At 66.4% G+C, this 51039-nt stretch carries 52 protein-coding genes; 28 read left to right on the forward strand and 24 right to left on the reverse strand.

The window, feature by feature from the left end; all coding sequences use genetic code 11:
• Positions 1 to 91 precede the first annotated feature (91 nt).
• The 7 genes from Rhe02_RS36675 to Rhe02_RS36705 all read left to right on the forward strand — a co-directional run bounded on the left by Rhe02_RS36675 (position 92) and on the right by Rhe02_RS36705 (position 6860).
• The gene (locus Rhe02_RS36675; protein WP_203913065.1) at positions 92 to 1516 is read left to right on the forward strand and encodes an NDP-hexose 2,3-dehydratase family protein; all 1425 of its coding nucleotides are present in this window, start codon (positions 92 to 94) and stop codon (positions 1514 to 1516) included.
• 64 nt (positions 1517 to 1580) lie between these two features.
• Positions 1581 to 2888, forward strand: coding sequence for a lipopolysaccharide biosynthesis protein RfbH (rfbH, locus tag Rhe02_RS36680; protein ID WP_203913066.1), 1308 nt, complete (start codon positions 1581 to 1583; stop codon positions 2886 to 2888).
• The gene (locus Rhe02_RS36685; RefSeq protein WP_239124285.1) at positions 2875 to 4329 is read left to right on the forward strand and encodes an MFS transporter; all 1455 of its coding nucleotides are present in this window, start codon (positions 2875 to 2877) and stop codon (positions 4327 to 4329) included. Before rfbH ends, Rhe02_RS36685 begins: the two co-directional genes overlap by 14 nt.
• Positions 4330 to 4356: 27 nt before the next feature.
• Positions 4357 to 5562: a cytochrome P450 gene (locus tag Rhe02_RS36690; RefSeq protein ID WP_203913068.1), complete on the forward strand. Its 1206-nt coding sequence runs from the start codon at positions 4357 to 4359 to the stop codon at positions 5560 to 5562.
• Between the two features lie 5 nt (positions 5563 to 5567).
• Positions 5568 to 5789: a ferredoxin gene (locus Rhe02_RS36695; protein WP_203913069.1), complete on the forward strand. Its 222-nt coding sequence runs from the start codon at positions 5568 to 5570 to the stop codon at positions 5787 to 5789.
• A gap of 32 nt (positions 5790 to 5821) precedes the next feature.
• A complete protein-coding gene (locus tag Rhe02_RS36700; RefSeq protein WP_203913070.1) occupies positions 5822 to 6481 on the forward strand; it encodes a malonic semialdehyde reductase in 660 nt (219 codons plus the stop codon).
• 16 nt (positions 6482 to 6497) lie between these two features.
• Positions 6498 to 6860, forward strand: a complete 363-nt coding sequence (locus tag Rhe02_RS36705) for a hypothetical protein (protein WP_203913071.1) — start codon at positions 6498 to 6500, stop codon at positions 6858 to 6860.
• A gap of 57 nt (positions 6861 to 6917) precedes the next feature.
• On the opposite strand, the gene Rhe02_RS36710 is transcribed toward Rhe02_RS36705, so the two are convergent.
• Positions 6918 to 8078 (reverse strand): glycosyltransferase, encoded by a 1161-nt coding sequence (locus tag Rhe02_RS36710; RefSeq protein ID WP_203913072.1) that lies wholly within the window; start codon positions 8076 to 8078, stop codon positions 6918 to 6920.
• A gap of 91 nt (positions 8079 to 8169) precedes the next feature.
• On the opposite strand from Rhe02_RS36710, the gene Rhe02_RS36715 reads away from it, so the two are divergent.
• From Rhe02_RS36715 to Rhe02_RS36725, 3 genes are read left to right on the forward strand one after another with little or no spacing between them, the layout of a single operon-like run.
• The gene (locus Rhe02_RS36715; RefSeq protein WP_203913073.1) at positions 8170 to 9234 is read left to right on the forward strand and encodes a glucose-1-phosphate thymidylyltransferase; all 1065 of its coding nucleotides are present in this window, start codon (positions 8170 to 8172) and stop codon (positions 9232 to 9234) included.
• Positions 9231 to 10190: a dTDP-glucose 4,6-dehydratase gene (rfbB, locus tag Rhe02_RS36720; protein WP_203913074.1), complete on the forward strand. Its 960-nt coding sequence runs from the start codon at positions 9231 to 9233 to the stop codon at positions 10188 to 10190. The genes Rhe02_RS36715 and rfbB overlap by 4 nt, the downstream gene beginning before the upstream one ends.
• A 13-nt stretch (positions 10191 to 10203) precedes the next feature.
• On the forward strand, positions 10204 to 11370 hold the full coding sequence (locus Rhe02_RS36725) for an acyltransferase family protein (protein WP_203913075.1): 1167 nt from the start codon (positions 10204 to 10206) through the stop codon (positions 11368 to 11370).
• A 35-nt stretch (positions 11371 to 11405) separates the two neighbouring features.
• Here the strand turns inward: Rhe02_RS36725 and Rhe02_RS36730 are convergent, their stop codons facing one another.
• The 3 genes from Rhe02_RS36730 to Rhe02_RS36740 form a co-directional block, all read right to left on the reverse strand.
• Complete coding sequence (locus Rhe02_RS36730; protein ID WP_203913076.1) at positions 11406 to 11828, reverse strand: Imm70 family immunity protein; 423 nt, start codon at positions 11826 to 11828, stop codon at positions 11406 to 11408.
• A complete protein-coding gene (locus Rhe02_RS36735; RefSeq protein WP_203913077.1) occupies positions 11828 to 12085 on the reverse strand; it encodes a hypothetical protein in 258 nt (85 codons plus the stop codon). The genes Rhe02_RS36730 and Rhe02_RS36735 overlap by 1 nt, the downstream gene beginning before the upstream one ends.
• A gap of 68 nt (positions 12086 to 12153) precedes the next feature.
• Positions 12154 to 12489 carry a hypothetical protein gene (locus Rhe02_RS36740; RefSeq protein ID WP_203913078.1) on the reverse strand — a complete coding sequence of 112 codons (336 nt, stop codon included), beginning with the start codon at positions 12487 to 12489 and terminating at the stop codon, positions 12154 to 12156.
• 63 nt (positions 12490 to 12552) lie between these two features.
• On the opposite strand from Rhe02_RS36740, the gene Rhe02_RS36745 reads away from it, so the two are divergent.
• Positions 12553 to 13020 carry a MarR family winged helix-turn-helix transcriptional regulator gene (locus Rhe02_RS36745; RefSeq protein ID WP_239124287.1) on the forward strand — a complete coding sequence of 156 codons (468 nt, stop codon included), beginning with the start codon at positions 12553 to 12555 and terminating at the stop codon, positions 13018 to 13020.
• A gap of 10 nt (positions 13021 to 13030) precedes the next feature.
• Entirely contained in the window at positions 13031 to 13669 is a 639-nt protein-coding gene (locus tag Rhe02_RS36750; protein WP_239124288.1) for an HAD family hydrolase, read from the forward strand.
• Here the strand turns inward: Rhe02_RS36750 and Rhe02_RS36755 are convergent, their stop codons facing one another.
• From Rhe02_RS36755 to abmR, 4 genes are read right to left on the reverse strand one after another with little or no spacing between them, the layout of a single operon-like run.
• Positions 13670 to 14416, reverse strand: coding sequence for a tyrosine-protein phosphatase (locus Rhe02_RS36755; protein ID WP_203913079.1), 747 nt, complete (start codon positions 14414 to 14416; stop codon positions 13670 to 13672).
• Positions 14417 to 14426: 10 nt separating this feature from the next.
• On the reverse strand, positions 14427 to 15200 hold the full coding sequence (locus Rhe02_RS36760; RefSeq protein WP_203913080.1) for a dioxygenase family protein: 774 nt from the start codon (positions 15198 to 15200) through the stop codon (positions 14427 to 14429).
• A gap of 17 nt (positions 15201 to 15217) precedes the next feature.
• Positions 15218 to 15679 (reverse strand): group II truncated hemoglobin, encoded by a 462-nt coding sequence (locus Rhe02_RS36765; protein ID WP_203913081.1) that lies wholly within the window; start codon positions 15677 to 15679, stop codon positions 15218 to 15220.
• Entirely contained in the window at positions 15679 to 16188 is a 510-nt protein-coding gene (gene abmR / locus Rhe02_RS36770; RefSeq protein ID WP_203913082.1) for an ATP-binding transcription factor AbmR, read from the reverse strand. The genes Rhe02_RS36765 and abmR overlap by 1 nt, the downstream gene beginning before the upstream one ends.
• A gap of 55 nt (positions 16189 to 16243) precedes the next feature.
• On the opposite strand from abmR, the gene Rhe02_RS36775 reads away from it, so the two are divergent.
• From Rhe02_RS36775 to cimA, 5 genes are all read left to right on the forward strand, one after another.
• The gene (locus tag Rhe02_RS36775) at positions 16244 to 16573 is read left to right on the forward strand and encodes a WXG100 family type VII secretion target (RefSeq protein WP_203913083.1); all 330 of its coding nucleotides are present in this window, start codon (positions 16244 to 16246) and stop codon (positions 16571 to 16573) included.
• A gap of 14 nt (positions 16574 to 16587) precedes the next feature.
• Complete coding sequence (locus Rhe02_RS36780; protein ID WP_203913084.1) at positions 16588 to 18417, forward strand: M91 family zinc metallopeptidase; 1830 nt, start codon at positions 16588 to 16590, stop codon at positions 18415 to 18417.
• Positions 18418 to 18500: 83 nt separating this feature from the next.
• A complete protein-coding gene (locus Rhe02_RS36785) occupies positions 18501 to 19022 on the forward strand; it encodes a hypothetical protein (RefSeq protein ID WP_203913085.1) in 522 nt (173 codons plus the stop codon).
• On the forward strand, positions 19012 to 20055 hold the full coding sequence (locus Rhe02_RS36790) for a serine hydrolase domain-containing protein (RefSeq protein ID WP_203913086.1): 1044 nt from the start codon (positions 19012 to 19014) through the stop codon (positions 20053 to 20055). Before Rhe02_RS36785 ends, Rhe02_RS36790 begins: the two co-directional genes overlap by 11 nt.
• A 249-nt stretch (positions 20056 to 20304) precedes the next feature.
• The gene (gene cimA / locus Rhe02_RS36795; RefSeq protein WP_203913087.1) at positions 20305 to 21870 is read left to right on the forward strand and encodes a citramalate synthase; all 1566 of its coding nucleotides are present in this window, start codon (positions 20305 to 20307) and stop codon (positions 21868 to 21870) included.
• A 52-nt stretch (positions 21871 to 21922) separates the two neighbouring features.
• Here the strand turns inward: cimA and Rhe02_RS36800 are convergent, their stop codons facing one another.
• Positions 21923 to 22888: a penicillin-insensitive murein endopeptidase gene (locus Rhe02_RS36800; protein WP_203913088.1), complete on the reverse strand. Its 966-nt coding sequence runs from the start codon at positions 22886 to 22888 to the stop codon at positions 21923 to 21925.
• 152 nt (positions 22889 to 23040) lie between these two features.
• Between Rhe02_RS36800 and Rhe02_RS36805 the strand changes: the two genes are divergently transcribed.
• Positions 23041 to 23415 carry a hypothetical protein gene (locus Rhe02_RS36805; protein WP_203913089.1) on the forward strand — a complete coding sequence of 125 codons (375 nt, stop codon included), beginning with the start codon at positions 23041 to 23043 and terminating at the stop codon, positions 23413 to 23415.
• A gap of 17 nt (positions 23416 to 23432) precedes the next feature.
• Here the strand turns inward: Rhe02_RS36805 and Rhe02_RS36810 are convergent, their stop codons facing one another.
• A complete protein-coding gene (locus Rhe02_RS36810; protein ID WP_203913090.1) occupies positions 23433 to 24335 on the reverse strand; it encodes a S66 peptidase family protein in 903 nt (300 codons plus the stop codon).
• Between the two features lie 39 nt (positions 24336 to 24374).
• Here Rhe02_RS36810 and Rhe02_RS36815 point away from each other — a divergent pair, with 39 nt between their 5' ends.
• From Rhe02_RS36815 to Rhe02_RS36835, 5 genes are all read left to right on the forward strand, one after another.
• Entirely contained in the window at positions 24375 to 25316 is a 942-nt protein-coding gene (locus tag Rhe02_RS36815) for an endonuclease/exonuclease/phosphatase family protein (protein WP_203913091.1), read from the forward strand.
• Between the two features lie 515 nt (positions 25317 to 25831).
• Positions 25832 to 26572 (forward strand): type 1 glutamine amidotransferase, encoded by a 741-nt coding sequence (locus Rhe02_RS36820; RefSeq protein ID WP_203913092.1) that lies wholly within the window; start codon positions 25832 to 25834, stop codon positions 26570 to 26572.
• A gap of 4 nt (positions 26573 to 26576) precedes the next feature.
• Positions 26577 to 26840: a DUF1876 domain-containing protein gene (locus tag Rhe02_RS36825; RefSeq protein ID WP_203913093.1), complete on the forward strand. Its 264-nt coding sequence runs from the start codon at positions 26577 to 26579 to the stop codon at positions 26838 to 26840.
• Positions 26841 to 26845: 5 nt separating this feature from the next.
• A complete protein-coding gene (locus tag Rhe02_RS36830; protein ID WP_203913094.1) occupies positions 26846 to 29791 on the forward strand; it encodes a bifunctional [glutamine synthetase] adenylyltransferase/[glutamine synthetase]-adenylyl-L-tyrosine phosphorylase in 2946 nt (981 codons plus the stop codon).
• Positions 29792 to 29800: 9 nt separating this feature from the next.
• Entirely contained in the window at positions 29801 to 30589 is a 789-nt protein-coding gene (locus Rhe02_RS36835; RefSeq protein WP_203913095.1) for a metallophosphoesterase, read from the forward strand.
• On the opposite strand, the gene Rhe02_RS36840 is transcribed toward Rhe02_RS36835, so the two are convergent.
• The 5 genes from Rhe02_RS36840 to glnA form a co-directional block, all read right to left on the reverse strand.
• The gene (locus Rhe02_RS36840) at positions 30573 to 32960 is read right to left on the reverse strand and encodes a penicillin acylase family protein (protein ID WP_203913115.1); all 2388 of its coding nucleotides are present in this window, start codon (positions 32958 to 32960) and stop codon (positions 30573 to 30575) included. The two genes, Rhe02_RS36835 and Rhe02_RS36840, sit on opposite strands and share 17 nt — an antisense overlap.
• A gap of 122 nt (positions 32961 to 33082) precedes the next feature.
• Positions 33083 to 36004 carry a VWD domain-containing protein gene (locus Rhe02_RS36845; protein WP_203913096.1) on the reverse strand — a complete coding sequence of 974 codons (2922 nt, stop codon included), beginning with the start codon at positions 36002 to 36004 and terminating at the stop codon, positions 33083 to 33085.
• A gap of 69 nt (positions 36005 to 36073) precedes the next feature.
• Positions 36074 to 36466 carry a hypothetical protein gene (locus Rhe02_RS36850; RefSeq protein ID WP_203913097.1) on the reverse strand — a complete coding sequence of 131 codons (393 nt, stop codon included), beginning with the start codon at positions 36464 to 36466 and terminating at the stop codon, positions 36074 to 36076.
• A 151-nt stretch (positions 36467 to 36617) separates the two neighbouring features.
• Entirely contained in the window at positions 36618 to 37292 is a 675-nt protein-coding gene (locus Rhe02_RS36855) for a hypothetical protein (RefSeq protein WP_203913098.1), read from the reverse strand.
• An 83-nt stretch (positions 37293 to 37375) separates the two neighbouring features.
• Entirely contained in the window at positions 37376 to 38809 is a 1434-nt protein-coding gene (gene glnA / locus Rhe02_RS36860; RefSeq protein ID WP_203913099.1) for a type I glutamate--ammonia ligase, read from the reverse strand.
• Positions 38810 to 38972: 163 nt separating this feature from the next.
• On the opposite strand from glnA, the gene Rhe02_RS36865 reads away from it, so the two are divergent.
• Together Rhe02_RS36865 and Rhe02_RS36870 are read left to right on the forward strand one after the other, a co-directional pair.
• Positions 38973 to 39317: an RDD family protein gene (locus tag Rhe02_RS36865; protein WP_203913100.1), complete on the forward strand. Its 345-nt coding sequence runs from the start codon at positions 38973 to 38975 to the stop codon at positions 39315 to 39317.
• Positions 39314 to 40150 carry an SDR family oxidoreductase gene (locus tag Rhe02_RS36870; RefSeq protein WP_239124289.1) on the forward strand — a complete coding sequence of 279 codons (837 nt, stop codon included), beginning with the start codon at positions 39314 to 39316 and terminating at the stop codon, positions 40148 to 40150. The genes Rhe02_RS36865 and Rhe02_RS36870 overlap by 4 nt, the downstream gene beginning before the upstream one ends.
• A gap of 99 nt (positions 40151 to 40249) precedes the next feature.
• Here the strand turns inward: Rhe02_RS36870 and Rhe02_RS36875 are convergent, their stop codons facing one another.
• The 8 genes from Rhe02_RS36875 to lipA all read right to left on the reverse strand — a co-directional run bounded on the left by Rhe02_RS36875 (position 40250) and on the right by lipA (position 45998).
• A complete protein-coding gene (locus Rhe02_RS36875) occupies positions 40250 to 42094 on the reverse strand; it encodes a glycoside hydrolase family 76 protein (RefSeq protein ID WP_203913101.1) in 1845 nt (614 codons plus the stop codon).
• A 61-nt stretch (positions 42095 to 42155) separates the two neighbouring features.
• Complete coding sequence (locus Rhe02_RS36880; protein WP_203913102.1) at positions 42156 to 42464, reverse strand: hypothetical protein; 309 nt, start codon at positions 42462 to 42464, stop codon at positions 42156 to 42158.
• Positions 42464 to 42979, reverse strand: a complete 516-nt coding sequence (locus Rhe02_RS36885) for a hypothetical protein (RefSeq protein ID WP_203913103.1) — start codon at positions 42977 to 42979, stop codon at positions 42464 to 42466. Before Rhe02_RS36885 ends, Rhe02_RS36880 begins: the two co-directional genes overlap by 1 nt.
• Positions 42972 to 43466 (reverse strand): WXG100-like domain-containing protein, encoded by a 495-nt coding sequence (locus Rhe02_RS36890; RefSeq protein ID WP_203913104.1) that lies wholly within the window; start codon positions 43464 to 43466, stop codon positions 42972 to 42974. Before Rhe02_RS36890 ends, Rhe02_RS36885 begins: the two co-directional genes overlap by 8 nt.
• 14 nt (positions 43467 to 43480) lie before the next feature.
• Complete coding sequence (locus Rhe02_RS36895; RefSeq protein ID WP_203913105.1) at positions 43481 to 43825, reverse strand: WXG100 family type VII secretion target; 345 nt, start codon at positions 43823 to 43825, stop codon at positions 43481 to 43483.
• Entirely contained in the window at positions 43822 to 44265 is a 444-nt protein-coding gene (locus Rhe02_RS36900) for a YbaB/EbfC family nucleoid-associated protein (RefSeq protein ID WP_203913106.1), read from the reverse strand. Before Rhe02_RS36900 ends, Rhe02_RS36895 begins: the two co-directional genes overlap by 4 nt.
• Before the next feature lie 63 nt (positions 44266 to 44328).
• Positions 44329 to 45051 carry a DUF4191 domain-containing protein gene (locus Rhe02_RS36905; RefSeq protein ID WP_203913107.1) on the reverse strand — a complete coding sequence of 241 codons (723 nt, stop codon included), beginning with the start codon at positions 45049 to 45051 and terminating at the stop codon, positions 44329 to 44331.
• A gap of 11 nt (positions 45052 to 45062) precedes the next feature.
• The gene (gene lipA, locus Rhe02_RS36910; RefSeq protein ID WP_203913108.1) at positions 45063 to 45998 is read right to left on the reverse strand and encodes a lipoyl synthase; all 936 of its coding nucleotides are present in this window, start codon (positions 45996 to 45998) and stop codon (positions 45063 to 45065) included.
• Positions 45999 to 46225: 227 nt separating this feature from the next.
• Here lipA and aspS point away from each other — a divergent pair, with 227 nt between their 5' ends.
• Positions 46226 to 47458, forward strand: coding sequence for an aspartate--tRNA(Asn) ligase (gene aspS / locus Rhe02_RS36915; protein WP_203913109.1), 1233 nt, complete (start codon positions 46226 to 46228; stop codon positions 47456 to 47458).
• Here aspS and lipB read toward each other — a convergent pair.
• Positions 47455 to 48108: a lipoyl(octanoyl) transferase LipB gene (gene lipB / locus Rhe02_RS36920; protein ID WP_203913110.1), complete on the reverse strand. Its 654-nt coding sequence runs from the start codon at positions 48106 to 48108 to the stop codon at positions 47455 to 47457. The two genes, aspS and lipB, sit on opposite strands and share 4 nt — an antisense overlap.
• Before the next feature lie 275 nt (positions 48109 to 48383).
• Here lipB and Rhe02_RS36925 point away from each other — a divergent pair, with 275 nt between their 5' ends.
• Together Rhe02_RS36925 and Rhe02_RS36930 are read left to right on the forward strand one after the other, a co-directional pair.
• Positions 48384 to 50411, forward strand: coding sequence for an MMPL family transporter (locus tag Rhe02_RS36925; RefSeq protein ID WP_444544535.1), 2028 nt, complete (start codon positions 48384 to 48386; stop codon positions 50409 to 50411).
• 9 nt (positions 50412 to 50420) lie between these two features.
• The gene (locus Rhe02_RS36930) at positions 50421 to 50861 is read left to right on the forward strand and encodes a hypothetical protein (protein WP_203913112.1); all 441 of its coding nucleotides are present in this window, start codon (positions 50421 to 50423) and stop codon (positions 50859 to 50861) included.
• The last annotated feature ends 178 nt before the right edge of the window (positions 50862 to 51039 follow it).

The raw sequence follows: 51039 nt of genomic DNA on the forward strand, positions 1-51039 counted from the left end.
TTACAGCGGCGCTGCCGCGCGTTGCTTCGCACGCGCCAGCTTTACTGCCGATCTCTGGTGAGGCTCTAGCGCAGGTGGCGAGGGTAGACTCATGACGCTTACCGTGCTGCGCCGCAGGGAAGATGTAGATCTTCCTGCGCGCCTTGCCGATTCCGCCGAGGCTCGCGACGGCGTACAGCTGACCGTCGGCGAGTTCGATGCCTGGTTCGCGGGTCGTCAGCAGGCCAACAACTTCCAGGTGACCCGGATTCCATTCAGCGAACTCGATGGCTGGAGCTTCAGCCAGGACACGGGAAACCTGGGGCACCGCAGCGGCCGGTTCTTCTCGGTGGAGGGGCTGCGGGTGCTTTCCTGGGCCGGGCCGGTCCGTGAGTGGCATCAGCCCATCATCAATCAGCCCGAGGTGGGCATCCTCGGCATCCTGGTCAAGGAGTTCGACGGGGTGCTGCACTGCTTGATGCAGGCCAAGATGGAGCCGGGCAACCCCAACCTGTTGCAGCTTTCGCCGACCGTGCAAGCGACCCGCAGCAACTACACCCGCGTGCACAACGGGGCCGCGGTGCGCTACCTGGAGTACTTCGTCGGGCCCAGCCGCGGGGACATCATCGCCGATGTGCTGCAGTCGGAGCACGGCTCGTGGTTCTTCCGCAAGAAGAACCGCAACATGGTGGTCGAGGTGACCGATGAGGTGCCGCTGCACGACGACTTCTGCTGGCTGACCGTGGGCCAGATCAACGAGCTGATGAAGCGGGACAACGTCATCAACATGGACTCGCGCACGGTGCTGTCGTGCATGCCGCCGGCGAAGGCGCGGGTCCACGAGTACTCCAACCCGTTCCAGATCTCGCTGGCTGCGTCGCGCGACCGCCACGCCGGGGCTCTGCACACCACGGCCGAGGTGATGAGCTGGTTCACCACCCAGCGCAGCCTCTGCGAGCTGGACATCTCGCGGATGCCGCTCAAGGAGGTGCCGGGCTGGCACACCACCGAAAAGGAGATCGCCCGCACCGACGGCAAGTACTTCAGTGTGGTGGCGGTGGCGGTGAAGGCGGGCAACCGCGAGGTGACCAGCTGGACCCAGCCGCTGTTCGAGCCGCGCGGGCACGGCCTGGTGGCCTTCGTGCTGAAGAACTTCGGCGGCGTCCTGCACGTTCTGGTCAACGCCCGGATGGAGGGCGGCTTCCTGGATTCGGTGGAGCTGGGGCCGACCCTGCAGTGCATTCCGTGGAACTACGACGATTACGACGGCGCCGAGCGGCCGTTCCTGCTGGACTACCTGCAGAAGATCGATCCGGCCCGGATCCGCTACGAGGCCGTCCACTCCGAGGAGGGTGGCCGCTTCCTCAACGCCGAAAGCCGTTACCTGATAGTCGAAGCCGATGACAAGCTTCCCTACGACATCCCGGACGACTACACCTGGATCACCCTGGGTCAGCTCACCGACCTGTTGCGGCACGGGCATTACGTCAACGTGCAGGCTCGCACCTTGGTGGCGTGCATCAACGCGATCTCATGAGCACCCGCGTCCAGCGGCGTTCGAGCGGCTTGGACCAGAGTTGGCCTGCATTAGGGAGGTTGACATGACCGACTACGCCAAGGAGCGGCTGCTTGAAGAGGTGCGCAAGTACCATCAGCAGCAGTCCGTCCAGCGGGTCTTCGAACCGGGCGTCTCCGAGATCTGGCCGTCAGGTGCCGTGCTCGACGAGGACGACCGGGTAGCGCTGGTGGAGGCAGCGCTGGAGCTGCGCATCGCCGCGAACGTCAGCTCACGCAAGTTCGAGTCGGCCTTTGCCCGCTATTTGGGACGGCGCAAAGCTCACCTGACCAACTCCGGATCATCGGCCAATCTGCTCGCTGTCTCGGCCCTCACCTCGCCCGCGCTCGAAGAGCGCGCGCTCCAGCCTGGCGACGAGGTGATCACGGTCGCCGCGGGTTTTCCCACGACCGTGAACCCGATCCTGCAGAACGGTCTCGTCCCGGTCTTCATCGATGTCGAGCTGGGCACCTATCACCCGACCGTCGCTTCGATCGAGGCTGCTATCGGGCCCAAGACCAAGGCCATCATCATCGCGCACGCGCTCGGCAACCCCTATGAGGTGGCGGAGGTGGCGCAGCTGGCCAAGGAACGCGGGCTGTGGCTGATCGAGGACAACTGCGATGCGGTCGGCTCCACCTACGACGGCAAGCTCACCGGCACCTTTGGCGACATGATGACGGTCAGCTTCTACCCCGCGCACCACCTCACCATGGGTGAGGGCGGCTGTGTGCTGACCTCTAACCTGGCTCTGGCCCGCATCGTGGAGTCGATGCGCGACTGGGGACGGGACTGCTGGTGCGAGCCGGGCCAGGACAACAAGTGCCTCAAGCGTTTCCAGTATCAGCTGGGGACGCTGCCCTACGGCTACGACCACAAATACATCTTCTCCCACGTCGGCTACAACCTGAAGGCGACCGATCTGCAAGCGGCGCTTGGGCTTTCCCAGCTCGCGAAGATCGATGAGTTCTGCGCCGCGCGCCGGGCCAACTGGAAACGGCTGCGCGACGGGCTGGAGGGCGTGAAAGGTCTGCTGCTTCCCCGGCCCACGCCGCGCAGCGACCCCAGCTGGTTTGGCTTCGTCATCACGGTCGAGCCTGACGCCCCGTACACAAGAAAAGGTTTGATGGATTTTCTGGAAGACCGAAAGATCGGGACTCGTCGCTTCTTCGCGGGCAACTTGACCCGGCACCCGGCCTATTTCGACAAGCCACATCGCGTGGTAGGCGAGCTGCGCAACAGCGACATCATCACTGATCAGACCTTCTGGATCGGCGTCTATCCGGGTCTGACCAATGAGATGCTCGATTACGTCATCGCCTCGATCAAGGAGTATGTCGATGACCACAGTTGAGCAGTCAGCCCCCACCACCCCCACCTTCGCCTCGGCCTCGGGCGCCGTCTACCGCGTGCGCTGGATCGCTTTTGGGGTGGTCCTTTTCGCTGGAGTCCTGGACCTGCTGGACTCCCTCATCACCACCATCGCCGCCCCGGTCATCCGGGCCGGCCTCGGCGGCGGCAACAGCGTGATGCAGTGGCTGACGGCCGGTTACACGCTGGCCCTCTCCAGCGGGCTGATCGTCGGCGGGCGGCTCGGGGATATATACGGGCGCAAGAAGATTTTCCTCATCGGGATGGGCGGCTTCACGCTCATGTCGGTGTTGTGCGGTCTGGCGACCGACCCGGGCGAGCTGGTGGTGTTCCGTGTGCTGCAAGGCCTTTTCGGCGCGGTGATGCTTCCGCAGGGCCTCGGCTTCTTCAAGGAGCTCTTTCCGCCGCGCGAGCTGGGCACCGCCTTCGGCATGATCGGCCCGCTGATGGGTATCGCCACCGTGGGTGGCCCTATCCTTGGTGGCTGGCTGCTTTCGGCTAACCTGCTCGGCCTCGGCTGGCGTTCCATCTTCTTGATCAACCTTCCGCTGGGTGCGGTCGCGCTGTTCATGGCGGTGAAATATCTGCCCGAATCCCGTGTCCCCACAGCGAAACGCTTGGACTGGACGGGCGCGGGCATTGTCTCGCTAGCGGCGCTGTTGCTCGTCTTCCCGGTGGTGCAGGGGCATCAGTATGGCTGGCCGCTGTGGATATTCGGCTTGCTGGTGTTGGGAATCGTGCTCTTCGGCCTCTTCGGCTGGTACGAGCGCACCCACACCGCACGCGGCGGCGAACCGCTGGTCATTCCGACCCTGTTCAAGAAGCGCGCCTTCACCGGTGGGCTGGTCGGTGGGCTGTCCCTGTTCGGGGCTCTGGTCGGCTTCTCGCTCGTGCTCACCATCTACCTGCAGGTGGGGCTGGGCTACGGCCCGCTCAAGGCCGCGCTGACCGTGCTGCCGATGGCGTTCGCGCAAGCGGTGGGTCTGGTGGTGGCGCGGATGTGGCTGGCGGATCGTCTGGGCCGCAGGCTGATTCACCTCGGCGTGATCGTCACCGGGGCGGGCGTGCTGCTGCTCGCGCTGACCCTGATCCCGGAGATGACGCCGTGGCGCTTCGCGCCCTCGCTCCTGGTGACCGGGGTGGGCATCGGCTTCGCGCTGTCGGCTCTGTTCAACATCTTCCTCGCTGCGGTGGAACCACACGAGACCGGTTCGGCCTCGGGCACCTTCACCGCGGTGCAGCAGTTCGCCGGCGCGCTCGGGGTGGCGGTGCTCGGCACCGTCTACTTCGGACTGCTCGGCGAACACACCGCGGCCTTCCGGACCACCCTGTGGGCGGTGGGAGTGATGCTAGTGCTCGCTTTCGCCGCGGCCTTCCTGCTGCCCAAGGCCCGCTCGTCCTGGGAGTCGCCTTCCTCCCACTGATCACCGGAGTAGACAGGACTGAAAACCATGGTGAGCGAAGAACCAAGAAGCTATCCGTTCAGCGAGCCGGACCGGCTCAACCTCGACCCGGCCTACGCCGAGGTCCGCGAGGCGCAGGGGCTGGTCCGGGTGAAGCTGCCGTTCGGGCGGCCGGCCTGGCTGGCCACCCGGTATGAGGACGTGCGCCTGGTCCTCGGCGACCCGCGCTTCAGCCGGGCACAAGCGGTGGGCAAGGGCGACGAGCCGAGCCTGATCCCGTTCGGGCCGGGGCCGGACACCATCGTGGCGATGGACCCACCCGAGCACACCAGGCTGCGCCGGGTGGTGGCCAAGGCGTTCACCATGCGGCGCATCGACTCGCTGCGGCCGTGGGTGCAGAAGATCGTCGACGATCTGCTCGACGAGATGGAAAAGCACGGCTCCCCGATCGATCTCGTGGAGTCCTTCGCCCGCCCCCAGCCCGGAATGACCATCTTCGAACTGATGGGAATCCCTTATGAGGACAGGCCGAAGGTGCAGAAGTGGACCGATATCGCGCTGTCCACTCTGTCGGCGGGCTATACCCGCGACGAGGTGCTGGAAGCCGCTGCGAGCATCCGGGCCTACCTGGCCGACCAGCTGGAGATCCGCCGCAACGATCCCAAGGACGATCTGCTCGGCGTGCTGGTGAGTGCCCGCGACGAGCAGGACAGGCTCACCGAGCAGGAGATGGTGAACCTCGGGGTGGCCGTGGTGGTGACCGGCAACGAGACCACCGCCGACCAGATCACCAACTTCACCTATCTTCTGCTCACCCATCCGCAACATATGCAGGAGCTGCGCGACAATCCGGGCCTGGTGCCGCAGGCGGTCGAGGAGATGCTGCGCTACACCCCGCTGCTGGCGGGTACCTCGTTCCCCCGGGTGGCCACCGAGGATGTGGTGCTGGGCGAGGTGCTGGTGCGGGCCGGAGACGCGGTGCTGCCGTCGATGATGTCGGCCAATCGCGATGGGTCGGTCTTCGCCAACCCCGATGTCCTTGACTTTCATCGTGAGGACAATCCTCATCTGGGTACGGGGCACGGCGTGCACCGGTGCCTGGGCGCCCAGCTGGCCAAGATGGAGCTGGAGATCGCGCTTTCCTCGTTGCTCAAACGTTTTCCGCAGCTGCGTCTGGCCACCGCGCCGGAGGAGGTCACCTTCCGCAAGGGCACGCTGCAACGTGCCCCGCAAGAGCTCTTGATTGCGTGGTGACGGCGATGGTGTGGAAGATCGAAGCCGATCGTCAGTCCTGTCTCGGGACGGGCATGTGCGCCGGGTCCGCCCCGGACTACTTCGAGCTGGACAACACTGGAAAGGTGCGTGTGATCAAAGACGACATCGAGCCCGACGAGGCGGTTACCGACGCCGCCTCGCTGTGCCCGGTGGAGGCGATTCGGGTCCGGGAGGCGGCCAGCGGGAAGACCCTGGCGCCGCTCTAGTGGGACTCTAGCGAACCGCGACTAAGTCTCCAATGGAGGGCGCAAAGGTGGACACAACACGTTTGCCGGAAAGAAAGGGTCCTGCATTGTCTACCTCCCTAAGACCCCTGAGCGCGACCGGTATGGATCTGCTCTTCCGTAACGCGCGGACAGCGAGCACATTCACCAACACCAAGGTCACCGACGCGCAGATCAAGCAGATCTACGATCTGGTCAGGAACGGGCCTACCTCGTTCAACGGCCAGCACCTGCGCATCGTGCTGGTGCGCACCAAGGAGGCGCGCGAGCGCCTGGTGCATCACATGATTGAGCCCAACCAGGCCAAGACCTCGGCCGCTCCACTGGTCGCGATCCTCGCCGCCGACCTGAAGTTCACCGAACACCTGGCCGAGCTCTACCCGCCGTTCCCGATGGCGGGCGACCTGTTCTTCTCCGAGGCCCCGGTCCGCGAGGAGGAGGCCATCTTCAACGCATCCATCCAAATTGGATACTTCATCCTCGCCGTTCGTGCCGTCGGCCTGGCCGCAGGCCCGATGGGCGGCTTCGACGCCGAGGGGCTGGCCAAGGAGTTCTTCGGCGACGGCCGGTTCAAGCCACTGCTGGTGTGCAACATCGGCAAGCCCGGCAAGGACGCCTGGTTCCCCGACCGGCTACCCAGGCTCGACTACAAGCATGCCGTGTCAACCCTCTAGATAGGACGACCCTGCCATGACTCTCGCTGGGACCTGGGTGGCCAAGTCCACCATCAACGGGGAGACGTCACCTTACACCACGACGTTCATCTTCCACCCCGATCACACGCTGGAAGCGCTGGGGCCGGCAGGCCCGGACGGCAAGCCGTTCTTCACCGGCTCAGGGCACTGGATCGCGCGCCCCGATGGAACTTTCATCTATCACCTGTCGCATCCCTTGCCCGACCACACCGGTGGCCCCGACATCGGCACGATCTACAGCATCCAGCAGGTGACGGTCACCGGCGACTCGCACGAGTCGAGCGGCACCGCCATCATGCACAAAACCGACGGCTCGGTTCAGGAGCCGATCGCGGTAACCCTTAGTGCTTCGCGCTGACAACTGGGAAAAGTTCAGGCCCGTCCAGACGTGGACGGGCCTGAACTATGTCTGGGGTCAGGCCAGCTTCTCGATGAGCGGGACCAGCTGCGCCGGCGAGGGAAGGGAAAGCACCTCTTCCCGAAGCACCTGCGCCTGCTTGCGGTAGGAGTCGTCCTCCACCAGGATCCGCGCGGCGTCGAGGATGAGCGACGGGTCGACGTCCTCGGAGACGATCTGTTTCGCCGCACCGAATTCGTTGAGACGCCGGGCGGTGTCGGTCTGCTCGGCGTTGCGGGAGATGAGCAGCTGCGGCAGCCCGGCCAGCAGGCAGGCCATGGTGGTGCCCGCGCCCACATGATGCACGGCCAGATCGACCGCGGGCAGCACGGAGGTCAGCGGAAGCCAACCGGCGGCGATGACCGAGTCGGGCAGCGGGCCGAGCTGGGCCACCACCTCGTCCGAGGCGCCGATGACCAGCTCCATGCCCATCGTGGGCAGGGTGCGGATCAGCTCGTTGAAAAGCGGCATGCCGCCCCCGATCTGGCGCGAGTCGACGCCGACGAACTTGGGCTCGACCGTACCCAGCGTGAGCAGAAGCCTTGGCTTGCTTCGCTTTTCGAACACCCAGGGCGGGACCGTCCCGGGCTTGTCATAGGCCACATAGCGCATGTCGACGCCCGGCTTGGCATCGGCCCGGCGCACGGTGGGCGGGCAGTTGTCCAGGATCAGAGCCGGCGCGGGCAGGCCGTCGAAACCCAGCTCGGTCAGCTCGGGGCGGAACTCGTCCACCCCCCAGTCGTCGCACTGCTGCCGGTACCCCATGCCGATGCCGTGCTCGACCCACGGAATGCCGAAGGCGGCCGCCGCCGCGCCGCCCGCGTAAAGGTGGGGCTCGGCCATGACTACGTCGGGTTGCCACGACTCCACCACTTCCATGGTGCGCTTGAGAACCCGGGCGCTGAGCCGGCCGAAGCCGCGGCCGATCTGCTCCAGCGCCGCATCCTCCTCCGGCGCCGGGATGAGCGCGTTGCCCGCACGGTCGAAGAGCATGACCTCTTTCATATGCATGTAGCCCCACGTCGGGACGAACGGCAAACCCGAGCCGTTGACCATATCGGCCATCGGTTCCGGCCCCGCCACCAACACGTCGTGGCCGGATGACCGCAACGCCCACGCCATCGGGACAACAGGGTTCAGAAGCCCGTAGGCCGGGCCGGTGGTCACCAGAATCCTCATGCTGGTCAATGTAGGAATCCGCTCACGATCCTCACTTGACCTCGGCTCGACTAGACGCCTACAGACTTGCCTTTCCACAAAGGAGGGTGAAATGAAAGCCCTGGTCCTGGCCGGAGGAGCGGGTACCCGGCTACGCCCGTTCAGCTATTCGATGCCTAAACAGCTCATGCCGATCGCCAACAAACCCGTGCTCGTCCATATTGTGGAGACCCTGCGGTCGATATCGGTCAAACAGATCGGGATGATCGTCGGCAGCCACGCTGACGAGATCCGTTCGGTGCTCGGTGACGGCTCCGCCTTCAACGTGCAGATCTCTTACATCGTGCAGGACTCGCCGCGCGGGCTGGCCCACTGTGTGCAGATCGCGCGGGGCTTCCTCGGTGACGACGACTTTGTGATGTACCTCGGGGACAACATCCTGCCCGAGGGGATATCCGAGGTGGCCGACGAGTTTCGGATGGGCAGGCCGGCGGCGCAGGTGGTGCTGCACAAGGTTCCCGACCCGCAGGCGTTCGGCGTGGCCGAGGTGGATCCGGACGGCTGGGTCACCGCGCTGGTGGAAAAACCCAAGGAACCCAAGACCGACCTCGCCCTGATCGGCGTCTACTTCTTCACCCCCGCGATCCACCAGGCCGTCGCCGCGATCAAGCCGAGCCCGCGTGGCGAGCTGGAAATCACCGACGCCATCCAATGGCTGGTGTCCAGCGGCTGGAAGGTGCGCGGCCACGTGTATTCCGGGTTCTGGAAGGACACCGGAAACGTCGAGGACCTGCTGGAGTGCAACCGCGAGCTGCTCGACGGCCTGCGTACCTCGATCGCCGGCGACTTCGACGCGGCGACCCAGTTCACCGGGCCGGTGGTGCTCGAGGCCGGAGCGAGGGTGTCGCGCTCACGCCTGGTCGGGCCGGTGATCGTCGGGGCCGGATCCATTGTGGAAGACAGCTATCTAGGCCCGCACACCACCGTGGGGCGCGACTGCCAGCTGCGCCAGACGAGCATCGACAACTCGATCCTTCTCAATGGGGCGAAGGTGCATCAGGTACGCGACATCTACGGCTCCATCATCGGACGCTTCTCTATTCTCAGCGCTTCTCCCGGTACCGGCCGAAACCGCCTGGTAGTAGGCGACCACACCAGCTTGGAGGTGACCGGGTGAGGATTCTCGTCACCGGGGCCGCAGGGTTCATCGGTTCGCAGTATGTCCGCACGATGATCGAAGGGGGCTATCCGGGTTACGCCGAAGCCGACGTCACCGTGCTTGACGCCCTGACCTACGCGGGCAACCGCGGTAACCTGCCCAGCATTCATCCGCGGCTGCGCTTTGTCCGCGGCGATGTCACCGATCTGCCGATGCTGCTGGACCTGCTGCCCGGACACGACGCGGTCGTGCATCTGGCGGCCGAGTCGCACGTCGACCGGTCCATCGAATCCGGCGCGGACTTTGTCCACACGAATGTCGGTGGTACCCAAGCCATCCTGGAAGCGGCCGTGCGCACGGGCGTGCCCAAGGTGGTTTACGTCTCCACCGATGAGGTCTATGGCTCGATCGACGAGGGCTCATGGACCGAGGAATGGCCGCTGGCGCCCAACTCGCCATATGCGGCCTCGAAAGCGGGCGGTGACCTGATCGCCCGCGCTTACTACCGCACGCACGGTCTCGATGTCTCGATCACCCGTTGCTCCAACAACTACGGGCCGTATCAGCATCGGGAGAAGCTGATCCCACATTTCATCACCAAGCTGCTCAAGGGCGAGCCGGTGCCGCTTTACGGCGACGGCTCCAACGTGCGCGAGTGGCTGCATGTCTCCGACCACTGCCGGGCGATCCAGATGGTGCTTCAGTCTGGGCGCGCGGGCGAGGTCTACAACGTGGGCGGGGGCAATCACCGTACCAACAAACAGATCGCCGACGCGCTGGTCGAACTCTGCGGGGCCGATCCCAGCCTGATCAAGTACGTGCAGGACCGCAAGGGCCACGACCAGCGCTACTCGCTGGATGACTCCAAGATCCGCGAGGAGCTCGGCTACGAACAGCTGATCCCGTTTGAGCAAGGGCTGGCGTCCACCGTCGCCTGGTACCGGGAGAACTGGGGTTTCTCGTCCTTCTACTGAGAAAGGCAGCCACATGACCATCACCCAATCTGCGCCGGTCACCCAGGCCAACCAGGTTGCGCTGCAACCGAAGGTCGCCAGGTTAGACGCGCTGACCGGTTTACGTTTCATCGCCGCGTTCATGGTGTTCGTCTTCCACGCGGCGCTGTTGTTCGTCTTCGCCGACATCAACGCTTCGCTGTTCCTGATGGACATCGCGGGCACGGCCGGGCACGTGGGCGTCTCGTTCTTCTTCATCCTCAGCGGTTTCGTCCTCACCTGGTCGATGAAGAGCGGCGACACCGCGCCCAAGTTCTGGCGGCGGCGCTTCTTCAAGATCGCACCGAACCACGTGGTGACCTTCGCGATCGCGCTGGTCTGCCTCGGTCTCGCCGGCACGCTGGACGGTGTGCCGCAAACACTGGCCAACCTGTTCCTGATCCAGTCGTGGTTCCCCGATCTGTCCTATGTGGGCAGTGTCAACGACGTGACCTGGTCAATTTCGGTGGAGGCGCTGTTCTACCTGTCGTTCCCGTTGGTCTTCTGGCTCGTCACGAAGATCAAGGCGGGCGCGCTCTGGCCGACCGCCATCGTCATCGCGGCGCTTTCCGTGCTGATGCCGGTCGTCTCCTACAACTTCCTGCCCTCCGAGCCGCAGATGGCCTGGGGCCCGGCCTCGTTCACGCAGGTCTGGTTCGTGTACATGTTCCCCGTGGTGCGGTTGCTCGAGTTCACGCTGGGCATCCTGCTGGCACGGATAGTGTTGAACGGCAAGTGGTTCAAGCTGCCGGTCGTGGTCGCGGCGCTGCTCGCCATCGGCGGTTACATTCTCTCGCTCAACGTCCCGTTCCTCTACGGTTACGTTGCCGCCACGGTGGTCCCGCTCGCGCTGCTCATCCCTTCCGTGGCGTCGATCGACATCGCCGGCAAGCGGTCGATACTCAACAGCCGGCTCGCGGTGTGGCTGGGTGAGATCTCCTTCGCCTTCTTCCTGCTGCACCACCTGGTGCTCAGGTTCGGCTATCTGGCGCTCGGCCCGACCCAGACCCAGTTCGGCGGCGTGAGCGGGCCTCCGCTCTCGGTGGCCGGTGGCATCACGTTCTTCATCGCCGCCTTCGCCGTCACCATCGTGCTGGCATGGGCCCTGTTCACCTTCGTGGAGCGCCCCATCATGCGCCGCTTCGCCCGCGCCCGCTCATAACGCATGCAGCTAAGGGCCCGGCCTCGGCCGGGCCCTTACTGGAACCAGATGGGCTGGCGTTCGCGGGCGGACAGGCGGGCCAGCTCGGTGAGCCGGTCGAGCAACGACTCGGCGTCGACGTCGATGAAACAATCGCGCAACGTTTGCGGCACCACCCCGAATTTGGCGGCCGTCTCGGCCTGCCAGCCCTTGGGCAGCTCGATCGGGGGCAGCTGTTCCAGCTCCGCGGCGATGACGGTCAGCTCGGCGGCGAGCGCCACCGACTCTTCCGGCGTCCACTGGCCGTCCGAGTCGGGGTGGCCCATCAACACCGGGAAGCGGCTGCCCCAGCCGTCGGGCTCAAGCCGTTGCGCCACAACGTCTCTGAGTCGGCCGAAGTCTTCGTAGGAGCCGACCTCGATGCCGTCGATCTCGTCGTCGACCTCGTTGCTCGTGAAAACACATAGATATAGGCCCATTAGTCTACCCGTTCCAGCTTTACTCGCGCCTTGTGCGCGCTGAGGAAGTCGCGCAGCGAGTCGGAGACGTGGCAGGCGCGGGGCACGCGGATGATCAGCAGTGCTCCCGACTCGGCCGCGGCGAAAGTGAGCAGCTTTATCTGATAGGTGAGCCGCATGTGCGACACCATCTTCAGCAGGTACCAGCTGCTGCCGTCGTCGGTGGCGTCAGGCCGCGAGCCGCGCGCGGCCTGACGTCGGGAGTATCGGTGGTCCATTGCCTAACAGGGTACCGGTCCCGTCTACGCCGCCGACCGGGTCGGCCGCCACGCTTTCCAGGTGGAGATCAACTCGCCCGATTCCCTTGGGCCGCAACGTCAAGCAGGGCGAGGTACCCGGCTCGGCTCTGCTTTTCGAAGCCGATGAAGAACCGGTTGGCCAGCGGCACGGCCCACCTGCCGACTTGGGCGACGTTGAAAACGCGGTGGGTCACCCGGGTTCCGAGCGGGTCGGCGATGAGCTCGTATTCGCCGCGGTACCACCAACCGCCTTGGAGGAAAAAGACCCCGTCGCCCGATTCGGCCCACCCGGCCGGAAGAATCCCGCGCAACCTCTCCCGCACCACCGCGGGCGGCTGGGCCACGACACCGGTGAACTCATAGAGCAGCTTCTTTGGCTTCAATTTATCTTCCTCAGCTCAGTATCTGCATCCGTGCAGATATAAGATTAGGTAAGCTTCTAGGCCATGGCAACCCGGATGCCGCCCAAGGCGAGCCTGATCTATCGCGACTACCTCAACGCCGTCGCGATGCAGGGTCAGGCGACCGCGGAGGCGGCCGGGCTGAACGCCACCGACTGGACGGCGCTGAGCATGCTGTCGGTCAAGGGCAGGCTGACGCCGGGGGAGCTGGCCGAGCTGACCGGGCTGACCACCGGCGCCACCACCCGGCTCATCGACCGCCTCGAGCGCGGCGGCCATGTCCGCCGCACGGCCGACGCCACCGACCGGCGACGTGTGCTGGTGGAGCAGGTCCCCGGCTCGCTGGACCTCGATGCGGTGGTGGGTCCCGCGCGCAAGCACCTGGGCGACGTTTTGGCCGGCTTCACCGCGGCCGAGCTCGACGTGCTCTTCACCTATTTCAAGCGGGCCGCGCCCGCGTTCCAGCAAGCGGCGGAGGAGATCCGGCGCACCAGAAAACCCGGCTCGAGGTAGGGTGCCGCAAGTGACGGACCTGATCATCTTTGACTGCGACGGCGTCCTCGTGGACAGCGAACGCATCGCCATCCGGACCAATATCGCCGCCCTCGCCGAATACGGTCATACCGCCACCGAAGCCGAGATTATCGAGCAATTCGTGGGCAAGAACATCGAATCCATTCAGCGCATCGTGAGCGAATGGGTCGGCGACGAGCATGTCGCCGCGTGGACGCTGAGGTGCCGCGAGCTCTACTACGGCGAGCTCGAGACCTCGGTCGAACCGGTCGATGGCATCCTCGAGGCCCTTGCCGCGATCAGCATCGCCAGCTGTGTGGCCTCCAGCGGTACCCAGCAGAAAATGAGGATGACCCTGGGCAGGACAGGGCTTTACGACCGATTCGCGGGCCGCATCTTCAGCGCGGCCGATGTCGCCAACGGCAAGCCCGCGCCCGACCTTTTCCTGCACGCGGCCCGCCAGATGGGGGTCGCCCCACAGCATTGCGTCGTCGTGGAGGACAGCGAGCCGGGCGTGCAGGCCGCCCGTGCCGCCGGGATGCGCTGCTTCGGTTACACCGGCGGCGTGACCCCGGCCCATCGGCTGGCCGGCCCGGGCACGGTGCTCTTCGACGACATGCGCAAATTGCCTGCGCTGCTTGAGGTTTAGCTACTCGATCAGCCCTTGCCGGAGGCGTTCGACGGTCTGCTCGGTGATCCCGCTGCGGCGCAGATAGTCGCGCGGGGTGCCGTGCCGCTCGCGCAGCTCGGCCATGGTCAGCCGCATCGCGTCGGCGGGCGTCTGGGTGTAGAACGGCGGTTGCGCCTTCGCCGCCTCCGCCGGGTCCACACTGCGCACCCAGGCCAGATAGGCGGGCTCCGACAGCTCGGTCAGCGCGTAGTCGTTGGCGATCTCGTCGTCGGGCACGTCGAGCAGGGAGAGCACCATCGCGCTGACCAGGCCGGTGCGATCCTTGCCCGCCACGCAATGCACCACAGCCGGACCTTCGTCTACATTGGACAGTAGGGTGATGACGCGGGCGATGTCCGCCGCTCCGGTTTCGAGCAGATCGCGGTAGCGGTCGGCGAGCCAGCGCGCCACGCCGATCTCGTCGGTATAGGTGGAGTGGTCCCACATCTCGTGCTCGAGGTGGTGATGGTGCCAGGCGACCCTGGTCCACTCCGGAATCCGGCCCAGCGAGGCGACCTCGCCGACCCGGCGCAGATCGATCACCCGCGTGATGCCCAGCGCGGCGAACGCCTCGGCGTCACGCTCCTGCAGCCGGCCCAGGTTGTCGGAGCGGAAGACCTTGCCACGCTTGACTTTTCGCCCGTCCACCGTGGGCAGCCCACCAAGATCGCGGAAGTTGAAGACAGTGCTGAACGCGATCGCGCGGTCTCCAGGGGTGATCGTCATACCGTCAAACCTAGCCGAGCTGAATCGAGCGCTTGGACAGCCCGCCCCAGAACCCCTCGATAATCGTGCGCTGTGTCGCCAAATCGACCTCGGCCGCGCCCAGGGTGACGAACAGGGGAGCGAAGTGTTCGGTGCGCGGGTGCGCCATCCGCCCCGATGGGGATTTGTGCAGGAAATCCGCGAGGCTGTCAAGGTCGCCCGCGTTGAGCCGGTCCACGCCCCACTCATCAAATTCAGAGGACCACTTGGGGGGTACCGAGTCAAAGCCGGCCGAAATGTCCATGCCTCGCAGATTGTGGGTGAAGAATCCGGAACCGATGATCAGAACCCCCTCGTCGCGCAAGGGTGCCAGCTTGCGCCCGATTTCGAGAAGCTTCTCGGGATCGAGGGTGGGCATGGAGATCTGCAGCACGGGAACATCAGCCGCCGGATACATCTCGACCAGCGGCACATACGCGCCGTGATCGAGCCCGCGATCGGGCACGTCGACCGCGCCCGGAATCAGCTTGCGCACCTTGGCCGCCAGCTCGGGCGCGCCCGGCGCACGATATTGAACCTCGTAGTAGTGCTGGGGAAAGCCCCAGAAGTCGTAATAGAGCGGGACGGTCTGGGTGGCGCCGATCGCGAGGGGCGCCTCCTCCCAGTGCGCGGAGACCACCAGGATGGCCGTGGGCTTGGGCAGCTCGGCGGACCAGTCGGCCAGCTGCCGGGTCCACAGCGCGTCGTCAGCGAGCGGAGGCGCGCCGTGGCTCAGATACAGGGCGGGAGTACGGTCGTTGACCATTCAACAATGGTACCGCGTCATTCGGGTTGCCAGGGCGGGGTCTGCCCCCAGCCCCACTGCGGCATGGGAGCGGCATCGACCGGGGGCGGGCTCTCGCCCGAGTAGATCAGCGCCATCCGGGTGCCCCACTCGATGTAGTAGGCGAAAACGGCCCGGAATTCCGGATCGGTGGGCAGGCCCGCCTCGTCGGCCGAGTCCATCAGCAGAGCGACCCAGCGCCGCCGCTGTTGCTCGGTGATATGGCGCCCAAGGTGTTTGGACGCCATATGGGCGTGCCCGCCGTGATGCTTGCTGTAGTCGGCCGGACCGCCGAACACCTCGCCCAGCCAGGTGGCCACGGACTGGGCGTGGTGCTCATCCATCCCGGCGAAAACCGGCGCCAGCACCGGATCCTGCCGGACGTGCCCGTAGAAGACCGCCGTCAGCCGCTCGAAGGCCGGGCCGCCGCCCGCCCATTCGTAGACGCTCGGAACGGACATCACTCCTCCTTGTCGGGACCTTGCGCGCGCACCTTCTGGACGTTCTCCAGGGATTGGCGAAGGTCGCCGAGCCACGAGTCGGCGTTGCGCTGCACCAGCTTCACACACCAGGCCAGCGCGTCGCTGCGGCTTCGGGCCACCCCGCCGGCGACAAGGGTGTCGAGCACCACCCGCTCGGGCTGGCGCAGCCGCGTCATCACCGGAGCGGAGACGTTGGTGAAGACGGTCCGGGTGTCGCCGCACTGCACGCCCCAGGCCACCTTCTTGCGGAAGCGCGTTTCGGCCTCCCGTGCGGCGTCCATCCGCTGCTCACGGGTGCGCTCGCGGAACTCGGAGATGCGGCCTTCGATTGCCTCCTCGCCCGAGTCGAGGGTCGGCACCGGGATGCGGCCCACGACGGTGATCTCTTCGCGGTCGACGATGACCTCGGTGAGCTCGGTGTAGATCCCTTCCGGCAACCGGCCGGCGAACCAGCTGCGGAGCTTCTGCTCCTGATCGCTTGTAATCATGTAATCGACATTACACGCTTGGACCCGGGGGCGGACACCCCTAGGGTTACTGGACATGGGGGACGAAGTTCGCGCCGATCCGGTGGAAATCGCCCGGGTGGCCCAGTCCTATTTGGACAATTCAAAAGATCTTGGCTCGGCGCTGCGCAGCGTGCGAGCGGATGCGCTGATCAACCCGGCCGACTTCGGCAAGGTGGGCCCGGCCGCCCAGCTCAACAGCGCCTATACCGGCGTCGTGGGCAGTGCCGGCACGGCGCTGGAGCGCATCATCGGCGTGCTCGAGGTCGACAATGAGAGCCTGCTCCAGGTCGCCTTCGCCTATCAGCAGGCCGATGAGGACGCCGCTCGCAAACTTCGCCAACAACACCGCAACATCCCGCTGTAGGGGAGGAATCTTCGATGGCCATTCCTCCCGAGGACAGGGAGATCCGGGTTGACGCCGCGTTGTGGGAGCTGGAGGCCAACCCGGGGCGCATAGAGGCCGCTTCCGCCGCATGGCGACGGCTGGGCAAGTCCACCACGACCATTGGCGACGACCTCGACGCCGACACGAAGAAGCTGCTGGGCTCCGACTGGGCGGGCAAAGCGCGCGACTCCTTCGCCCAGCACCAAGGCAAGGTGATCACCAGCCTCGACGGCGCGAGCACGAGCGCGGAGAAACTCGCCGGCACCCTCGACGGCGTGGCCGACCTGCTCCGCCGCTACCAGAGCGCGCTTGACACCGATCGTGAGCGCATCATGAAGGCCGTGCCGAGCTGGCGTTCCGGAGGCGAAATCGTCTTCCGATGGAACACCCCGGAGCAGGCCACCGCCGTGGGCGACGCCGCCAACCATGCCCGAGCCCTGCGCAAGGAGCTCGATGACGCGCTGAACGCCAAACTGAGCGGGTTCGCCACCGCCGACTGGGACGCCACCTCCACGCAGTGGCTGTCCGTGGCCGACGGCACCACCGACCCGTTCACGCTGCCGGCCGAGGCCACCAACGGCGTCTCCGTGCTCATGGTCGACGGCCAGGCAGTGGTGAACACCGGCACCGGCGACGACAACGTCAAGGTCACCGTCGATCCAGCCACCGGCCAGGTCATCGTCGAAGTCAACGGCTCCAAGCACTACTTCCCGCCCGGCACACCGGTGACCATCCGGGCCGGTGACGGCAACGACCACATCGAAGTTCCCAAGGGCACCAACCTGAGCATCACCATGCTCGGCGGCAGCGGCAGCGACGAGCTGCGCGGCGGCGACGGCAACGAGACCATCATCGGCCTGCACGGCGACGACAAGGTCTACGCCGGCGCGGGCAACGACTACGCCTCGGCCGGCTCCGGCCGTGACTACGTTGACGGCCAGGGTGGCGATGACATCATCTCCGGCGGCCTGGGCGACGATGTGCTCTACGGGCTGTCCGGCAACGACAAGATCTCTGGCGGCGAGGGCAACGACTATCTCGAGGGCGCGACCGGAGACGACGTCGTACACGGCGGAGCCGGCAACGACATCGTCTCGGGCGGCCGCGACAACGATCAGATCGATGGCGGCACGGGCGACGACGTCATGTACGGCGGCCTTGGCAAGGACACCATCACGGGGTCGGGCGGCAATGACACCGCCTATCGGCAGGACGAGGACTCCGTCGCGGGGGTGCGCCAGGACGTCAAGGTCGAGGTCACCGACGCGGCCAAGTTCATCGAGATCAAGGGTTCGCCCGAGTTCCAGGAGCGGGTGCGCGCCGACCTCGACATGATGAACGCCTCGCCGATCGGGCAGAAGATGTTGCAGGAACAGGAAAGAATCCACAACGACTCGGCCGCCATCGCGTCCGACTGGCCCGTGCTCGGCGGCATCTCCTATCAGGGCAACCCGCTGGTTATCGAGGAGGCCGGCTCCAACACCGCCTCCTACTCCACCAACTGGCACCTGGGCGAGGACTACAACATCACCTACAACCCGAGCCGCCTTGACTCCTCCGACCAGCGCCCGCCCATCGCCGGGCTCTTCCACGAGATGGCCCACGTCTACGACTACGGCAACAACACCTCGGCCGAGGGCAACGTCGTCGGCGGCGTCGACGACGGCATCGAGAACGACGAGCGCGAAGCCGTCGGTCTGCCCATCGACCACGACCAGGACCCGAGCACGCCCATCCAGCTCGACCCCGACCACCCGTACGACTACACCGAGAACCGTTTCCGCGAGGAAATGGGCTGGCCAACAAGAAAGTCCTACCGATGATATTGGCGCGTGCGAAGCAACGCGCGGTTGTTGCGTTGGCAGGGGCGTTGTTCATGCTTGTGGGGTGTTCGGCGGAGGCTTACGTGGACTACGAACCGCAGTGGCAGGCCACTGGCACCAAGCCGGATGTGTCGCTCTCGGCCGCGCTGATGCGTCAGGGCGACGGGCTTGCCATCCGCTACACGCTGCTCAACCAAGGTGAAGCACCCGTGGTCGCCTACGTCGGGGTGCCCGGCGACGCCGCTTCGCATTCCTACGATGTCTTCGTCACCGCTCGCGAAGACAAGATCGTGGAGATCGCCAAGCGCACCTTCGCCATCCCGCCAGGCACCAACGCCGACGCGGTCGGCACCATTGAAGGCATCGTCATCCCGGGCGGCGAACAGTTCACCGAAGAGTTCCGGGTTCCGTGGCCGCTGAAGGGAAACCGTCCCTATGTCAGCGAAGTCAAGCTGCCCGACCCGGTGACCACGGCCGTCTTCTGCATCGGTGTGCTCCTGCAAAGCGAGGCGCCTGCACCGAAACCCGCCGACCGTGGCCGTGGCGCCTACCCGCTCAACGGTCCCCAGCACCTGTTCTGCTCCGACCCGGCGAATGTCCAATAGCCGGGCGCAGCTCCAGCAGATGCTCGATGCGCTGGTGGCCAACGGCTCACCCGCGGCGCTCGCCGAGTTTCGCGACGAGCGCGGCGTGTGGAACGGCGCTAGCGGTGTCGCCGAGCTGAACAGCGCGCGCCCGGTGGATCCGCACGGCTGGTTCCGGCTCGGCAGCGTTACCAAGACTTTCACTGCCATCGTGGTCCTGCAGCTTGCCTGTGAAGGCCGCCTCAGCCTGGCAGACACGATAGAGCGCTGGCTACCGGGCGTGGTGTCGGGAGGCGGCCGGATTACGTTGCACCACCTGCTGGCTCACACCAGCGGCCTGCACGACTACACCCACGACCTGACTCCCGCCGGAGTCGTCAGGGACCGGTACAAGCAGTGGGATCCTTGGGAGATCGTGATTCCGGCCGTCAAGCAGGAGCCGGAGTTCGATCCAGGAACGGCATGGGCCTATTGCAACACCAACTACATCCTGCTCGGCCTGGTGATTGAGAAGGCCTCCGGGTTCACCTACGAGGAAATGGTGTCCCAGCGCATACTTCGCCCGCTGGACCTCAGCCACACCTTGCTACCCACCGATGCCGAGGCCCTGCCGGAGCCTCACGCCCACGGCTATCTCGACGTCGACGGTCAGCTCGTCGACATCAGCACCATCAACGCCTCTCAGGCGGGTGCGGCCGGCGGCATGGCCTCGACCGCCCGTGACATCAATCATTTTTTCGGCACGCTGTTGACGGGTGGTTTGCTGGGTCAGTCCGAGTCGGAGATCATGCGCACCACGATTCCGATGGCATCGCCCGGGGTCGGCAGCGGTCTAAGTCTTGCCCGGGTGGATTTGCCGAACGGGATTACCGTCTGGGGCAAGACCGGTGGAGCATTCGGTTATCACATGCTCTCCTTCCACACCGCGGACGCCACGCGTCAGTTGACCGTGTCTATGACGATGACCGCCTCTGTCCGGCCGGCGACCCATCAGCTTCTCGCCAGCGTCGCCAACGTCTTCGAGCCGCCGGGCTGGAGCACATGGTCGCGTTAGCCGACGAATGCCCGACGCCGCAGCCGGCAGCCGCGCGAGCCGAGGGTCAATCGGCAAGATCTGTCACGTCCTGAATAGTGGGAGCTGGCTTCCAAACCTCGGCCGCAGGTGGTTGTCTGGCATCGTGATGAGCTTCGTGCTGATTATTGGCACCTAGCGCGCCGGCAATCCTCCCCGCCGACGCGCAGACCTCCCGCACCCGCGGGAGGTCTTCTTGTTTTCGGCGGCCATGACTATTCAGGGGCCACGATGCAGATCTTTGATACAACGCTTCGCGATGGGGCGCAGCGTGAAGGGCTTACCTACTCAGTCGCCGACAAGCTTGCCGTGGCGCGGCTGCTGGACCAGTTCGGCGTCGGTTTCATCGAGGGCGGCTGGCCGGGGGCGGTGCCTAAAGACACCGAGTTCTTCCGCCGAGCACAGACCGAGCTGGAGCTGAAAAACGCGGTGCTGGTGGCTTTCGGGTCGACCCGAAAGGCGGGTGTTACCGCTGCGGCCGATCCGCAGATCCAGGGGCTGCTCGATGCGCAGACGCCCGCTGTGTGCCTGGTCGCCAAGTCCGATATCCGCCACGTCGAGCGCGCGCTGCGTACCACGGGGGAAGAGAACTTGGAAATGGTGCGCGACAGCGTTACCTACCTGAAAGGCAAGGGGCGGCGCGTTTTCGTCGACTGTGAGCACTTCTTCGACGGATTCCGGCACGACCCGCAGTATTCGCGATCGGTGGTGCTCACCGCCCTGGAAGCGGGAGCGGAGCGGGTGGTGCTGTGCGACACCAACGGCGGGATGCTGCCGTCCATGGTGACCCGGGCCATCGGCGAGCTCGGCGTGGACCCGGCGCTGCTGGGCATGCACGCGCAGAACGACACCGCCTGCGCCGTGGCCAACACCATCGCGGCGGTGGAAGCCGGGGTGCGCCACGTTCAGGGCACTGCCAACGGATACGGCGAGCGGCCCGGAAACGCTGACATCTTCGCGGTCGTCGCCAACCTTCAACTCAAGCTCGGCATGACCGTCCTACCGGACGGGTGCTTGGAACTGATGGCACGGGTAGCCCACGCCATCGCCGAAATCGCGAACATCGCGCCCGACACCCACCAGGCCTACGTCGGGTCGGCCGCCTTCGCCCACAAGGCGGGGTTGCATGCGAGCGCGATCAAAGTCGACCCGGCCCTCTACAACCACGTGGATCCGGCCGTAGTCGGCAACGGCATGACCATTCTTGTCACCGAGATGGCCGGCCGGGCCAGCATCGAGCTCAAGAGCCGCGAGCTCGGCGTGGACCTGGCCGGCCAGCCGGTGATCCTTTCCGCGGTGACCCAGAAAGTCAAGGACATGGAGGCCCTGGGCTGGTCGTTCGAAGCCGCCGACGCTTCCTTCGAGTTGCTGGTGCGTTCGGCTCTGGGCGAGCAGCTGACCCCGTTCACGCTGGAGTCCTATCGGGTACTGGTCGAGCACCGCGAAGATGGGGCAGTGGTAAGCGAAGCGACGGTCAAGCTGCGGGTCAGGGGCGAACGGGTCATCGCCACCGCCGAGGGCAACGGGCCGGTGAACGCGCTGGACGAGGCCCTGCGTCAGGCGCTGACGCGCCACTTCCCGCAACTGTCCGGCTTGGAGCTTGCCGATTACAAGGTGCGCATCCTGGCCGGCTCCCACGGCACCGGCGCGGTCACCCGGGTGCTGGTGGAAACCGTCGACCAGTCCGGACGCGACTGGACCACGGTCGGCGTTCACGAGAATGTGGTGGAGGCCAGCTGGCGAGCCCTGGTCGACGCCCTGAGCTATGGTCTGTCCAAAGCAGACGCTCGCGTCTAGCACACCGGAGGCCGGCGTCGCCGGGGGGCGGACGACGCCGGCCGGTCACGGTTTAGCAGTCGTAGAGGCTGCTGGGGTGGACCTTTTCACAGTACCGAACATGCAGGTGGTTGTCGTGGTTGGACAGTTGTGCGGTTAGTCCTTCGGCGATCAGGGTCGGATCGTTGAACCAGATCACCTTGACGTGCCCAGGGGCCGCGGCGCGGATCATCTGGATCAGCTGGCGGGTAGCGGCCCGGTCGTAGGTGCTTGACTGCCAGGTGATCCGGCCGGCCGTGCACTGGGCACTGTCGGTGCGGATGGGCCACAGGTCGACATCGAGCCCGACGTCGTGACTGGCGTGTCCCGGGATGGTGCCGCCGTGCTCGAAACCGGCGTCGCCCAAGGGAACCTTGCCCTGGCCGGTGCCGGCGAAATCGGCGACGGCCTTCTCGACCTGGCCGATGGCTGCGCCGGTGGCCCAGTTCGCGGTGCCGTTGCCGTCCGGGTTCTGGTCGCAGATGTTGGTCATCGACGGATAGTCGTAGTGCCACACCAGATTGCGCCACGTGGTGGGGCCGACGACGCCGTCCACACCTATCCCGGCGTGGGACTGGAAGTTGCGCACCGCGGTGTCGGTGGCCGGCCCGAAGTCGCCGTCCACCACCAGACCGGCGCTGCGCTTGGCGTTGAGCTGTGCCTGCAGCGCCCGCACTGCGTTGTTGTTGTCGCCCAGCCGCACGGTGACGGCGAGCGCGCCCCAGCTGGCGGGACCCACGATGCCGTCCACGCCAAGGCCTTTGGCCGATTGGAAGGCTCGCACCCTGGCGTCGGTCGACGAGTCGAAGACTGAGGTCAGGGCGGTGGCTTGACCGTGGTGCGCTAGCAGGTACTGAATGGCGAGCACGTCCGCGCCCCGGTTTCCACTGCTTTGCGTGTGGAAGAAGGCGTTGGCATAGGCCTGAGCCGGGCTGCCGATGGTGAGAACTGCGGTGAACAGCATCGCCATGATGAGCGATGCGCGGGTGGCGAGTCTCATGGAGCAAAGTTTCACACTTCAGGCGCATCCATGTAAATGCTTAACCATCCCGATCATCCACTTGCGAGCGTCCGAGTTAGTCGATTAAGATGACGCTGCGGCCTTACGGGACCCACCAATTCCCCCAGGAGAGGGTGGTTAGGTTGGAACGGATGGCCCTGGAACGCATCGACGAGGAGATGGACAAGGTGACAGATCACGGGGTGGGGCTGGTAGCAGTCGCCAAAGCGGTGAAGTCATTGAACTTGACCTTGGCTCATCACACGGCTTGGGCAGAGGAGCGATTCGAGGCGATCGACCATCGCTTTGAAGCGGTCGACCAGCGGTTCGCAGCGATCGACCGGCGCTTTGAAGCGGTAGACCGGCGGTTCGACTCGATGGACGCCAAGCTCGAGATCATGGATCGGAAGATGGACACAGGGTTTGGGTTGATCATCAATGAAATCAACCGGCTTTCGGCACGCGTGGAGCAGGTGGTGGCTTTCGCCATCCCCGACGAGCTGAAGGTCGACGAGATCAACGAGTAACGTTCTACCGGCGCCGGTCACTCGGCGGTGGCGGGAGCCACCAGCAGGGTGCCGGCGTCGGCGTCCAATGTGGCCGATGTGCCCAGCGGCACGGCCAGGTGCTGGTCGCCGTGGCCGATCGGCAACCCGCCGAGCAGGGGCAGGCCCAGCGGGGCGAGCCGCTCGGCGATCACCCCGGCAACTTCCCCGCAGTTGGTGAACTGTCCTATCGCGACACCGGCCAGCCCTTGCAGCACACCGGCTCTCAACAGGTGGGTGAGCATCCGGTCGACCCGGTAGGGCGCCTCGTCCACGTCCTCGATCAGCAGGATCGCGCCGGACAGGTCGGGAAAGTCAGGTGTCCCAACGCTTGCGGCGAGTAGGGACAGATTGCCCCCGAGCAGATGACCGTCGGCCCGGCCCGCGACCCGTACCGAGTGGGTGCCCTCGGCCGGGTCCGCCTCGATCCGTACCGGCTCGCAGGTCATCAGCACGCGCTTGACACCCAGCGCGGTCACCGACGACGCCCCCTTGTCGAGCTGGGCGGCGACCGCTCCATGGATGGTGGCGAGCCGGGCCTGCCGCCAGAGCGCCAGGTGGAGAGCCGTGATGTCGGAGAAGCCGATCACCAGCTTCGGGTCGGCGATGACCGCGGTCAGGTCCAGCTCGTCGACGATCCGTTGCATGCCGTAGCCGCCACGGGTGCACCAGACCGCCCGGATCTGCGGGTCGCGGAGCGCGTCAGACAGATCGCCCCGGCGCTGATGGTCGGTGCCGCCGAAGTATCCGTGCCGCTCAAGCACGTGCGGGTAGACCCGCGGCACCAGCCCCCAGCTCGTGATCACGGCGATCGCCGCGTCAACCCGATCGGCGGGGACAGGGCCGGAGGGGGAAACCAGGGCGACGGCGTCACCGGGGCGCAGGGGTGAAGGGCGGATCATGCCCCGCACGGTATCGCGCCGACCGATAGGGTGCCGAACATGGCGTGGCGACAGGTGCTGGCATGGGTGCTGACCGTTCCGGCCGTGATCTGGGCCGCGATCCGGCTGGCGGGCTGGGACGTCCGATATCCGGTCACCCAGGTCATCGCCTTCACGCCCTACGTCGCGGCGCTGGCGCTGATCCCGTTGGTGGTCGCCGTGCTGCTACGGCAATGGCCGGCGGCGGTGGTGGCCGCAGTCGCGTTGGTGGCACTGGTCTCGTGCGTGCTGCCGCGCTGGCTCGCCGACAGCGATCCGCTGGCCGGGGCCAGGGGCCCGCAGCTGCGCGTGCTGACCGCCAACGTGCTCGCCGGCCGGGCGAGCGCGGAGGAGATCGTGCGCCTGGTCACCGAGCAGAAGGCCGAAGTCCTCCTGCTTCAGGAGCTGACCCCCGATTTCGTGGCGCGGGCCGCAGCGGAAGGCCTCGATGCCCTGATGCCATATAAGGCTATCTATCCCATGGACGGCGTGATCGGTTCCGGGATCTATTCGCGGCAGCCGTTGCGAGCCGAGGGGGTGCGGGTGAACAAGGGCGGCTTCTGGCAGGCCACGGCCGAGCTTGCGGGCTCGGGCGTGCTGCTTGAGTCGGCCCATCCGCGGGCGCCCTTCGACTCGGCGACCACCAAGCTGTGGCGCGACGACTTTCCAGACGAGCCGCGGGCCACGCCCGACGGTCCACTTCGGATACTCGGCGGCGATTTCAACGCCACGCTCGACCATTCAGTGCTCAGAGACCTAATTTCTTCTGGGTACCGCGATGCAGCCGCCACGGTCGGCCAAGGCCTGGTCGGCACCTGGGGCCCCTACGACGGCGACAACATCCCGCCGGTGACCCTCGACCGAGTGCTGGCCGACCGCCGCATCGGCGTGGTCGAAGTACGCGTCTTCCCGGTCACCGACAGCGACCACCGAGCCCTCCTGGCAGTCCTGCAGCTGCCGTAAAAATTGCGCGCGCCCCCGGACAGGTCGCCTACGCGGCCGGCGGCCATTTGGCCGTTGAGGGGGCGCCATGTGCTCGGCGATGGTTGTACATGTGTAGCCATTGGCGCAAGGCGGCGAGGTCGGGGTGACAGGTCCGCCGCACCTACATCTTTGCCTCACCCTCCTGTCGCAGAGATGTAGGTGCGGTGGGAGCAGCAGGCGGGGGAAGGCAACAGCAGAAGCTGCGTGGCGAGGGGCGGGGGTGGCGGGTCGGTCGCACCTACATCTTTGCCTCACTCTCCTAACGCAGAGATGTAGGTGCCGTGGGAGCGGCGGGCAGGGGTGGCAGGAGCAGAGGCAGAAGCTGCGTGGCGGGTGGCGAGGGCGGCGTGGCGGGTTCGTCGCATCTACATCTTTGCCTCGCTCTCCTGACGCAGAGATGTAGGTGCCACGAGAAGTGAGTAGGTAGCGGCCAGCAAGTGAGGCGGGGCGGTGGTGGTGGGTGGCTGGTTCGGTGGTTGGTTAGCCTTGGGTGCGTGAATAGGGCACTGGTGGTGGAGAACGATCCGACCGACGACATCCGGCGGCTGGGTGGGTGGCTGACCGAGGCGGGGCTTGAGCTGGTGGTGGCCCGGCCTTACACGGGTGAGGAGCTGCCCGAGACGCTCGAAGGATACGTGGCACTCATCGTGCTCGGCGGTGAGCAGAGCACCTATCCGCAGCCCGATGGCAGCCCGGGTGCGCCGTGGTTCCCGCGGCTGGAGTCGCTGCTGCGCAAGGCGGTCAAGGCGAAGGTACCCACGCTGGGAATTTGTCTTGGTGGGCAGCTGCTGGCGCAGGCCACCGGAGGCCGGGTGGAGCTGTCCGAGGCGGGTCTGGAGGTCGGGGCGAAACTGGTCGCCAAGCGCGATGCCGCCGCTGACGATGTGCTTTTCGGGCCGGTGCCCTTCGCCCCGGACGTCGTGCAGCACCACTACGACGAGATTACCGAGCTGCCGGCCGGGGCCGTGCTCATGGCCGCCTCGCCGCGCTATCCGCACCAAGCATTTCGCATCGGCGACTGTGCCTGGGGCACCCAGTTTCACATCGAGACCGACACAGCGATGTTTGCCGACTGGGCCGCCAAGTGGGAGGACATCGATGATCTGATCGCGCAGGTGGACGCGGTCCAGAGCGATGTCGAAGAGGTCTGGCGGCCTTTCGCGCACCGGTTCGCCGCGGTCGCGCTCGGTCAGCTGTCACCCGAGCGAGAAAGGCGCAGTCTGCCCCTATTGTAGGGGTATGACCACGTGGAACATCGAGCTCAGCTTCCTTGAGGACACCGACTACACGCAGGCCATCGCGACCCTTCGCACGCCCGACGAGCGGCGCAAAGAGCTGCGCGGTCTGGGTCAGGCTCGGCGTAATCCTGAGGATCGATCGGTCCCGGCGATCGGCGAGGAGGTGGCCGGGGCGCGGGCCCTGTCCAGCCTCGCCCATGAGCTGCTCAACTATGCGGCCGATGAGATTGAGAAGAACGTGCTCCGCGACGACCCATTAATGTAGGCCGCGTGGCAGGCATTGGTCGTCTCGCGAGGTACGGCCTCACCCAGCCGTGTCCACAGGACCTGCCGCTTTGGGACCTGGCATCGCAGCGGCCGCTGGACGAGGAGGCCGCGCTTATCCTCGAGCAGATCGGCCGCGCCGCCGATCCCGACCTGGCCCTGCGCCAGCTGCATCGCCTCTATGAGCGTGACCCGTCGGTGCTGGCCGAGATCGGCGGGAAGGAGGACCTGCGCATCCGGCTGCTCACCGTCCTGGGCGCCTCGTCCGCGCTCGGTGACCAGCTGGCGGCCGTGGCCAAGGGCTGGCAGGCGCTCACCCACACCATCCCGCCCCGGTACGAAGTCCACAGTGGACTGACCGATGTGGCCGCGTTGCGAGCGGGATATCAGCGCGGCCTGCTGCGGATAGCGGCGTGGGATCTGGCCGACGACGCCGACATCGAGGCGGTGATGACGGAGATCACCGCGCTCGCGGATGCCACCCTGCGCGCTGCCTACCGCCTGGCGCTGACCCGGGTCCCTTCCGCGCCAAGGCTTGCCGTGATCGCCATGGGAAAATGTGGTGGGGCCGAGCTGAACTACGTGTCGGACGTCGACGTCATTTTCGTGGCCGCCGAAGACGAGGATCTCTCCACCGGCACCGGGGTCGCCGCCGCGCTGATGGAGATCTGCGGCCAGGTCGCGTGGCCGGTCGACGCCGCGTTGCGGCCCGAGGGTGGGCGCGGCCCACTGGTGCGCACCCTGACCAGCCATCGGGTCTATTACCAGCGCTGGGCGCGCACCTGGGAGTTCCAGGCGCTGCTCAAGGCGCGCCCGGTGGCCGGCGATGCCGGGCTGGGCAAGGCCTGGCTGGCCGGTTTGCAGCCACTGATCTGGCGCGCGGCGGAGCGGCCGGAGGCCGTGGAGGACGTGCGCAGCATGCGCCGCAAAATCGTCGACCAGATCCCGCCGAACGAGGTGGACCGGGAGATCAAACGCGGGCCGGGTGGGTTGCGTGACATCGAGTTCGCGGTGCAGCTGCTGCAGCTTGTGCACGGCCGGGCCGACGACAATCTGCGCTCCGGCAACACTTTGACCGCCTTGCGAGAGCTGGTGGCGGGCGGCTACGTGGGCCGCCAGGACGGCAAGGCGCTCGAGGAGGCCTATCGGTTCCTGCGCCGCGTCGAACATGCCCTGCAGTTGCAGCGGTTGCTGCGCACGCACACGGTGCCGGTCGCCCCGGCGGCGGTGCGGTGGCTGGCACGTGCGCTCGGGCTCAATGAGACCTCGTTCCGGTCGGTGTGGGTGGCCCACGCGGCCGAGGTGCGCCGGCTGCACGCGAAGCTGCTCTACCGGCCGCTGCTCGCCGCGGTCGCCAAGGTGCCCGCCGACGGGCTCTCGCTGCGGCCCGACGCGGCGCAGCGCCGCTTGGAGCTGTTGGGCTTCGCCGATCCGCGGGGAGCCTTGCGCCACATCGAGGCGCTGACCGCCGGTGTGTCGCGCACAGCGGCGATCCAGCGCACGCTGCTTCCGGTGCTGCTGGCCGAATTCGCCGACTCGCCGGACCCGGACGCGGCGCTGCTCGCCTATAGACAGGTCTCCGAAGCTTTGGGGACGACGCCTTGGTACCTAAGGCTGTTGCGCGACGAAGGTCCGGTGGCGCTGCGCCTGGCCCAGGTCCTGGACAGCGGCCGCTACCTCACCGATCTGCTCACCCGCGACCCGGAAGCATTGCGCCTGCTGGCCGATGACGCCGAGCTGCGCCCACGCACGGCACAGTCCCTTGTGGACGGTATGACTGCCGCCGCCGCCCGGCAGACCGACCCGGCCGCCGCGGTGGCCGCGATCCGGGCGCTGCGCCGCCGCGAGCTGTTCCGCATAGGTTCCGCGGATGTGCTCGGGCTGCTCGACGTAAGCACAGACCCGCTCTTCCCGGCCCAACAGGGCTCCGCAGCCGTGCCGCCAAAGGGAGGCACAGCCAAGGCCGCAGCGCCGGCCCGCGCGGCCGGCCAAAGTGCCGCTGTGCCGCCAAGTGAGGGTGGCAAGGCGGCGGTGGGGCAGGCGCTCAGCGATCTGACCGACGCCACGCTCGCCGCGGCGCTGACGGTGGCGCGCGCGGCGGTGCAGGCCCCGGAGGATATGCGCTTCGCCATCATCGGTATGGGCAGGCTCGGCGGGGCCGAGATGAGCTATCCCTCCGACGCCGATGTGCTTTTCGTCTTCGACGGCGGCACCGACGCTGCCGCGCTGGCTGTCGCCGAGCAGCTGCGCACGCTGCTGGCCGCGCCCGCCCCGGACCCGCCGCTGGGTGTCGACGCCGACCTGCGTCCCGAGGGCCGGCAAGGCCCGCTGGTGCGCAGCATCGCCGCCTTCCAGCGCTACTACGCGCGGTGGTCGCAGGTGTGGGAGGCGCAGGCGTTGCTTCGCGCGCGGCCGGTGGCCGGGTCGGAGTCGCTCGGGGCAGAGTTCGTGAAATTGGCCGACTCTGTCCGGTACCCCCCAGAAGGTTTGAAACGCGAACAGATCACCGAGATCCGGCGGATCAAGGCGCGCGTGGAAAACGAGCGGCTACCTCGCGGCGCTGATCCGCTGACCCACGTCAAGCTCGGGCGCGGGGGACTGGCCGATGTGGAGTGGACCGTGCAGCTGTGGCAGCTGCGGCACGGGCACGCCCACCCGGATCTGCGCCAGACGCGGACACTTTTCGTGCTTCGTGCCGCGCTTCGGGCCGGTCTGGTGGAGGAGGCCGACGCCAGGATGCTCAGTGAAGCCTGGGTGCTGTGCTCGAAGGTTCGCAACGCGCTCACCCTCATCCGGGGGCGCGCCTCCGACCAGCTGCCCCGGCACGGCCGCGAGCTGGCGGGCGTCGCGCGCCTGATCGCGCCGGGGGTGGAGCCGGGGGAGTTCCTCGACGACTATCTCAAGGTCACGAGACGTGCCCGGGGCGCAGTCGAGCGGTACTTCCTAAGTTAGAGTGTCCCGGTGGCGCTATATGTGGTCGGCGACGTGCATGGGTTTCTCACCCAGGCCACGACCGCGCTGCGCTCGGCGGGTCTGATCGATCACGACGACAGCTGGTGCGGTGGCGAGTCGAAGCTCTGGTTCCTCGGTGACCTCACCGATCGTGGCCCCGACGGGATCGGTGTCATCGATCTGGTGCGGCGCCTGCAGCAGGAGGCCGCTGAGGTCGGTGGACAGGTGGGATGTGTCCTGGGCAACCACGACATGCTGCTCTATGGGAGCAAATATGTTCCCGATTCACCGGTAAGCGACGTGAGATCCGTCATCCAGGTGTGGGCACTCAATGGTGGTCAGGAACACGACTTGAAGGCGCTTGACGACAGCCGCGCCCGCTGGCTGGCCGATCTGCCCGCGGTGGTGCTCATCGAGGGCTATCTGCTCCTGCACGCCGACACCATGGCTTACCTGGAGTTCGGCAAGACCCTAGATGAGATCAACACGACCTTCCACGATCTGATGCTCAAGCGCGATCCCGAGCACTTCGGTTACCAGACGCGGCAGCTGTTCCGCCGCTTCGACTTCCTCGACCGCGATCAGGGCGTCAACAACGCGCGCTTCCTGCTGACCGTGCTGGGTGGCAAGCAGATCGTGCACGGGCACTCCACCATTCCGGAGACCTTCGGCATCTCACCGTCGCTTGTGGACGGTCCCATGCTCTACGCCGAAGACCTGGTGATGTCGGCCGACACCGGGCTCGCCCTGGGAGCCCGGTGCGTCGCGATCGAGCTGGAAACTAAGGCGTCAGCGTAAGCGTCTGGGTCTTCTCGTCCTCGATCGACTTGCGGTCGAAGCGGAACGTGATGGTCTGACCGGTGCGCCACAGCTCCATCTGGTCGGAATAGTTGGGGTGGAAGGGATGTCCGGAGTTTCCGGTCAGCTGGATCCACCGCGACTCGTTGACATTGGCCAGATCGACAATCATGCGCATTGATGGCACCGCGTCCACCGCGTACCCCTTGCCCGCGTTCCATCCGGTGGCGTTGACGATGGAGGCGCCGCCGGCGGTGTCCTGCGCGGAAAGGTTGAACAGCCACTCGATCGGCGCGATGCCCGACTTGCCGAAAGTCGCGTGCGTCGGCGTCAAGGTGTGCAGGGCTCCCCAGCGCCAGTCGCCCGCCGACTCGCCCAGCAGATCTGAGAGCTCCTTGACCGCAGCCGACATGGCACGGGCCAGCATGTCGTCGCGCTTCTCGACCTCGGGTGTCGCCTGGTCGTCCCACCACGGCGAGTCGGGCTTGCTGAGCAGACCCCGCATCACCTCGAACCAGCGGTCGCCGCCGTTGGGCGCGTACTCCTTGCCCAGCTCATCGAAGGTGAGCAGGAGCAACTGACGCCAGATCGCGTTGTAGTAGGCGGCCGCGGGGGAGTCCTCGCCCTGCATGAAGTTCCACTTGGGCAGCAGGCCGTCGGCCTCCTTTTCCACTTTGGACAGACCTTCCCGCTTTATGGCTGTCAGCAGGGGAACCAGCGTCGGGGCGAAACCGTTCTTGTTGTCGAACTGCATCCGCTGCACGTCGTCCACGGTCAGCGAGGTGCCACTGGCGGAGATGAGGTCGTTGAGGCGCTGGCTTCGGTAGCCGTAGCTCCAGTCGTTGGTGAGCAGATGCGGGTACTGCGGCCCGATCACGGCCTGGTTGGCGGTCACCAGGTAGCCCTGCGGCGGGTTGTAGACGCTCGGCAGCTCCTCGAACGGGATGTAGCCGGTCCAGTCGTAGGCCGGGTCGTCGCCGGGGGCGAAGTAGCGGCCGTCGCCCTTGCCGCGTACCGGGATTTTGCCCGGCGACTGGTAGCCGATGTTCCCTTCCACGTCCGCGTAGACCATGTTCTGGGCCGGGACCTCGAAAAGCGAAGCGGCCGTTCGGAAGTCCTGCCAGTTGGCCGCTTTGTTCAGGGCCATGATGGCGTCACCGGTGCGGCCCGGATCCAGGGCCGTCCACCGGATGGCGATGCCCTTGCCGCCGCCTAGCTTGCGCAGGTCTTCGCTCGCGTCGGACAGGATCGGGCCGTGTTTGCCCGTGCGCACGGTGATGGTCACGTCTTTCCCGCCCGCCACCTTGATGGTTTCGGTGCGGCTGGTCAGCTGCGCGGTGGCCAGGTCCTCGACGTACATGTCGATGACGTCGGGGCCGAGGTTGGTGAAGCCCCAGGCGATTTTGGCGTTGTGCCCGATGATGACCCCGGGCACCCCGGAGAAGCTGAACCCGGCGACGTCCAGGCCACATTCGCAGTGCAGGCCTATCTGGTACCAGATACCGGGCTGGCTGGGCGAAAGGTGCGGGTCGTTGGCGAGGATCGGCTTGCCGCTGCCGGAGAGCTTGCCGCTGATGACCCACGAGTTGGAGCCGATGCCGTCGCCGTCGGCGTTGCCCATCAGCCCCGGCAGCGCGGCCAGACTGGCCTCCAATGTGGACAGCCCTTCGCCGAACGCGGCCGGCAGCACATCCATCGGTGTCACCGAAGCCGCCGCGACCGGAGCGCCGGGGACGATGGGAACGTTGCGGTCAAACGGGTAGGCCGGGTAGAGCTCGTCCACCTGTGCCTTGGTGAGCCCCTTGGCGAGCAGAGCCATCCGGCGGATCTCATCTTCCATGTTGCCGCGCAGATCCCAGGCCATCGCCTTGAGCCAGGACAGGCTGTCGATGGGGTGCCACTTCTCGATCACGTAGTCGGAGTTCTGCAGGCCGAGGATGCTGTACTCCAGCGAGTTGCCCTCGGGGTGCTCGTCGAGCCACGCGTTCACGCCCTCGGCGTAGGCGGTCAGGGCCGCCTTGGTCGGCTCGGAAAGCAGCGGCCACTCCTGCTCGGAGACCCGGCGCCAGCCCATCGTGCGCAGGTAGGTGTCGGTCTCGACCTGACTCGCGCCGAACAGCTCGGAAACCCGCCCGGCGGTGACGTGACGGCGGAAGTCCATCTCCCAGAACCTGTCCTGGGCGTGGGTGTACCCCTGGGCGCGCATCAGGTCGGCTTCGGTCTTCGCATACAGCTGCGGGATGCCCCACTGGTCGCGGTACACGGTGACCGGCGCGCTGAGGCCCTTCACCTGCAGCGTGCCCTCGTGCTGGGGGAACGCGTCGCGCACGGCCTTGTACCCGAGCCCGGCGACCGTGAGCACGAAAACCATCACGATGCCGAGCAGCGAATAGGCGGTTCTGCGCAGGATGCGCCAAAAGCGAGGGGAGGGCTTCACGCCGGGCAGGTTACCAGCGGGTCAGATCCCGCTGGTAGTGTCCGCCCGGCTTTGCTTCAGCCTCGTAACTTTATTTCAGCCTGGCCGGTGCCGTCGCCGTTCGGGTCGACGATGAGGGTGTAGGTGCCGGTCAGCTTCAGCACGTAGCCGTCCCGCTCGGCGATGCCACCGGTGCCGTTGACGATGCAGCCGCTCACGGTGACTCCGCCGACCGGGTCACGCAGGTCGAGCAGGCCACACTGGCTGGGCAGGCTGGACGAGGTCGCATCGATGAAGATGCGCTGCCCGGCTGCCCCGGAGAAGGTGAAGAAAGCCTCCGCGCCCGCCTGCTGGATCTTCGCGGTGACCGCGGGCCCGTTGACGGTGAGCGTGCCGTGCTGATCGATGGCGTCGATCAGCCTGATGGTGGCCTCGCCCACGCCGCGGGCGTTGGGGTCGAGCTCGATGGTGTAGCTGCCGTCCTCGGGCAGCACGGTGCCGTCCAGCTCGCCGGTGCCGTTGATGACGCAGCCGCTGCGGATCTCACCACCATCGGGTTTGCGCAGCGCGAGCAGCCCGCACTCGTTGTCCAGCGACGCCCGGGTCACCTGTAGGAAGACCTTCTGGTCCCTCTTGCCCGCGAAGGTGAACCGGCCCACCACGCCCGGCTTGTCGATCTTCACGACGATCGGCGGCCCGTCGGGCTTGAGCGTGCCGGTCACGTCCTTGATGGTGATGACCCGCAGCCGAGCCTCGCCGGGGCCGGTGCGCGCCTCCACAGTCACCTTGTACTTGCCGGTGGCCGGCAGGGTGGTCGAGTCGATGTGCCCGACTCCGTTGATGATGCACCCGTCGCGCAGTTCCTTGCCGTCCGGCGCGATCAGCGTCAGAACCCCGCAGTTGTTCGCCAAGGTGGCCCCGGGGACATCGATGAAAACCTGCTGGCCGGATGTCCCGTCGAACTCCACCGTCGCCGTGTCGCCCTGCTTTTCCAGCCGCACCGTGAACGGGATTCCACCGAAGTCGGGGCCGCCGGAGAAGAACTGACCCGACGCCAGCGCCGCCGCGAAATCGGCCTGGCCGGTCATCGCCACATCGATGATGCAGCCCGTCAGCAGCAGCGGGTCGGTCACGCCCAGCCTGCGGCACAGCGCCTCGGCCACCGCCCGGCCCGGCAGCGACTCGACCTTGATCTCCCGCTCGGGGAACTTTCGGTCGGTGAACGAGTCGGTGCTCTGGCCCGCCTCATAGGTGAACAACGACTCCTTGGCGTCGATGCGCCAACTGTCGGCATAGGACGGATAGAGCGCGCTAAAAGTTGGCTCGGCAATGGGCGATCCGCCTTTGGGCTTGATGTCGTTCTTCGAGTTGCCGTCGTAGTCGCCGAGCAGCCCTTCCAGCTTTCCCGCCTGAGCCGGTGCCGGCTGCAGCGCGATGTGCAGACCCCACCGGCCGATCGGGCGCACGAAAACCTTGGGCCCCTTGTTCTCCCACGCCACCTCGACCTTGTCCTTGGTCGCCACGACCTCACCGGCGGCCAGCTTCGTGTTGCCCAGCTTCTTGGCCTGCCCGCCGACCAGGAGCACCAAGCCTTCCGGGCCCATCCGCAGCTCCACCTTCTCCTGGCCCACCCGCATCGCGACCGCGGTGTTGAGCGCCACCACCCGCGAGTCTGCGGCCGGTTGCTGGCGGACTTGGATTTGGTACCCGCCAGAGCTTTCCCGGGACAGCACGAACTCGCCGACCGCCTGGAAGTCGTAACGCTTGTTGTCGTAGGTCAGCAGATGCGGGTCGCCGTTGCTGTCGGCACAGCTCGCCCCCTCGCAGTGGGCCGGCGGTTGGGGCGGCTGGCAGTCAGCGGGCAGCGGGATGTCGCCGTAGTGGTCACGCTGCGGCAGCCCGAGCCGCTCCCGCAGGGCGTTCTGGGCGTGGGTCGCCTCGACTTCGGTACGTGGCAGGGTGCGCCCACCGGCGTCGGAAGTCGCGCACGGGCTCATGCTGTAGGTGCCCTGATTGTGTTGCCAGCCATGGTGCAGCTCGTGATACAGCGCGCTGCACGGATCGGCGTTGCCGCCCGAGCCGAAGTACCGGTGGGTGTCGTCGGGATCCCAGAAGATGAAGATGGTGTTCGCGTTCAAGGCGCCCTCATGGGTGTCGCCCGGGTTGTCGGGCCGCTGCACGGTCACGCTCACGCCCGCGGCCTCAAGCGCGGGCAGGATTCCGGCCGGATCGTTGCCCGGCTGATGCAACACGCCCATACAGTTGTCGAAGGCGGCCTGAGTGCTCGGGTCAACATTGGTGATCGTGGCGTAGGCCGGACGTTCCTGGGTGCTGATGCCAAGGGCCGCAACGATAAGCATGGCCACCGTGGCCGCGGCGCGCCGCTTGCGCCGGCGCAGCAGGAAGATGACCACCAGCAGCCCGAGCAGAACCACCAGCCCGCCACCGAGCGCGGCATAGACAATCCACTTAGGACGTTCAGTGCCCGCGTCGTCGTCGCCGACCGAGCCTTTGCTCGTCGCGGCGGCGCAAACCGGGACCTTTCCGTCCCCGCTGACCGGCGCGCTGTAGGTCAGCTCCAGGACCAGCGGTTTGCCCTCCACGATCGGGTAGAGCGCGCCATATGTCCGGGCCTCTTGCGACCAGGTGACCATCTCCAGCGCCAGCCCGGTCGGGCCACCCTTGATGGTCGACAGCGCGATCTCGGCCGACTTACCCGGCTCCAAAGTCTTGAGCCGGCCGGTCAGCAGCAACTCCAGCCCATCGGGAAAGGACACCTCGATCGGCAGCGGCTCGATCGCCTTCCCGTCCTGCACCACGCTGGTGAAGGCCACCGTCCCGAGCCCCGATCCGGCGACCACCTGGCATGGCTGGTCGCCGGAGTTCGTCAGCACCACCACCGGCTTGGCTGGATCGGTAGCACGGACTTTAACGTCCAATCCGGACTGCGCCGGCACGGGCAGCGCATAAAGCGCAGCAAGCAGGAGGTGGCCCAACATGGGTGCACGGTAGAGGGCCCCGCAACGGCGAAGCCCTCATCTGTCGCCTACTTGTCGATGCCGCCCTCGCTAGTTGACGTGGCAGTAATAGCCTTCCGTCGACTTGTAGTAACAGATCGCCGAGTCGGTCGAGCTGATTTTGAAATACTGGTTCGCACCCTTCGAAGCCAACAGAGAGCCACGGGCGCAAACCTTGTTGCAGACCCAGGCGTAGACCTTGTACGAGTGGAACTGGAACGTGAACACATCAGCGTCCGCGAATACCGCCGCACACGCGGCTCGCCTTGAATTCTGACCGGGCGGCACCGCACAGGTGCCGCAGTTGCCGTAGGGTGCACACGTCCCGCCGGTGTAGTCCAAAGACGCTGCGACCACCTCCGTGCCGGTAGTGGTGCTGTTGTAGACCACACCGCAGATGCCGAATGTGCAATCTGAGGCCTGGGCGGGCGCGCTCACGAACACTTGGCCTCCGAGAACAACCCCGATGACAAGCGCGATATGGCCGAGCATCCTCCGGAGCCCTGACTTTGCTTGCATCTTCCTCCCTTTCGTTCGCCGGGAGGCAGACGGTATTCAGGCCCGGTTTCAGATCGGTGTCAGTCGACGAAACCCGTTACCGGGGTTTGTGGCGTTTTAGATCATGGAAGATCGGATCCAGCGGATCCCACTTGATATACGGCGAATGCGTGGCCGCGTGGGCCCGAATTCGCTTCTCGCGATGAGTGAGGCTGTCCACGACCGAAGATGCGGACCACCGGCAGTCCTCGCACGCGGCGTGCAGCGTCATCTCCGAGCCGACCTGCGACAGGCTCAGCACGATCAGATGCATGTCGGCGGGAACTCCATCGCGAATGCGCTGTTCCTCGCGCGCCCGGCGCAACGCGTGCGGTCGCTCCACCGCCTCTTGGAACTCTGCGTCCGACCCCGGGCGGTGCCGGTGCACGGGCGGGATCAGAAACTTCGGGCGGTTGAAGAAGTTGACGTACCACTGCAGGGCGATCAGTGGCAGCACCAACAATCCCAACAGGCCGTATACCGGCGAGAGCCACGGCCAGTGCCACCATCGCAGGTCCGCATAGGACAGCAGAAAGGCGGCCAGCGCGAAAGTCATTGGCAGCAAACCGGTCAGGTAACTTCGATCATGAATCGAGTAGATGCGCTTGACCGTCATCCCGCCGGTAAACGTGTCGTGCCCTGCCCAGACCCGGGGCAGCCGACGCCAGCCGAAACCCAGCCAAACCGTGAGCGCCATTAGGGCCAGCTGAACGATGACGTCCCCGAGATCCACCCGCGCAGGGTAGCGGTTCCGGTCAAACGAAACGGCGGCCGCGTCGGCAAAAGCCGGGCGCGACCGCCGTTTTTAGATCAGGCTTACACGTCGAAGTAGAGCGCGAACTCGTGCGGCGTCGGGCGCAGCGCGATGGGCGCGATCTCCGCGGAACGCTTGTAGTCGACCCACGTGTCGATCAGGTCCTGGGTGAACACGCCGCCTGCGAGCAGGTAGTCGTGGTCGGCCTCCAGACCGGCGAGCACGGCCGGCAGCGAGCCGGGGACCTGGGTGACCTGGGCCGCCTCCTCCGGCGGGAGGTCGTAGAGGTCCTTGTCGACCGGCGCCGGGGGCTCGATCTTGTTCTTGATGCCGTCGAGACCGGCCATCAGCATCGCCGAGAACGCGAGGTACGGGTTGCTGGACGGGTCGGGGCAGCGGAACTCGATGCGCTTGGCCTTCGGGTTGGTGCCGGTCACCGGGATCCGGGTGCACGCGGAGCGGTTGCGCTGCGAGTAGACCAGGTTCACCGGGGCCTCGAAACCGGGGACCAGACGGCGGTAGGAGTTGACCGTCGGGTTGGTGAAGGCGAGCAGCGACGGCGCGTGGTGCAGCAGACCGCCGATGTACCAGCGGGCCGTGTCCGACAGGCCACCGTAGCCGGTCTCGTCGTAGAACAGCGGCTCGCCGCCCAGCCAGAGACTCTGGTGGGTGTGCATGCCGGAGCCGTTGTCGCCGAACAGCGGCTTGGGCATGAAGGTCGCGGTCTTGCCGGCCTGCCATGCCGTGTTCTTCACCGTGTACTTGAACAGCTGCATGTCATCGCCGGCGGCGAGCAGCGTGCCGAACTTGTAGTTGATCTCAGCCTGGCCGGCGGTGCCGACCTCGTGGTGCGCGCGCTCAACGGTGAACCCGAGCGACACCAGGTTGCTGACCATCTGGTCGCGCAGGTCGGCGTAGTGGTCGGTCGGCGCGACCGGGAAGTAGCCGCCCTTGTAGCCCGGCTTGTAGCCGCGGTTGGCCGAGCCGTCGCTCTCCGCGTTGCGGCCGCTGTTCCACGCACCCTCGATCGAGTCGATGTGGTAGAAGCCCTCGTTGGCGCTCGTGGAGTGGCGGATCGAGTCGAAGATGTAGAACTCGGCCTCGGCGCCGAAGTAGGCGGTGTCCGCGATGCCGCTGGAGGCCAGGTAGGCCTCGGCCTTCTTGGCGACGTTGCGCGGGTCACGCGAGTAGGCCTCGCGGGTGAACGGGTCGTGGATGAAGAAGTTCAGCGCCAGCGTCTTCTGCGCCCGGAATGGGTCGATGAACGCAGTCGAGGCGTCCGGCAGCAGCAACATGTCCGACTCGTGGATCGCCTGGAAGCCGCGGATCGACGACCCGTCGAAGGCAAGGCCCTCGCTGAACACCTTGGCGTCGAAGGACTCCACTGGCACTGTGAAGAACTGCATCACGCCGGGCAGATCACAGAAACGGACGTCGACAAACTTCACGCCCTCGGTCCTGAGGTACTGAAGGAGCTCCTCGGAATTGGCGAACAACACGTCCTCCTGGCATTTTGTATCTTCGATTGGCTGCCAGCGGCGCAGGTGCGGAGCGCCTTTTGCCGCTGTATCTTGCGGGCGACGGTAGAACTGCCCGGTTGCCCGGTCATGTCGCCTCTGTTTCAGCCGTGTTACGTCGCCGGGTGGCTAAGCTCTCCGGGTGACCTCTCCGACTCTAGCCCGCCGATTCGGTGCGTTGTTGCTTGATTGGCTCCTTTGTGTGCTTGTTTCGGGCATTTTCGCCCATCCCATGGTTGATGGCTGGGCGCCCTGGCTCGTGCTGATCTTCGAGTACACCTTCTTCATCGGGTTGTTCGGGCAGACTCCCGGCATGCGTCTGGCGAGGTTCACCTGCCTTGATGCCCAGGCCGAACGGCCGGTCGGCATTCCCCGCGCCTTCGTCCGCGCCATGGGTGTGGCGCTGGTGATCCCGGCACTGTTCGGCTGGCACGATCGCCTAGCCGGCACAGCGCTTCGCACTCTCGCCGCGCAGCCGACCGCATGACCGAGCCGACGCAAGTGATCGAGCAGACGCAAGTGACCGAGCCGACGGAATCCGGCGAACCGATGACGGTGCCAGGCCAGGCCAGCACGCGCCCGGTGGCCCTCGTGACGGGCGTCGGCCGGCGGGCCGGCATCGGCGCGGCCATCGCCGAGCGCTTGGCGGCCACCGGTTGGGACGTGGGGTTCACCTATTGGCGGCCCTACGACGGCCGGATGCCTTGGGGCACCGACTCCGAGACCGCGGCCCAGGTGTCGAAGAAGGTCGAGGAGCTCGGTGGCCGCAGCCACTCCATCCAGGCGAACCTGGAAGACCTCGCCACGCCGACGGCCATCTTCGACGGGGTCTGGGCGGTGCTGGGCCCGGTTCAGGCTCTGGTGCTGGCGCATTGCGAGTCGGTCGACTCGGGCCTGCTCACCACCACAGTGGACAGTTTCGACCGTCACTTCGCAGTCAACGCCCGCGCCAGCTGGCTGCTGATCCGCGAGTTCGCGCAACGCTTCGCCTCGCCACACGGCAGCGGGCGCATCCTCGCCCTGACAAGCGACGCCACCGTGGAAAACCTGCCCTACGGCGCGAGCAAGGGGGCACTCGACCGCATCACGCTCGCCGCGGCCAAAGAACTGAGCCAACTCGGGATCACCGCGAACGTCATCAACCCCGGCCCCACCGACACCGGCTGGATGAGCCCCGAGCTAGCCGATTCGGTCAAGCGGGCCACCCCGCTGGGCCGGCTGGGTCAACCAGTCGACTGCGCGAACCTGGTGGCCTTCCTGTGCTCGCCGGAAGGCGGCTGGATCAACGGCCAGCTCCTCCACAGCGACGGCGGCTTCTGACAGACACCCAGCGAAGGCCGTGCAGCGCAGCAGTGTGCGGCGGCTTCTGAAAGCAGCCATCAGTGGCCGTGCAGCGCTGCGCTGGGCGGCCGGGGCTGGTTATGCGGGTGCCGGCAAGGCCGCCAGGATCGCGCTCAGGGCGCTGGCTTGGGTGCGCCAGTCGCGCACGTTGGGGTTGGTGGCCGAGGTCTGGCCCGACCAGCGCTGGCCGATCCGGTTGAGCGAGTCGCGCCCGGAGAGCCAGATGCGGTCGGATTGGGTCGTGGCGAAAGCCCGATAGGGCAACGCTGCTGTGGTGTCGGCCAGCTCCATCAGGTACCGCATAAAAACGCCCTTGAATTGCTTTTGATTGTCGTCGCAACTGGCGGTGAGGCTGTCGCACGACTCGGTCAGCAACCCGTTGGGCGCCAACAGCGGCGAGCCGATCGCCGCGTCGGCCAGCTGGCGGGCCCGGGTCAGCGTCTGCGCGGTGCCGGTGGCGCGCCAAACCTCAAGCGCCGCACCGAAAGCGAGCCCTTGGTTGTAGGTCCAGACGGTCTGCCCGTTGTTCTGGCAGGCCGCGTTGATGCCGTCGTTGACGAGCCCAGCCGAATTGATCATGCCGCTGGCATTGAACCAGTTCCAGCTCGTTGTCGCGCGATTGAGCCACAATGTGTCTCCAGCGAGCCGATTGTGCAGCGCAGCGGTGAGCCGCACCCACAGGCCGTTGGTGACCGCGTTCTTGTAGGTGCGCTCGCGATCCCACCAGACCCCGCCGCCGCAGCGCGAGGTGTCCCAGAAACCGTTGACGTAATTGGCGATGGTGACCGCTTCGGTGAGGTACTTGGCGTTGCCGGTCAGATCGTAGGCCGCTATCCAGGCGAGCGCCCACCATTCGGTGTCGTCGATGGCGCGGCTGATGAAGTGACCCTCGATAGGGTCGCTGCTCTTGACTCCGGCGGGGAAGACGCCTTTGTTCACCTCAAAAGTGCGATCCACAACCCAGAGATAGTCGGTCTTTCCCGTGCGCCTGGTGTAATCGATCACCGTGTGCACCGCGACCGCCGAGTTCCACCAGCTCGACAGCCACCACGCGGTGTCCGGCTGGTAGGCCCACATCAGCGAGGCCGCCACGGCATCGGCGCGGTTGTTCGCCGGGCGGGCCCAGGCGGTGCAGCTGCCGCTCTGCCCCTCGACCGCCCGGCCGCACGCGCGCACCGCGCCCGCGTAAAGCAAGCCACGCGTGTCGCGGCTGTGGAACATGGTGGTGCGGGTCGACGTGGCGCCTGCGGGCACCGAAACCCGCCCCAGCGATGAGCCGCCGGGCCAGGAAACCCCGTTGTCCCACGAGCGATCCAGCCACACCTCGTCGCCGGCCCGGCCGTTGGCCAGCGTCCCCCAGGCGAGCCCCCGGTTGTCGAAATGCAGCCCTATCCTTCGATTGCTAATTCCCGCTTCGGGTACCGGCTGAGAGTCGCCGACCGCAGAAGCCGCATTGAGCCCATCGCAAAGCGTGGCCGCGCAGACGCGAGCGTGAACCCAATCGGTGCAAGCGATCCCACCCGCGTCACCGCACGCGCGGACCACCCCGCGGCGATGGTTCGACGGATCGTAGATGTTGTACATGAGCGTCCGGGTCCCGGTCCACGTGCCCGGGATGCTTGCCTTGCCCAGCAAGCCATCCCAGCTCGGCCCCCCGTCCCACGACCGGTCGAGCCAGATCGAGTTGCCGAGGGTCCCGTTGTCGATGCTGCCCCACGCCATTCCATCCACATTGGACACGTGCAGCACGATTCGCCTGCCGTTGACCACCTTCTCCGCCACCGGAAAGGTCTCCTCACGCGCCAGCGACGGATCGCGAGTGTCGCAGTAGACCGCGCACACACTCGCCGCCAACGGCCCGATCGCCGGCGGGGCCACCATGGCGAAGGAGAGCACGACGAGCGGGATCCCAAGACTCCTCATAACGACCAGCATGAATATTATGCCGCCGACTGTCAACAATCCTAAGAGTCAGGAGCTGGCGCTAAGGCTGGGTGGCGTCGAGGAATTTGCGTAACGCGAGCGCGTAGTCGCCGTCGTCGGTGGTGACCGGATCGTCGCCGTAGCGCGCCACGTCACGGGTTGCGGCTTTGCGCAACCCGCTCACCAGCGCGCCGGAGACCGCGGGCTCGACGATGGACAGGTCCAGACCGCCGTTGGCGTCGGCGATATGCATCCACTCTTCGAGGTTCGCGGGCACATCGCCGGCGTCGAGGGCGGCTTGGAACAGACGCCTGAACGTCTTGCTGGGGACCCACCACTCAGCTTGGGTGTCGAACGTGATTGACAGCATTAGAACCCTACTCTGACGACCTTGGCCAGTTTATCGGCCGGAAGCGAGTCTAGGTGTGCGGTGACGGCGGCAATCTGGTCGGGCGTGTAGCCGGTCATGTCGATGACGGTGAAGTCGTTGCTCTTGAGCAGGTGACTGTCGATCGACCTGGTGAACTGGTCGGCGCGGAAGTATTGCGACTTCGAGCCGTCGCCGAGCGCGTCATAGGTGCGGCCCAGGTCGTCGTGCCAGTCGTGGCCCGGGTCGGGCGGCGGCTCGCCGTGGAAGGTGCGGCCGTCGAAACGGGGGTCATCGGTCAGCCGGGCCGCCGTGTGCTGCTCCGGTGGCCGCGCGTGGTGCATGCTCGGGTCAATCCTGGCCGCGCCGGGCCGGGCCGAGCCCCTCGGCAGGTCGACGTGCCTGGCGACGTCATCGACCACCTCGTCGGCGTTCTCGAACACCTCGCCCGCGGGCCTGGCGATGCCTCTGGCCACGGCACCGGGAATGTGCTTCTTGCCCGGCCCGCGCCTACCCATTGAGGACCGCGTTGAGGGCGAGATCGATGAGCTTGTCGACGATCGCCCCTGTGATCATCTTGAAGATGGGGATCTCCAGCAGCGAGGCGCCGAAGGTGACCACCGCTGTAGCGATGGCCTGGGCGATCTGGACGGCCAGGATGATGAGCTGGGTTATCACCGAAATCTTCAGGGCCAGCACGATTCCGGCGGCCACCATGAGCGCGGCCCCGACGATCTGCGCTCCGGTCGCGCTGTTGGCCAGCCGGGCCGACGGGCTGGTGTCGGCCTGCCATTTGGTCTGGAAAGCCGTGATGGTGTCAGCGAAGTTGCCCTGCCAGGCCACCGCGGCGGCCGCGTCGGCGTCGGAGACATGCGTGCGCAGCACGCCCGAGAAAGTCATCCACGACTGGGACAGCTCGTAGAGCTTCTCCTCATCGGCCTTGGGCCAGGTGTAGCCAAGCATCGAGAGCACACTGATCAGCTCACCAGGCAGCTGCATTCCCATAGGGGATCCTCCGCTTACAGGGGAAGGTTGATCGACGAGGCGATCTGCTGGACCTGCTGCATGTCTTCGGCGGCCTGCTCATCGGTGACCTCGTAGCCATCGGCGGTGATGGACAGCCGCTCACCGAGGTCGTCGATGGCGTCGAGGTTGGTGTTGAAGCAGTTCATCGCCATGGCATAGACGCCTTTGTAGACTTCGCCGATCACCGAGCCGATGTCGTCGTCGCCCCACGGCTCACCTTGCGCGGTCAGCTCGGCGTCAAAATTCTGCAGGTCGGTGATGGCGCGCTGGAGCAGGTCGCCCAGGTCCTGGTCGACGCGGCGCAGTGAGGCCGGATCGACGTCGATCGGGGTGCTCATCGCTTCACCGAGCTGTGAATCTGGCGCATCGCGTCAAGCAGGCCATCGGTGATCTGATTCATCGATCGCATGGCCTGGTCTTGCATCTCCATCAGGTTGCGCTGCAACGCTTCCGGGTCGATGTTGGCGACCGCGGCGTCCTGCGGGTCGGCGCCGCGCCCGATCGCCCAGGCCGCGTTCACGGCCTCGATGATGGCCCGCTGCAACTCCGCCCGCGGCATCACCGACGTGCGATCATCGAGCACCAGCTCGGTCAGCCGGCCGTCGGCGCCCATTTTCGCCTTGACGAGCCCCTCGCTATCAGAGCCAATTCCGTCGGTACGCGGATCCTCTCCGCGAGCCTCCAACTGATCACGTTGGGGCTGCAGTGCGCCTAGCTGGCTGCGCATCGCCTCCAACATGTCAGCAAGCTCGCGCCCCGCATCGTTTAAACCGGACACCCCGTCGCTCCTCCCACGCGTCCGGTCTAAACACTATGAAAGGCGATCGCGATCCACAACCCGCTATCGGCCGCGCATCTGGCGCATCGCGCCCTTCGGCGGGCGAAGGTCCTTCGGAAGCTGGCCGCGGGGCATGGTCGGCCGGGCGGTCAGGGCGGTCAGCGCCTTGTCGAGCTGGTTGACCTCTTTGCCGGAAAGGTTGCGGGGCAAGCGAAGCAGGGTCATGCGCAGCTTGCGGATGGGCAGCTGCCCCTCTTCGTTGCCGATGATGTAGTCGTAGAGGGGGGCGTCGCCGATCACCTTGCCGAGCCGGCGCTTCTGCTCGCCGAGCATCTGGCGCAGCCGGTGCGGCTGGCCCTCGGCGATGAGGATGACCCCCGGCCGGCCGATGACGGCGTGCACCACGTCCATCTGGTTGAGCGCGGACTGGGCCTTGTCCATGTGCATGGCCAGCGGCTTCTCGACGTTGACCCGCCAGTCACCGCGCATGTTGCTGATGAGCTGAACGGCGGCGCCGGTCTGGCCCTCCATCGAGTTCATCATCGCGGAGTTGGAGCGCAGGTTGAGCACGATCAGCACGGCAAGAAGAATGATCATGATGCCGAGCGGAATGGCCACCCAGCCCCACAGGAGGGCGGCGACCACGGTCAGCGCAAGCGGGATCAGCACCGCCGCGGCCACCAGGGGCATGAACCACCTGTCCGCTTTAGCGGTGAACTTGAACACCAACCCGATTTGCTTGATCTGTGCAAAAAAACCGGGCTTCTTTTCCTGCGCCTTCGCCATAAACATGAAGTCTAATGGGCGGCTGACACCCTTGCGTCTATCGCCTGCCGGTAGAGACGACCGGCACGGTAGGAAGAGCGCACCAGTGGGCCCGACATCACTCCAGCGAAACCGATCTCCTCGGCCTCCTGGCGCAACTCGACGAACTCCTCGGGCTTCACCCAGCGCTCAACCGGATGGTGGCGGGTGCTCGGACGCAGATACTGGGTGATCGTGATCAGCTCACATCCGGCGTCATAAAGATCACGCAGCGCCTGGGAGATCTCGGGCCGCTCTTCGCCCATGCCCAGGATGAGGTTGGACTTGGTGACCAGGCCGGCCCGGCGCGCCTGGGTGATCACGTCGAGGGAGCGGTCATAGCGGAACCCGGGCCGGATGCGCTTGAAGATGCGCGGCACCGTCTCCACGTTGTGCGCGAGCACCTCCGGACGCGCGCCGAAGACCTCGGCGAGCTGGTCGGGCTCGGCGTTGAAGTCGGGGATGAGCAGCTCGACGCCGCAGCCAGGCACCAGCGCGTGGATCTGCCGCACTGTCTCGGCGTAGAGCCAGGCGCCGCCATCGGGGAGATCGTCGCGGGCCACCCCGGTGACCGTCGCGTAGCGCAGGCCCATCGTGGCCACCGACTCGGCGACACGGCGCGGCTCGTCGGCGTCGAACTCGGCGGGCTTGCCGGTGTCGATCTGGCAGAAGTCGCAGCGCCGGGTGCACTGGTCGCCACCGATGAGGAAGGTGGCCTCGCGGTCTTCCCAGCACTCGTAGATGTTGGGACAGCCCGCCTCCTGGCAGACCGTATGCAGACCTTCCCGTTTCACCAAACCGTGCAAGGCGGTGAACTCGGGACCCATCTTGGCCTTGACCTTGATCCAATCGGGCTTGCGCTCGATGGGTGTTTCGGCGTTACGCGCTTCGATGCGAAGCAGGCGACGGCCTTCCGGCGCAATGGTCATTTCCTCAGCGTACTTCCAGGTGGTGGTAAATCGCTTTCGCGGGCCGCTATGATGCCCGCAACAGCCCTTTGACGAGGCGAGTCGTGGTGTGACGCCCATGACAATGACCCTGCCGAAGTGGCTGCCGAGGCCCTCTCAAAGAGGGTGAAGGTGTGGTGGCACCGCGAGGATCCCGCTCGCCCACACCTCCCTGGGGATCGCGTTGCGACGACAGAGGAGGTCCACCAATGCAACGCATCCTGTCCAGTGAGCTCGCCGTGCACGTCGGTGAGCCAGTGACAATCGCCGGCTGGGTTCACCGCCGCCGCGAGCTGAAATCCGTTTCCTTCCTCATCCTGCGCGACCGCGCCGGGCTGGCGCAGGTGGTCCTGCCGCCGGGCGCGCAGATGCCGCCCGAGGAGACCGTCATCGAGGTCACCGGTGAGGTGACCGCCAACGAGGTGGCTCCAGGCGGAGTCGAGCTGATCTCGGCGCAGATCACGGTCCTATCCGGAGCCGAGCACGAGACCCCGTTCGAGATCTTCCGGCCCACGCTGAGCCCGGCTTTGCCGACCCAGCTCGACCATGCCGTGCTGTCGCTGCGGCACCCGTCGCGGCGTGAGGCGCTGCGGCTGTCGGCCAAGGCCACGGGCGCCTTCCGCGCGACCCTGGACTCGCTGGGCTTCACCGAGATCCACACGCCGAAGATCGTGGGTTCCGCGACGGAGAGCGGCTCGACCGTCTTCGGGCTGAACTACTTCGGCACTCCAGCCTTCCTCGCCCAGTCGCCTCAGTTCTACAAGGAGCTGATGGTCGGCGTCTTCGAGCGGGTCTACGAGGTGGGCCCGGTGTTCCGGGCGGAACCGCACGACACCACACGGCATCTGGCCGAATACACCTCGCTCGACGCCGAGATGGGCTTCATCGCCGACCACCGCGACGTGATGAAGGTGCTGCGCGAAGTCATGGCGGGCATCATGCCGGCGATCTCCGAGATCGAGGTGCCGGAGGAGATCCCGGCAGTCGACTTCGCCCAGGCGCTGAAGATAGCGGGTGCCAACCCGGAGGAGCCCGACCTCGCCCCGGCCGACGAACGCGCCATCGGCGAGTGGGCGCTGCGCGAGCACGGCAGCGAATTCATCTTCGTCACCGGTTATCCGATGAGCAAGCGCCCCTTCTACACCCACCCTGACCCGGCGCAGCCCAAGTACTCCAACGGGTTCGACCTTCTCTTCCGGGGCCTCGAGCTGGTCACCGGCGGGCAGCGGCTGCACCGGTACGAGGACTATGTAGCCGCGCTTGAGCAGCGGGGCGAGCCGATCGAGCCGGTGCGCTCGTACATCGAGTCCTACAAGCTGGGCTTCCCGCCGCACGGCGGTTTCGCCATCGGCCTCGAGCGGCTCATCGCCCGGGTCACCGGGGCGGCCAACATCCGTGAGGTGCGCGCCTTCCCGCGCGACATCAACCGGCTTGCGCCCTAGCCCAGCAACTCGGGCAGGTGACGCTCCACGATCGGGAGCACTTCGTCGACCGTCACTTCGCGGCCAAGCTCTTGGCTCAGCGAGGTGGCGGTCGCGTCCTTGATGCCGCACGGCACGATGTTGTCGAAGAACTTCATGTCGGGGTTGCAGTTGAGCGCGAAGCCGTGCAGGCTCACGTTTCTGGCCACCCGGATGCCGATGGCGGCGACTTTGCGATCGGGGCCGCGCTCGTCGGCCCGCACCCACACCCCGGGCAGCCGCTTGATCCGCTCGGTGACCACGCCAAGCTCTGCGCACACGTTGATAATCATCTGTTCGGTACGCCTTACGTGCGCGACGACGTCGGCCAAGCCCCCACGCTGCACCGGCAGCTTGACGATCGGATAGCCGACGATCTGCCCCGGGCCGTGCCAGGTGATCTTCCCGCCGCGGTCGACATCGATGACGGGCGTGCTGTCGAACGGCCGCTCCCACGCCTCGGTCAGCTTGCCCGCGGTGTAGACGCTCGGGTGTTCAAGCAGCAGAACGGTATCGGGTTGCGAGCCGTCGACGACGCCCTGATGCAGGCGCCGCTGCTCCTCCCACGCGGTCAGATAGTCGACTGTTCCGGCTCTGATCACCGCCATCGGCATCGTGGTCGTCACCCGCATCAGGCTACTCTCGCGCGCTCGTAGCAGGCCCTAAAGCCGTGTGGGCTAGCTCACGGGAATCCCTTCACACCGCTTCCAGACGCACTCGGTATGGTGTGCGCCTGAAGGAGCTTGTGAAAGCTTTCACAAATGGAGTGACGATGACTGTGGCAGGGGAGAAGAAGGCCACCACGCCGGCGACGCCATCGACGCCGGTTCCGCCCGCTCGCGGTGCAGGGAAAAGATGGATTTTGCCTGCTCTCGGCTTGGTGCTGTGGTTGCTTGTCGCCGGCGTCATGAGCGGGCCGTCCAGCCGGACGACCGAGGTGCAGAAGAATGACAACTCGGCCTTCCTGCCCAAGACCGCCGAAGCCACCGTCGTGCTGGAGCAGAACAAGCGGTTTGTCGACCAGGAGGTCATGCCCACGCTGGTCGTCTATGGACGCGACACCGGCTTGACCGATGCCGACAAGGCCACCATCAAGCGGCAGGCCGGATCGATCGCCGAGCACTTCGGCAACAAGCTGGCCGCCCCGCCGATGACCGAGTTCTCCAACGACGGCAAGGCGGCGCAGGTGGCGCTGCTGTTCAGCGGCTCCGATTCCAAGACGGTGGCCGGATATGTCGACTGGGTGCGCGAGCACCTCGCCGCCGGTGACCTCGCCGGCGAGGGGTGGGTCGCCGATGGGCTCGCCGCCCACGTGGGCGGCCTCGGTGGCATCCTGACCGATCTGATGGAGGTCTTCGAGACCGTCGACGGCCTGCTTCTGCTCGTCACCGTCGGCGTCATTCTGGTGATTCTTCTTGTGGTGTACCGCAGTCCGCTGCTTCCCTTCGTGGTCCTGTTCAGCGCGGGGGCGGCATACACCCTCGCCAATGGCGTGGTCTACCTGCTCGCCCGCGAAGGCATCATCGACGTCTCCGGCCAGAGCTCGGCCATCCTCAACGTGCTCGTCCTGGGCGCGGCCACCGACTACTCGATGCTGATGGTCTCCCGGTTCCGTGAGGAGCTTCGCAAGTCGCAGAACCGCTTCGACGCCATGAAGGTCGCCTGGCGCGCCTCGGTCGAGCCGATCGCCGCCAGCGGTGCCACCGTGATCCTCGGCCTGCTGTGCCTGCTCTTCTCCGACCTGTCCTCCAACAAGGGCCTCGGCCCGGTGGGCGCCATCGGCATCGCGGCCAGCCTGGCCGTGTCATTGACCCTGCTGCCCGCGGTCCTGGTGCTGTGTGGCCGGGTGCTGTTCTGGCCGTTCCGCCCCGCCTTCGGATCTGCTCCGGCGGAGGATCGGGGAATCTGGGCCCGGGTCGCGGGTCTGGTCGGCAAGCGGCCGCGGGCGGTCTGGATGGTCACCGCGCTGATCCTGCTGGCGGCGATCGGCGGGCTGTCCAGGCTGAACGCCACCGGCATTCCGCAGACCGAGGGCTTCATCAACCGCACCGACTCCGTCGCCGCGCAGGAGCTGATCAGCGCCCACTTCCCAGGCGGCACAGGAAGTCCGGCCCAGGTGGTGGTGCGCCAGGAGAAGCTCGCCGAGACCGTGCGCGTCATCCAGTCGACGCCCGGCGTTTCCGCGGTCGCGCCCTATACAGGTGCTTTCGTGCCGGGCGCGCCACCGAAGGTGGTCGACGGCCTGGTGCGCATCGACGCGGTCCTCGCCGACCCGGCCGACAGTGCGGCTGCCACCGCAACGTTGACGAAACTGCGCGCAAACGTGCACGCCATCGAGGGTGCGCAGGCAAAGGTCGGTGGATTCACCGCGATCAACTATGACGTGCAGACCACCTCCCAGCGCGACCGGACACTGATCATCCCGCTCGTCCTGGGCGTGATCTTCCTGATCCTCATGCTGCTGTTGCGCTCCATCGTGGCGCCGGTGCTGCTGATCGCGACCGTGGTGCTCTCCTACCTTGCCACGCTTGGCATTTCGGGCATCGTCTTCACCGACCTGCTCGGCTTCCCGGGCGCGGATTCGTCCTACCCGCTGTTCGCCTTCGTGTTCCTGGTCGCCCTCGGCGTGGACTACAACATCTTCCTGATGACCCGGGTGCGCGAGGAGGCGGCCAAGCTCGGTCACCGCGCCGGAACCCTGCGCGGGCTCTCCGTCACCGGCGGTGTGATCACCTCGGCCGGGGTCGTGCTCGCCGCGACCTTCGCCGCGCTGGGCGTGCTGCCCATCGTGTTCGTCTTCCAGATCGCCTTCGCCGTCGCGTTCGGGGTTCTGCTGGACACGCTGCTGGTCCGCTCCCTGCTCGTTCCCGCCCTAACCGTCGACATTGGACGGTTTGTCTGGTGGCCGGGCAAACTTCGCAAGACGTCGCCGTAACATTTGGCGATGATGCTCTGGCTGCTGCTCGCGGTCCACGTGACCGTCGCCGCGATGTGGCTGGGCGCGATGGGGTACAGCCTCTTCGTAGTCCAGCCACGCCTGGCCCGGTTCGTCGGCAACGACCCAGTCCAGGTCGAGGAGATCCACCGCGAACTGGCCCACGGCAACCGCTGGCGGGTAGCGGCCCTGATCGCCACCCTCTGGCTCACCGGGATAGGCCTGGTCTGGCTCCACCCCGGCGGGTGGCCCCTGGTCGCGGTCAAAGCAATCGCACTCCTAGGTGCCACCGTGCTCTTCTGGTGGGTCTCCTGGCGAGGCTGGCCCCAGCGCGTCTTCGCGCTCCCCGCCGAACTCCCCGCGCTCCAGCTCCGCTTCCGCCGCATCGCTATCGCGATGCTCACCCTGGTAGCCCTCGCCTTCGCCGCCGGCCTCCTCCTCCACGCCTAACCACACCCCCGGCCCTCCTCCTCGCTGCTGCCGCCCACTGCTTCTGTTGACACCTGCATCTATGCGTCAGGGCGTTGAGGCAGAGATGCAGGTGCCGTGGAAGTAGACGGCCGCCGCCCGCCGCGCTGCTGCTGGCGGCCTGTGCCTATTGCTCGCGTGGCACCTACATCTCTGCATT

The organism is Rhizocola hellebori, from assembly GCF_016862955.1.
GTDB lineage: Bacteria > Actinomycetota > Actinomycetes > Mycobacteriales > Micromonosporaceae > Rhizocola > Rhizocola hellebori.

What these genes read in the sequence shown, in the direction of transcription:
- Rhe02_RS36675 (WP_203913065.1), top strand. Translation starts at nt 92, where the DNA reads ATGACGCTTACCGTGCTGCGCCGCAGGGAAGATGTAGATCTTCCTGCG.
- rfbH (WP_203913066.1), top strand. Translation starts at nt 1,581, where the DNA reads ATGACCGACTACGCCAAGGAGCGGCTGCTTGAAGAGGTGCGCAAGTAC.
- Rhe02_RS36685 (WP_239124285.1), top strand. Translation starts at nt 2,875, where the DNA reads ATGACCACAGTTGAGCAGTCAGCCCCCACCACCCCCACCTTCGCCTCG.
- Rhe02_RS36690 (WP_203913068.1), top strand. Translation starts at nt 4,357, where the DNA reads ATGGTGAGCGAAGAACCAAGAAGCTATCCGTTCAGCGAGCCGGACCGG.
- Rhe02_RS36695 (WP_203913069.1), top strand. Translation starts at nt 5,568, where the DNA reads ATGGTGTGGAAGATCGAAGCCGATCGTCAGTCCTGTCTCGGGACGGGC.
- Rhe02_RS36700 (WP_203913070.1), top strand. Translation starts at nt 5,822, where the DNA reads ATGGAGGGCGCAAAGGTGGACACAACACGTTTGCCGGAAAGAAAGGGT.
- Rhe02_RS36705 (WP_203913071.1), top strand. Translation starts at nt 6,498, where the DNA reads ATGACTCTCGCTGGGACCTGGGTGGCCAAGTCCACCATCAACGGGGAG.
- Rhe02_RS36710 (WP_203913072.1), bottom strand. Translation starts at nt 8,078, where the DNA reads ATGAGGATTCTGGTGACCACCGGCCCGGCCTACGGGCTTCTGAACCCT.
- Rhe02_RS36715 (WP_203913073.1), top strand. Translation starts at nt 8,170, where the DNA reads ATGAAAGCCCTGGTCCTGGCCGGAGGAGCGGGTACCCGGCTACGCCCG.
- Rhe02_RS36725 (WP_203913075.1), top strand. Translation starts at nt 10,204, where the DNA reads ATGACCATCACCCAATCTGCGCCGGTCACCCAGGCCAACCAGGTTGCG.
- Rhe02_RS36730 (WP_203913076.1), bottom strand. Translation starts at nt 11,828, where the DNA reads ATGGGCCTATATCTATGTGTTTTCACGAGCAACGAGGTCGACGACGAG.
- Rhe02_RS36735 (WP_203913077.1), bottom strand. Translation starts at nt 12,085, where the DNA reads ATGGACCACCGATACTCCCGACGTCAGGCCGCGCGCGGCTCGCGGCCT.
- Rhe02_RS36745 (WP_239124287.1), top strand. Translation starts at nt 12,553, where the DNA reads ATGGCAACCCGGATGCCGCCCAAGGCGAGCCTGATCTATCGCGACTAC.
- Rhe02_RS36755 (WP_203913079.1), bottom strand. Translation starts at nt 14,416, where the DNA reads ATGACGATCACCCCTGGAGACCGCGCGATCGCGTTCAGCACTGTCTTC.
- Rhe02_RS36760 (WP_203913080.1), bottom strand. Translation starts at nt 15,200, where the DNA reads ATGGTCAACGACCGTACTCCCGCCCTGTATCTGAGCCACGGCGCGCCT.
- Rhe02_RS36765 (WP_203913081.1), bottom strand. Translation starts at nt 15,679, where the DNA reads ATGTCCGTTCCGAGCGTCTACGAATGGGCGGGCGGCGGCCCGGCCTTC.
- abmR (WP_203913082.1), bottom strand. Translation starts at nt 16,188, where the DNA reads ATGATTACAAGCGATCAGGAGCAGAAGCTCCGCAGCTGGTTCGCCGGC.
- Rhe02_RS36775 (WP_203913083.1), top strand. Translation starts at nt 16,244, where the DNA reads ATGGGGGACGAAGTTCGCGCCGATCCGGTGGAAATCGCCCGGGTGGCC.
- Rhe02_RS36780 (WP_203913084.1), top strand. Translation starts at nt 16,588, where the DNA reads ATGGCCATTCCTCCCGAGGACAGGGAGATCCGGGTTGACGCCGCGTTG.
- Rhe02_RS36790 (WP_203913086.1), top strand. Translation starts at nt 19,012, where the DNA reads ATGTCCAATAGCCGGGCGCAGCTCCAGCAGATGCTCGATGCGCTGGTG.
- cimA (WP_203913087.1), top strand. Translation starts at nt 20,305, where the DNA reads ATGCAGATCTTTGATACAACGCTTCGCGATGGGGCGCAGCGTGAAGGG.
- Rhe02_RS36800 (WP_203913088.1), bottom strand. Translation starts at nt 22,888, where the DNA reads ATGAGACTCGCCACCCGCGCATCGCTCATCATGGCGATGCTGTTCACC.
- Rhe02_RS36805 (WP_203913089.1), top strand. Translation starts at nt 23,041, where the DNA reads ATGGCCCTGGAACGCATCGACGAGGAGATGGACAAGGTGACAGATCAC.
- Rhe02_RS36810 (WP_203913090.1), bottom strand. Translation starts at nt 24,335, where the DNA reads ATGATCCGCCCTTCACCCCTGCGCCCCGGTGACGCCGTCGCCCTGGTT.
- Rhe02_RS36815 (WP_203913091.1), top strand. Translation starts at nt 24,375, where the DNA reads ATGGCGTGGCGACAGGTGCTGGCATGGGTGCTGACCGTTCCGGCCGTG.
- Rhe02_RS36825 (WP_203913093.1), top strand. Translation starts at nt 26,577, where the DNA reads ATGACCACGTGGAACATCGAGCTCAGCTTCCTTGAGGACACCGACTAC.
- Rhe02_RS36840 (WP_203913115.1), bottom strand. Translation starts at nt 32,960, where the DNA reads ATGGTTTTCGTGCTCACGGTCGCCGGGCTCGGGTACAAGGCCGTGCGC.
- Rhe02_RS36845 (WP_203913096.1), bottom strand. Translation starts at nt 36,004, where the DNA reads ATGTTGGGCCACCTCCTGCTTGCTGCGCTTTATGCGCTGCCCGTGCCG.
- Rhe02_RS36870 (WP_239124289.1), top strand. Translation starts at nt 39,314, where the DNA reads ATGACCGAGCCGACGCAAGTGATCGAGCAGACGCAAGTGACCGAGCCG.
- Rhe02_RS36875 (WP_203913101.1), bottom strand. Translation starts at nt 42,094, where the DNA reads ATGAGGAGTCTTGGGATCCCGCTCGTCGTGCTCTCCTTCGCCATGGTG.
- Rhe02_RS36880 (WP_203913102.1), bottom strand. Translation starts at nt 42,464, where the DNA reads ATGCTGTCAATCACGTTCGACACCCAAGCTGAGTGGTGGGTCCCCAGC.
- Rhe02_RS36885 (WP_203913103.1), bottom strand. Translation starts at nt 42,979, where the DNA reads ATGGGTAGGCGCGGGCCGGGCAAGAAGCACATTCCCGGTGCCGTGGCC.
- Rhe02_RS36890 (WP_203913104.1), bottom strand. Translation starts at nt 43,466, where the DNA reads ATGGGAATGCAGCTGCCTGGTGAGCTGATCAGTGTGCTCTCGATGCTT.
- Rhe02_RS36895 (WP_203913105.1), bottom strand. Translation starts at nt 43,825, where the DNA reads ATGAGCACCCCGATCGACGTCGATCCGGCCTCACTGCGCCGCGTCGAC.
- Rhe02_RS36905 (WP_203913107.1), bottom strand. Translation starts at nt 45,051, where the DNA reads ATGGCGAAGGCGCAGGAAAAGAAGCCCGGTTTTTTTGCACAGATCAAG.
- lipA (WP_203913108.1), bottom strand. Translation starts at nt 45,998, where the DNA reads ATGACCATTGCGCCGGAAGGCCGTCGCCTGCTTCGCATCGAAGCGCGT.
- aspS (WP_203913109.1), top strand. Translation starts at nt 46,226, where the DNA reads ATGCAACGCATCCTGTCCAGTGAGCTCGCCGTGCACGTCGGTGAGCCA.
- lipB (WP_203913110.1), bottom strand. Translation starts at nt 48,108, where the DNA reads ATGCGGGTGACGACCACGATGCCGATGGCGGTGATCAGAGCCGGAACA.
- Rhe02_RS36925 (WP_444544535.1), top strand. Translation starts at nt 48,384, where the DNA reads ATGAGCGGGCCGTCCAGCCGGACGACCGAGGTGCAGAAGAATGACAAC.
- Rhe02_RS36930 (WP_203913112.1), top strand. Translation starts at nt 50,421, where the DNA reads ATGATGCTCTGGCTGCTGCTCGCGGTCCACGTGACCGTCGCCGCGATG.